The organism is Nonomuraea phyllanthi, assembly GCF_006334985.2.
GTDB lineage: Bacteria > Actinomycetota > Actinomycetes > Streptosporangiales > Streptosporangiaceae > Nonomuraea > Nonomuraea phyllanthi.
Window position 1 is genome coordinate 170,200 of record NZ_VDLX02000019.1, and the last position, 43,852, is coordinate 214,051.

40 protein-coding genes and 1 pseudogene (1 of these 41 cut by a window edge) are annotated in these 43,852 nt (G+C 72.4%); 24 read left to right on the plus strand and 17 right to left on the minus strand.

The annotated features are described in order from the left end of the window. Window positions 1-1,454, minus strand: partial view of a M81 family metallopeptidase gene (locus FH608_RS39265; RefSeq protein WP_139635488.1) — the 5' portion only. The gene continues 7 nt to the left of window position 1, outside the view; the window shows 1,454 of its 1,461 coding nt (coding positions 1-1,454); it begins with the start codon at window positions 1,452-1,454; its stop codon lies beyond the left edge, outside the window. An 11-nt stretch (window positions 1,455-1,465) separates the two neighbouring features. Continuing rightward, window positions 1,466-2,620, minus strand: a complete 1,155-nt coding sequence (locus FH608_RS39270; protein ID WP_139635489.1) for an ROK family transcriptional regulator — start codon at window positions 2,618-2,620, stop codon at window positions 1,466-1,468. Between the two features lie 203 nt (window positions 2,621-2,823). Here FH608_RS39270 and FH608_RS39275 point away from each other — a divergent pair, with 203 nt between their 5' ends. The 14 genes from FH608_RS39275 (at window position 2,824) to FH608_RS39340 (ending at window position 19,492) form a co-directional block, all read left to right on the plus strand. Continuing rightward, window positions 2,824-4,551 (plus strand): peptide ABC transporter substrate-binding protein, encoded by a 1,728-nt coding sequence (locus FH608_RS39275; RefSeq protein ID WP_139635490.1) that lies wholly within the window; start codon window positions 2,824-2,826, stop codon window positions 4,549-4,551. A 3-nt stretch (window positions 4,552-4,554) separates the two neighbouring features. Beyond that, window positions 4,555-5,514, plus strand: a complete 960-nt coding sequence (locus FH608_RS39280) for an ABC transporter permease (protein WP_139635491.1) — start codon at window positions 4,555-4,557, stop codon at window positions 5,512-5,514. Then, the gene (locus FH608_RS39285) at window positions 5,511-6,395 is read left to right on the plus strand and encodes an ABC transporter permease (protein WP_139635493.1); all 885 of its coding nucleotides are present in this window, start codon (window positions 5,511-5,513) and stop codon (window positions 6,393-6,395) included. Before FH608_RS39280 ends, FH608_RS39285 begins: the two co-directional genes overlap by 4 nt. Window positions 6,396-6,411: 16 nt before the next feature. Further along, on the plus strand, window positions 6,412-8,439 hold the full coding sequence (locus FH608_RS39290) for an ABC transporter ATP-binding protein (protein WP_139635495.1): 2,028 nt from the start codon (window positions 6,412-6,414) through the stop codon (window positions 8,437-8,439). Between the two features lie 111 nt (window positions 8,440-8,550). After that, on the plus strand, window positions 8,551-9,786 hold the full coding sequence (locus FH608_RS39295) for a cytochrome P450 (RefSeq protein ID WP_139635497.1): 1,236 nt from the start codon (window positions 8,551-8,553) through the stop codon (window positions 9,784-9,786). Then, entirely contained in the window at window positions 9,783-10,961 is a 1,179-nt protein-coding gene (locus FH608_RS39300; protein ID WP_139635498.1) for a cytochrome P450, read from the plus strand. Before FH608_RS39295 ends, FH608_RS39300 begins: the two co-directional genes overlap by 4 nt. 57 nt (window positions 10,962-11,018) lie before the next feature. Continuing rightward, entirely contained in the window at window positions 11,019-11,942 is a 924-nt protein-coding gene (locus tag FH608_RS39305; protein ID WP_226900294.1) for a PaaX family transcriptional regulator, read from the plus strand. Window positions 11,943-12,177: 235 nt separating this feature from the next. Next, window positions 12,178-13,059, plus strand: coding sequence for a transporter substrate-binding domain-containing protein (locus FH608_RS39310; protein WP_226900295.1), 882 nt, complete (start codon window positions 12,178-12,180; stop codon window positions 13,057-13,059). Then, entirely contained in the window at window positions 13,056-13,895 is an 840-nt protein-coding gene (locus tag FH608_RS39315) for an amino acid ABC transporter permease (RefSeq protein ID WP_139635499.1), read from the plus strand. Before FH608_RS39310 ends, FH608_RS39315 begins: the two co-directional genes overlap by 4 nt. Beyond that, a complete protein-coding gene (locus FH608_RS39320; protein WP_139635500.1) occupies window positions 13,892-14,728 on the plus strand; it encodes an amino acid ABC transporter ATP-binding protein in 837 nt (278 codons plus the stop codon). Before FH608_RS39315 ends, FH608_RS39320 begins: the two co-directional genes overlap by 4 nt. Next, entirely contained in the window at window positions 14,725-15,849 is a 1,125-nt protein-coding gene (locus tag FH608_RS39325) for a CapA family protein (protein ID WP_139635501.1), read from the plus strand. Before FH608_RS39320 ends, FH608_RS39325 begins: the two co-directional genes overlap by 4 nt. Beyond that, on the plus strand, window positions 15,842-17,128 hold the full coding sequence (locus tag FH608_RS39330; RefSeq protein ID WP_139635502.1) for a CaiB/BaiF CoA transferase family protein: 1,287 nt from the start codon (window positions 15,842-15,844) through the stop codon (window positions 17,126-17,128). The genes FH608_RS39325 and FH608_RS39330 overlap by 8 nt, the downstream gene beginning before the upstream one ends. Window position 17,129: 1 nt before the next feature. Beyond that, window positions 17,130-18,191, plus strand: coding sequence for a 2-hydroxyacyl-CoA dehydratase family protein (locus FH608_RS39335; RefSeq protein ID WP_139635503.1), 1,062 nt, complete (start codon window positions 17,130-17,132; stop codon window positions 18,189-18,191). Continuing rightward, the gene (locus FH608_RS39340; protein ID WP_226900296.1) at window positions 18,179-19,492 is read left to right on the plus strand and encodes a 2-hydroxyacyl-CoA dehydratase family protein; all 1,314 of its coding nucleotides are present in this window, start codon (window positions 18,179-18,181) and stop codon (window positions 19,490-19,492) included. Before FH608_RS39335 ends, FH608_RS39340 begins: the two co-directional genes overlap by 13 nt. Here FH608_RS39340 and FH608_RS39345 read toward each other — a convergent pair. The 11 genes and pseudogenes from FH608_RS39345 to FH608_RS39390 all read right to left on the minus strand — a co-directional run bounded on the left by FH608_RS39345 (window position 19,452) and on the right by FH608_RS39390 (window position 31,228). Next, a complete protein-coding gene (locus tag FH608_RS39345; RefSeq protein WP_226900297.1) occupies window positions 19,452-20,582 on the minus strand; it encodes an ABC transporter ATP-binding protein in 1,131 nt (376 codons plus the stop codon). The genes FH608_RS39340 and FH608_RS39345 overlap by 41 nt on opposite strands. Window positions 20,583-20,605: 23 nt before the next feature. Beyond that, entirely contained in the window at window positions 20,606-22,309 is a 1,704-nt protein-coding gene (locus tag FH608_RS39350) for an ABC transporter permease (protein ID WP_139635505.1), read from the minus strand. Beyond that, a complete protein-coding gene (locus tag FH608_RS39355) occupies window positions 22,306-23,340 on the minus strand; it encodes an ABC transporter substrate-binding protein (protein WP_139635506.1) in 1,035 nt (344 codons plus the stop codon). Before FH608_RS39355 ends, FH608_RS39350 begins: the two co-directional genes overlap by 4 nt. Beyond that, window positions 23,337-24,464 (minus strand): CapA family protein, encoded by a 1,128-nt coding sequence (locus tag FH608_RS39360; protein WP_139635507.1) that lies wholly within the window; start codon window positions 24,462-24,464, stop codon window positions 23,337-23,339. The genes FH608_RS39355 and FH608_RS39360 overlap by 4 nt, the downstream gene beginning before the upstream one ends. Continuing rightward, window positions 24,461-25,861: an MmgE/PrpD family protein gene (locus FH608_RS39365; RefSeq protein WP_193318878.1), complete on the minus strand. Its 1,401-nt coding sequence runs from the start codon at window positions 25,859-25,861 to the stop codon at window positions 24,461-24,463. The genes FH608_RS39360 and FH608_RS39365 overlap by 4 nt, the downstream gene beginning before the upstream one ends. After that, window positions 25,858-26,442, minus strand: coding sequence for an oligopeptide/dipeptide ABC transporter ATP-binding protein (locus tag FH608_RS53975; protein WP_264372940.1), 585 nt, complete (start codon window positions 26,440-26,442; stop codon window positions 25,858-25,860). Before FH608_RS53975 ends, FH608_RS39365 begins: the two co-directional genes overlap by 4 nt. Before the next feature lie 103 nt (window positions 26,443-26,545). After that, window positions 26,546-26,815 (minus strand): annotated as a pseudogene (locus FH608_RS53980) (ATP-binding cassette domain-containing protein); the annotation flags it as partial. Continuing rightward, entirely contained in the window at window positions 26,812-27,834 is a 1,023-nt protein-coding gene (locus tag FH608_RS39375) for an ABC transporter ATP-binding protein (RefSeq protein WP_139635509.1), read from the minus strand. The gene FH608_RS39375 and the pseudogene FH608_RS53980, both read right to left, overlap by 4 nt. Beyond that, window positions 27,831-28,694, minus strand: coding sequence for an ABC transporter permease (locus FH608_RS39380; protein WP_139635510.1), 864 nt, complete (start codon window positions 28,692-28,694; stop codon window positions 27,831-27,833). Before FH608_RS39380 ends, FH608_RS39375 begins: the two co-directional genes overlap by 4 nt. Beyond that, the gene (locus FH608_RS39385; protein ID WP_139635511.1) at window positions 28,691-29,671 is read right to left on the minus strand and encodes an ABC transporter permease; all 981 of its coding nucleotides are present in this window, start codon (window positions 29,669-29,671) and stop codon (window positions 28,691-28,693) included. Before FH608_RS39385 ends, FH608_RS39380 begins: the two co-directional genes overlap by 4 nt. A 3-nt stretch (window positions 29,672-29,674) precedes the next feature. Then, on the minus strand, window positions 29,675-31,228 hold the full coding sequence (locus tag FH608_RS39390) for an ABC transporter substrate-binding protein (protein WP_139635512.1): 1,554 nt from the start codon (window positions 31,226-31,228) through the stop codon (window positions 29,675-29,677). A gap of 554 nt (window positions 31,229-31,782) precedes the next feature. Here FH608_RS39390 and FH608_RS39395 point away from each other — a divergent pair. The 6 genes from FH608_RS39395 (at window position 31,783) to FH608_RS39420 (ending at window position 37,270) form a co-directional block, all read left to right on the plus strand. After that, complete coding sequence (locus FH608_RS39395; protein WP_139635513.1) at window positions 31,783-32,703, plus strand: SDR family oxidoreductase; 921 nt, start codon at window positions 31,783-31,785, stop codon at window positions 32,701-32,703. Then, complete coding sequence (locus tag FH608_RS39400) at window positions 32,700-33,575, plus strand: amidohydrolase family protein (protein ID WP_139635514.1); 876 nt, start codon at window positions 32,700-32,702, stop codon at window positions 33,573-33,575. The genes FH608_RS39395 and FH608_RS39400 overlap by 4 nt, the downstream gene beginning before the upstream one ends. Then, window positions 33,572-34,030, plus strand: a complete 459-nt coding sequence (locus FH608_RS39405; protein WP_139635515.1) for a MaoC family dehydratase — start codon at window positions 33,572-33,574, stop codon at window positions 34,028-34,030. Before FH608_RS39400 ends, FH608_RS39405 begins: the two co-directional genes overlap by 4 nt. Window positions 34,031-34,062: 32 nt before the next feature. Then, a complete protein-coding gene (locus FH608_RS39410) occupies window positions 34,063-34,275 on the plus strand; it encodes a hypothetical protein (protein ID WP_139635516.1) in 213 nt (70 codons plus the stop codon). Then, a complete protein-coding gene (locus FH608_RS39415; protein ID WP_139635517.1) occupies window positions 34,268-35,845 on the plus strand; it encodes an acyl-CoA synthetase in 1,578 nt (525 codons plus the stop codon). Before FH608_RS39410 ends, FH608_RS39415 begins: the two co-directional genes overlap by 8 nt. Window positions 35,846-36,073: 228 nt before the next feature. Then, entirely contained in the window at window positions 36,074-37,270 is a 1,197-nt protein-coding gene (locus FH608_RS39420; RefSeq protein WP_139635518.1) for a cellulose-binding domain-containing protein, read from the plus strand. A 38-nt stretch (window positions 37,271-37,308) separates the two neighbouring features. On the opposite strand, the gene FH608_RS39425 is transcribed toward FH608_RS39420, so the two are convergent. Then, window positions 37,309-38,022 carry a hypothetical protein gene (locus FH608_RS39425; RefSeq protein ID WP_139635519.1) on the minus strand — a complete coding sequence of 238 codons (714 nt, stop codon included), beginning with the start codon at window positions 38,020-38,022 and terminating at the stop codon, window positions 37,309-37,311. 187 nt (window positions 38,023-38,209) lie between these two features. Here FH608_RS39425 and FH608_RS39430 point away from each other — a divergent pair, with 187 nt between their 5' ends. Together FH608_RS39430 and FH608_RS51920 are read left to right on the plus strand one after the other, a co-directional pair. Beyond that, window positions 38,210-38,431 (plus strand): hypothetical protein, encoded by a 222-nt coding sequence (locus FH608_RS39430; protein ID WP_139635520.1) that lies wholly within the window; start codon window positions 38,210-38,212, stop codon window positions 38,429-38,431. 13 nt (window positions 38,432-38,444) lie between these two features. Continuing rightward, window positions 38,445-38,621 (plus strand): hypothetical protein, encoded by a 177-nt coding sequence (locus FH608_RS51920; protein ID WP_153264558.1) that lies wholly within the window; start codon window positions 38,445-38,447, stop codon window positions 38,619-38,621. Between the two features lie 33 nt (window positions 38,622-38,654). On the opposite strand, the gene mqo is transcribed toward FH608_RS51920, so the two are convergent. The 3 genes from mqo to FH608_RS39445 all read right to left on the minus strand — a co-directional run bounded on the left by mqo (window position 38,655) and on the right by FH608_RS39445 (window position 41,758). Beyond that, complete coding sequence (mqo, locus tag FH608_RS39435; RefSeq protein WP_226900298.1) at window positions 38,655-40,172, minus strand: malate dehydrogenase (quinone); 1,518 nt, start codon at window positions 40,170-40,172, stop codon at window positions 38,655-38,657. A 138-nt stretch (window positions 40,173-40,310) separates the two neighbouring features. Further along, complete coding sequence (locus tag FH608_RS39440; protein WP_139635521.1) at window positions 40,311-41,327, minus strand: glycoside hydrolase family 11 protein; 1,017 nt, start codon at window positions 41,325-41,327, stop codon at window positions 40,311-40,313. A 125-nt stretch (window positions 41,328-41,452) separates the two neighbouring features. After that, on the minus strand, window positions 41,453-41,758 hold the full coding sequence (locus tag FH608_RS39445) for a 4a-hydroxytetrahydrobiopterin dehydratase (protein WP_139635522.1): 306 nt from the start codon (window positions 41,756-41,758) through the stop codon (window positions 41,453-41,455). 251 nt (window positions 41,759-42,009) lie between these two features. Between FH608_RS39445 and FH608_RS39450 the strand changes: the two genes are divergently transcribed. Further along, window positions 42,010-43,020, plus strand: coding sequence for a polysaccharide deacetylase family protein (locus FH608_RS39450; protein WP_139635523.1), 1,011 nt, complete (start codon window positions 42,010-42,012; stop codon window positions 43,018-43,020). Window positions 43,021-43,230: 210 nt separating this feature from the next. Next, window positions 43,231-43,852 (plus strand): cellulose binding domain-containing protein (locus tag FH608_RS39455; RefSeq protein ID WP_193318880.1); only part of this gene is annotated, 622 nt, incomplete at its 3' end.

Consider the following 43,852-nt stretch of genomic DNA (forward strand, 5'->3'; position numbering starts at 1 on the left):
AGGGGACCGGAGCTCATCAAGGGGGCCGGATCCAGCGCGGCGTCGCGATCCAGCGGGAAGATCGGCCGCTTCAGGTTCCGGTACGGCAGCCGGTGCAGGTCCTGGTCCACGCCCCCCGGCGTGAGCGCCAGCATCCAGTCGGCGGCGGCCTCGAACAGCTCGGGCTCCAGATAGCCGATCTTGACGGTGACCACGTCCACGTCGGCGACGTCCACCCCGAGGCGCCGGTACGACTCCAGCAGCCGGTACTGCATCCGCCGCGAGGTCAGGAACACGCTCAGCCCGCCGACGCGCACGCCGGCCACCCGCCCGCCGTCCGGATCGTCGGCCAGCGCCTCCAGCGTCCCCTCCAGCAGCACCGGCCCCGGCGGGCGCGTGTCCACGCGGCCGCCCGCGCGCACGCTGACCGGCGAGCCGATCGGCAGGTGCCCGATGCGCGCCACCGCCTCGGGGTCGAACAGGGAGGCGTAGACGGCACGAACCGAGCCGTCGCGGATCTCGGGCCTGGCCAGCATCCGCTCCAGGGCGTAGGTGACGTCGTCGGCGCCGCCCGCGCCGGGGTTGTCACCGGAGTCGCTGATGAAGTACGGCCCGGCCGAGCCCGCCTTGAGCGCCGCGTCCAGGCACTCGTCCATGGAGCCCGTGGGCGCGACGAAGGCGAAGCCGTCGCGCGCGTCCCAGAACGCCTGCCCCAGCTCGCGTGCCGCCCGCTCGGTGGCGGCGGCGTCGGTGCCGGTGGCCACGACCGCACCGGTGCAGCGCGGCTCGTCGGCCCAGGCGAAGCCGATCCAGACGGCCGCGTCGATCACGCCCGGCCTCGCCTCGACCTCGGGGATGCGGGCGTACAGTCCGCGGGCGGGCTCGACGCGGGTGCTGGTCATCTCGCCGGGCAGCAGGATCGGCACGTGGACCAGCGCCTTGTGCGGCCGGCCGCCGCGCCGCAGCGCCTCGACGAGGTTGCGGGCGGCGCGCTCGCGGGTCTCCCAGACGTCCACATGGGGCGCGGTGCGGTAGCAGGTCAGCAGGTCGCAGCCGTCGAACAGGGTGGTGGAGACGTTGCCGTGCAGGTCCATGGCCGCCGACACCAGCGGCTCGGCGCCGATCACCGAGCGGATGGCGGTGATGAGGTCGCCTTCGGCGTCCTCGCGGCCCACGACGCTCATCGCGCCGTGGATGTCGAGCAGCACGCCGTCGAACGGGCCGCCGGCCAGGCCCCGGACGATCTCGTCGCGCCAGGCGTCGTACGCGGCGGGCTCGACCGCTCCGCCCGGCAGGGCGCGGGCGTGCACGATCGGCACCCATTCCACCCCGGCCGCCCACGGCTCGCCGAGCCAGGCGTACCTGCCGAGCAGGGCGTCGCCGCGGGTGACCTCGAAGTCGGCGGCGCCGCTGAGGTGCGGCGAGAAGGTGCTGGACTCGATGTGGATGCCGCAGACGGCGATACGGAGGGACACTGTGCTGCTTCCTAGGAGGGACGGATGTCCGCCAGGGGGCGGATGTCTGCAGTTTCGCGGATGAGGTGACTCAGCCCGATCAGCGCCGCGTCCGGCCCGGCGACGCTGGCCTCGATCGACAGCGACTGGGTGAGCGGGGGCAGGCAGCGCTCGTAGAGCATGCCCTTGACGGCCGCCACGTAGACGTCCAGGCTCGACAGCGCGCCCCCGATGACGACGCTGTCGGGATTGAGGAAGTTGACCAGGCCCGACAGGGCCACGCCCAGCAGCCGCCCGGCCTGGCGCACCAGCGTCACGACGGCCGGGTCGGCGTTGACGGTGGCGGCGATGACGTCGCCGGTGCTGGCCACGGGAAGGCCGCGCCCGGCCAGCTCGCGGACCAGTGCGGCGCCGCTGGCGACGGTCTCCAGGCAGCCGCGGCTGCCGCAGGAGCATTCGCGCTCGCCGCTGTCGGCCACGCGCACGTGGGTGACGTCGCCGCTCAGGCCGCGCCCGCCGCGGTAGACCTGGGCGCCGCTGACCAGGCAGCCGCCGATGCCGGTGCCGGCCTTGACGTAGATCATGTCGCCGGCGTCGCGGCGCGTGACGTGCTCGCCGATCGCGGCGGCCTTGGCGTCGTTGTCGACGACCGCGGTCACCTCGAAGCGGTCGCGCAGGTCGCTCTGCACGTCGTACCCGCTCCAGCCCGGCATGCGGGACGGGCCGATGAGCCGGCCGTGCGGGAAGTCCACCGGCCCCGGCAGGGCCATGCCGACGGCCAGCAGCCGCTGGCCGGGCGCGTGGGCGGCACGGACGCCGTCGAAGGCCTCGGTGACCGCGTCGAAGATCGCCTCTGGGCCCGCTCCTATGTCGATCGCGTGCTCCTCGGCCGCCAGCAGGGCGCCGGAGGGCAGGCAGAGGCCCACGCGGGCGTGCCGGCCGCCCAGTTCGGCCACGGCGAAGACGCCTCCGGCCTCGCGCAGCCGGAGAATCTTCGGGCGGCGCCCCCCGGTGGAGGCCCCCACGCCCTCCTCCAGGATCGCGCCCTCCTCCAGCAGGCGGCGCACCACGCTGGAGACCGTCGACGGAGCCACCTGCAGGGTCTCCACCAGATCCGCGCGGGAGGCGGCCTTGCCGCTGGCCAGCAGGCTCAGCGCCTGCTCGCGCAGACTAGCGGGGTCCGACATGCCTCTCCTCCTTGATGACACGGCAGATGCCCATCATCGGTCACGAAGACGATCACCGAAAGATGCTCCGCCGCGGACTCTATCCCGAAATAAGTCCCCTGAACAAAGCGGATTTTTCGGGTTGACTTGCAACTTGCATCTCTATACATTCTCCGGACTGAACGGCCCCTGGAGGGCACGCCCACGTCTCGCCGAGGAGAATCATGGGGACGAGAATCCGCATCATGAGCGGCGTGGTGGCCATCGGGCTCGCCCTGACCGCCTGCAGCGCGGGCGCCGGCAGCGGCTCGCAGCAGGGCGGCGCGCAGGGCAAGGACACCGTGACGGTGGCCTTCCGCACGCCCAACTGGATCCTGCCGATCTCGGCCCCCGGCTTCACCCAGGGCGAGAACGAGATCTTCTCCACCGCCCTGTACCGCAAGCTGTACGCCTACAAGCTCGACGGATCCAGCACCGACAACATCGACCCGGACCGGTCGCTGGCCCAGCCGCCCGTCGTCAGCGACGGCGGCAAGACGCTGACCATCACGCTCAAGGACAACACCTGGTCCGACGGCAAGCCGATCACCACGAAGGACGTCCAGTTCTGGTGGGACCTCGTCACCACCAACAAGGACAAGTGGGCGTCGTACAAGCCGGGCGGCTTCCCGGACAACATCTCCGACTTCAAGGTCAAGGACGACAAGACCTTCTCCCTGACGACGAAGAAGGAGTACAACACCGCCTGGTTCGTCGGCAACCAGCTCAACCGCATCGTGCCGCTGCCCCAGCACGCCTGGGACAAGGGCGACCCCAAGACGACCTTCGAGAAGCTGACCGCCGCCTCCAAGGACCCCAAGTCGTACGCGACGAACGCGCTGTGGAAGACCAACAGCGGCCCGTGGAAGCTGGAGAGCTACGTGCCCAGCGGCGAGGTGGTCCTGACCAAGCAGGACACCTACTCGGGCACCGACAAGCCGAAGCTCAACAAGATCGTGCTGCGCCCGTTCACCGGCGACGACGCCGAGTTCAACGTGCTGCGCGCCGGTCAGATCGACTACGGCTACATCCCGCCGGCCAACCTGTCGCAGAAGTCCTACCTGGAGTCCAAGGGCTACAAGGTCTCCCCCTGGTACGGGTGGTCGATCACGTACCTGCAGCTCAACTTCAACAACCCCGAGACGGGGGTGCTGTTCGAGCAGCCGTACCTGCGCCAGGCGCTGCAGATGCTCATCGACCAGCCCACCATCAGCAAGGTCATCTGGTCCGGCATGGCGGCGCCCACCTGCGGCCCGGTGCCGGCCAAGCCCGGCGCGACCGGCGGCGAGGGCTGCGTCTACCCCTTCGACCCGGCCAAGGCCCAGCAGTTGCTGGAGAGCCACGGCTGGAAGGTCGTGCCCGACGGGCAGACCACCTGCGCCGACCCGAGCCTGTGCGGTGAGGGCATCGCCAAGGACACCCCGCTGAACTTCACCGTGACCAGCCAGTCGGGCTTCTCCGCGACCACCAAGATGTTCGCCGAGATCAAGTCGGCGATGGCCAAGGTCGGCGTCCAGCTGACGATCAAGGAAGTGCCCGACTCCGTCGCGGTCACCCCGGCCTGCAAGCCCGATGAGTCCAAGTGCGACTGGGACATGTCGTTCTTCGGCTCCCAGGGCAGCTGGTACTACCCGGCCTTCGCCTCCGGCGAGCGCCTGTTCCAGACCGACGCGCCCGTCAACCTCGGCAGCTACAGCAACCCCGAGGCGGACAAGCTCATCGAGAAGGCGCAGTTCTCCGCCGACGCCGGGGCTCTGCAGGAGTACAACGACTTCCTGGCCAAGGACCTGCCGGTGCTCTGGATGCCGAACCCCGTCTACCAGATCTCGGCGTACAAGTCGGGCCTGCAGGGCGTCGAGCCGCAGGACCCGATGAACCTGATGTACTTCCAAGACTGGTCCTGGAAGAGCTGACCCTTGACCAGGTACCTCCTCACGCGCCTGGGCCAGGCCCTGGTCATCGTGATCCTGGTGACGCTGATCACGTTCGTGATCCTGCACCTGCTGCCAGGAGGCGCGGCTCGGGCCATCCTCGGCAAGGAAGCGACGCTGCAGCAGATCGCCGCCTTCAATCACGAGATGGGGTACGACCGGCCGCTGTGGGAGCAGTACGCGATGTACCTGCAGCGGCTGGTCCAAGGTGACCTGGGCTACTCCTTCCAGCTCAACCAGTCGGTGGCCGAGGCCATCGTCCAGCGCCTGCCCAAGACCATGCTGCTGTCGCTGGCCTCGACGCTGCTCGCCGTCGTGGTGGCCGTCCCGCTGGGCGTGGTGCAGGCCGTGCGCCGCAACCGCTGGCCCGACTACACGATCAACGCGCTGTCGCTGCTGGCGTACGCCACGCCGATCTTCTTCATGGGTCTCATGATGATCATTCTGTTCTCCCAGGTGTGGCCCGTCCTGCCACCCGAGGCCTCGCAGGGCTTCACCCTGGCGGAGATGCTGGCCGACCCCGCCGGGCTGGTGCTGCCCACGGTGACGCTGGCGATCCTCACCGTCGCGGTCTACTCCCGCTACATCCGCTCCTCGATGGTCGACAACCTGAACGAGAACTACGTCCGTACGGCACGCAGCAAGGGCCTGTCGGAGGGCCGGGTGATCGTCGGGCACACGCTGCGCAACGGCCTGTTCCCCGTGATCACCCTGCTCGGCATGTATCTGCCCGCGCTGTTCAGCGGCGCCCTCGTGGTCGAGCGGCTGTTCAACTTCCCGGGCATGGGGCTGCTGTTCTGGCAGGCGGCGCTCAAGCGGGACTACCCGATCCTGCTCGGCGTCACGCTGCTGATCTCGGTGGCCACCGTGGTCGGCGCGCTGGTCGCCGACGTGCTCTACGCCGCGGTCGACCCGCGCGTGCGGCTCAGGGCGGGCCGCTCATGACCGCCACCCCGCACGAGGAGGAGGCGCCGGTCCGCGGGATGTGGCGCCAGGGGTTCGAGGTCTTCTGCGAGAACCGGCTGGCCCTCGTCGGCGTGGGCATCTTCGTCCTGCTGACGGCCTTCAGCTTCCTCGGGCCGGTCTTCTACCGGACCGACCAGGTGCACACCGACCTCACCCAGGTCTTCCTGACCCCCGGCACGGGCGGGCACCCCTTCGGCACCGACGGCGTGGGCTACGACCAGTTCGGGCGCCTGATGCTCGGCGGCCAGACCTCCATCGTGGTCGGGCTGGCCGCCGGCCTGCTGGCCACGGTCGTCGGCACCATCTGGGGCGCCATCGCCGGGTTCGCCGGCGGCTGGCTCGACGCCGTCATGATGCGGGTGGTCGACGCGATGATGTCGATCCCCGCGCTCTTCCTGTTCATGCTCATGGCCTCGATCGTCACGCCCACGGTGCCGATGCTCATCGTCATCATCGGCGCCTTCGCCTGGCTCGGCCCCGCCCGGCTGGTGCGCGGCGAGGCGCTCACCCTGCGCACCCGCGAGTACGTCATGGCGATGCGCGGCATGGGCGGCACCGGCGGGCGCGCGGTGCGCCGGCACATCATCCCCAACGCCATCGGCACGGTGATCGTCAACGCCACCTTCCAGGTCGCCGACGCCATCCTGTACGTGGCCTACCTGTCCTTCCTCGGCCTGGGGGTGCCGCCGCCCGCGGCGAACTGGGGCGGCATGCTGTCCGACGGCCTGTCGGACACCTTCAGCGGCCACTGGTGGCTGCTCTACCCCCCGGGAATCGCCATCATCCTCATCGTCCTCGCCTTCAACTTCATCGGCGACGGGCTGAGGGACGTCTTCGAGGTCCGCCTCCGGCGGCGTTAGCAGGAGGGTTTCGTACATGGAGGCCACCCACCAGCCGCTGTTGCGGCTGCGCGACCTCAGCACGGACATCGCGCTGCGGCGTGGCACCGTGCACGCGCTCGACCAGGTCAACCTCCAGGTCGACCAGGGCGAGACGCTCGGGATCGTGGGCGAGTCGGGCAGCGGCAAGACCATGACCGTACTGTCGATCATGGGGTTGCTGCCGCACGGAGGAAGCGTCGTCGGCGGGGAGATCCTCTTCGACGGCCGCGACCTGCGCGGGCTGGAGGCCCAGGAGCTGCGCCGGGTGCGCGGCGTCGAGATGGGCATGGTCTTCCAGGACCCGCTCACCTCCCTGAACCCCACCATGCGCATCGGCGCCCAGGTCGCCGAGCCCCTGCGCGTCCACCAGGGCATCGGCAAGGCCGAGGCGCGCGATCGGGCCGTCGAGATCCTGCGGCGGGTCGGCATGCCGAGGCCCGACAAGATCGTCGACGACTACCCGCACCAGCTGTCGGGCGGCATGCGCCAGCGCGTGGTCATCGCCATGGCGCTCATCCGCTCCCCGCGCCTGCTCATCGCCGACGAGCCCACCACGGCGCTGGACGTCACCACCCAGCGCCAGATCCTCGAACTCATCGACGACCTGCGCGAGGAGTTCAAGATGGCGGTCATCCTCGTCACCCACGACCTCGGGGTGATCGCCGGCCGCGCCGACAGGGTCGCCGTCATGTACGCGGGCCGCGTGGTGGAGACCGGCACGACGGCCGAGCTGTTCCGCTCGCCGCGCCACCGCTACACCGAGGCGCTCATGCGCGCCCTGCCCGAGTCCGCCGCGGCCGACGCTGATGGGCAGGGCCGCCTCTACAGCATCCCGGGGCTCCCGCCCGACCTGTCGCGGCCGCTGACCGGCTGCCGCTTCGCGCCCCGGTGCCGGTTCGCCACCGACGAATGCCGGACCACCGACGTCGCCCTCACCCCGGACGGCGCCGGGAGCGGGCACGAGTTCGCCTGCCTGCACCCCGTCACCGAGCCCGTCGCGATCACGGCGTCGTCCGCCGCCCCGCGGGCCGCGTCCGGCGCGGCCGAGCCGCTGCTGACCGTGCGCGACCTGGTCAAGGAGTACGACGCGGGCGGCGCGGGCGTCCGCAAGGTCTCGGGGCGGGTCAGCGCCGTGGCCGGTGTGTCCTTCGACGTCGCGCCCGGCGAGACGCTCGGCATCGTGGGGGAGTCCGGGTGCGGCAAGTCGACCGTCGGCCGCCTCGTCGCCGGCCTCGAACCGTCCACCAGCGGCCAGATCATCGTGGACGGCACCGACGTCGCCACCCTGGGCAGGGCCGCCCGGCACCGCATGCACCGGCAGGTGCAGCTGATGTTCCAGGACAGCTACGCGGCCATGAACCCGCGCATGCGCATCGACTCCATCCTCACGGAGCCGCTGGAGATCCAGCGGGTGGGCGACGCCGCCGCCCGCCGCGCCCGGGTCAGCGAGCTGCTCGACCAGGTCGGGCTGCCGCGCCGCGCCCTGGAGCGCTATCCCCACGAGTTCTCCGGCGGGCAGCTCCAGCGGATCGGGCTGGCCAGGTCGCTGGCGCTGCGGCCGCGCCTGATCGTGGCCGACGAGCCGGTCAGCGCGCTCGACGTGTCGGTGCAGGCGCAGGTGCTCAACCTCATGCGCGACCTGCAGCGCGGCCTCGGGCTGTCGTACGTGTTCATCAGCCACGACCTGTCCGTGGTGGACTACATGGCCGACCGCATCGGCGTGATGTACCTCGGCAAGCTGGTGGAGGCGGGCCCCGCCCACCAGGTGGTCCGCGCCCCGCGCCACCCCTACACCCAGGCGCTGCTCGACGCCGTCCCCTCACCCCATCCCGGCCACGCGTCGAATGCGGGCACGGCCATCCGGGGCGAGCTGCCGAGCGCCGTGAACCCGCCGACCGGCTGCCGCTTCCGTACCCGCTGCCCCCTGGCGCAGGACATCTGCGCCACCGAGCCGCCGCTCGAGGGCGGGACGCACCAGGTCGCCTGCCACTTCCCCCTGCGCCAGGAGCCGCCGGAGAGCTGATCGCCCACTCGGCGGTGGCATGGACATATACGCCACTGTTGACGCACGTAATGATAAATGTCTAACGTCATAGGGTCTTTGTCGAGCCTGCGAGCGCGAGGAAAGGCCGTGATGACCACGCCACCACAGGACACAGGATCCGCCCGCGACCTCACCCAGGGCCTCACCCAGGACTTCGACCCTCGCGCCCCCGAGACCTTCACCAGCGCCCACGCGCTGTACAAGGAGATGAGGTCGTCCTGCCCGGTCGCCCACAGCACGGCCTACGACGGCGGGTTCTGGGCGCTGTTCCGGTACGAGGACGTCAAGCGCGTCCTCGACGGCCGCGCCCTGTTCACCACGTCGGTGCAGAACACGGTGCCGAGGTTCGCCTTCACCGGGCGCCGGCCGCCGCTGCACTTCGACCCGCCCGAGCACACCGCCTACCGGCGGGTGATCAACCGTTTCTTCACGCGGGACAGGATGGCCGCGCTGGAGCCGCGGGTGCGCGAGTCCGCCGTCCAGTTGCTCCAGCCCCTCATCGAGGCCGGCGAGGGCGACGTCTCGATCGACTACGCGCAGAAGTTCCCGGCACACGTGTTCGCGGCGTTCTTCAATCTGCCGACCGAACTGGCCGAGCTGATCAAAGAGATCAGCGCCGCGTACGTTGCAGCCATCCAGATCGTCGACACGGATAACGTCGTACGTCTGAGCCGCCGCCTGTACCAGATCGCGCAGGCGGTGATCGACGAGCGGCGTGCCCACCCGCTGGATCCCGGCCATGACCTCACCAGCGCTCTCATGGAGGCCGAGTACGAGGGCGAGCCGCTGCCGCCCGACATGGTGCTGGGCTGCGTCCGGCAGCTGCTGGTGACCGGGATGGTGGCGCCCAGCGTGTTCATCGGGAACATGTTCGTGCACCTGAGCGGCGACCCCGCGCTCGCCGACCTGCTGCGCGCGGACGCGTCCCGCGTCCCGGCGGCGGTCGAGGAGTTCCTGAGGCTGTACGGCCCGTACCGCGGCATGGCCAGGACGGCCCGCGAGGACGTGACGATCGGCGGCCGGCTGATCAGGGCCGGCGAGCCCATCGCCCTCGTGTACACCTCCGCCAACCGGGACGAGCGCGTCTTCCCCGACGGCGAGACGTTCCGGCTCGACCGCCCGAACCTGGCCAGACACCTCGCCTTCGGCGGCGGCGTCCACACCTGCCCCGGCGCTCCGCTGGCCCGCATCATGCTGGTCACGACGCTGGCGGAGGCGCTGGCGCGGACGTCGGCGTTCGAGGTGAGCGGCGAGATCACGATGGCGAGGTGGGCCGAGTGGGGCACCAACTCCGTGCCCATGCGCTTCACGGCGGCGGCCCGATGATCCCCGCCGACTTCGACCCGGACGAGGGCGGCTCCCCCGAGGAGAGCCTGGAGACGTACGCCCGGCTGCGCAGGTCCTGCCCCGTGGCCCGCGGCGAAGGCTACGGCGGCTTCTGGGCGCTGACCCGCTACGCCGACGTGGCCGCCGCCGCCGGCGACCCGGTCACCTTCATCTCCTCCGTACGCGCCGTCGTCCCGAGCGATCCGCGCGGGCTGCGCCGCCCGCCGCTCAACTACGACGCCCCGGCCCACACGCCGTACAGAAGAGCCCTCGACCGCACGCTCCAGCGGGCCCGCATCGCGCGCCTGGAGCCGCGGCTGCGCGAGCACGCCGCGCGCGAGCTGGCCCCGCTCCTGGAGCGCGGCGGCGGTGACATCGCCCAGGAGTTCGGCGCGCAGTTCCCCGCCTGGGTCACCACCGAGTGGCTGAACCTCGACCCGGAGCTCGCCCCGGAGCTGGCCGTCACGGCCGCGCGCTGGGTGCGGGCCTGGCGGGCCCTGGACCGCGAGATGGTCGGCGAGACCAGCGAGCGCATGTACGGCATCGCCCGCGATCTGGTGCGGGACCGCCGCGCGGCGCCGCGCCCGGTCGAGGAGGACCCGGCCAGCTCCCTGCTGGCCGAGCGCCCCGGCGGGCGGCCGCTGGAGGAGGAGCACATCGTGGGCGCGCTGCGCCAGTGCCTGGTCGTGGGCATGGTGGCGCCGCCCATCCTGCTCGGCTCCATCTGCGTGCACCTGTCGCGCCACCGCGAGCTGCAGTCGGAGCTGCGGGCGCGCCCCGACCTGATGCCCGCCGCGATGGAGGAGTTCCTGCGCCTGTACACGCCCTACCGCGGCTTCGCCCGCACCGTCGGCCACGAGATCGAGCTGCACGGGCGGCGCATCCGCCCCGGCGAGCCGGTGACCCTCGTCTACGCCTCGGCCAACCGGGACGAGGAGGTCTTCCCCGATCCCGACGCGTTCGTGCTGGGCCGCCCCAACATCGCGGCGCACCTGGCCTTCGGGCGCGGCCGGCACGCCTGCGCCGGCATGCCGCTGGCCCGGCTGTCGATGCGCGTCGCGCTGGAGGAGCTGCTGCGGCGCACGTCCGCCCTGGAGGTCTGCGGGCCGGTGGAGAGCGCCCGCATGCCCGAGATCGGCGCGGTGTCCGTTCCGGTGCGGCTTCGCCCGTCCTGAGACGTACGACGGATCGATTGCGTTCGTATGCGTAAGCGTAATGCATATACTCCTACCGTGACTGACGGTGGATGGGCAGAGACAGGCGACGTCGATCTCCCGCGCTTCCAGGTGGGCGCGCCCCCGCAGCATCTGATCACGACGCTGCTCGGCGACTACTGGATCAGCAGGCCGGAGCAGTTGCCGTCGGCGGCGCTGGTGCGGCTGGCCGAGGAGTTCGGCGTGTCCGCCGTGGCCGCCCGTGCCGCCCTCTCCCGCCTGGCCAGGCGGGACCTGCTGGAGTCGTCCAAGGTGGGGCGGCGCACCTACTACCGGCTGACCGACCGGGCCGCCGCCGTGCTGCTGGACGGGCGCCAGCGGATCATGTCGTTCGGGCTCGACCAGGGAGCCTGGGACGGCACCTGGGTGGTGGCCGCGTTCTCCATCTCCGAGGAGCAGCGCGACCTGCGCCACGCGCTGCGCGCCCGGCTGCGCTGGCTGGGCTTCGCCCCGCTCTACGACGGGCTGTGGGTCTCTCCCACGGCGGACGCGGGCGACGCGGCGGCGGTGCTGGCCGAGCTGCGGGTGCCCACGTCCACGATCTTCAGCGCCCGGGCGCTCGACTCGACCGGCACGCGGGCGCCGCAGGAGGCATGGGACTTCGACCAGCTCCGGCGCACCTATGAGGGGTTCGTGGCACAGTACTCCCCGCTCCTGATCCGCGTCCGCAAGGGCGCGGTGGGGGCGTCGGAGGCCCTGGTGGCGCGTACGGGGATCATGGACACCTGGCGCACCTTCCCCAACCACGACCCCGACCTGCCGGCCGAGCTGCTGCCCGACGACTGGCCGCGGGGCGCGGCCAGAAACGTGTTCGTGGAGATCTACGACACCCTGGGCCCGCTCGCCGAGTTCCGGGTCAAGCAGATCGTCGCCGAGTTCGAGCCCGATCTGGCCGAGTTGGTGGCCCACCACCGCACCAGCCTGATCCTCGCCCCTCGCTGATCCTGGTCGCGCCCCCGCCGGTCAACGGCGGGGGCGCGACGTCTTCTCCTGCCCGCTCGCCGGTCATGCGGATGGCCGGCGCGAGCGTGCCGCTGTTTCGCTTCGCGCGTCCTCCTTCCTTCGGGCACCGAGACCCCTTGACAGACGGACGGTCCTAGATGTGACATTAATGCCAACGATCGCAACGCCAGTTGCAGCATGATCGGGTCGCCGGAGGACCACCATGAGATTGCCCATGACCACCCTCGCGGCCGTGGCGGCCCTGACCCTCGCCGGTGCCTCGGCCTGCGGCGGAGGCGGTGGCGAGACGACGGGAGCGACCGGCGGGACGGCCCTGTACGACCGCCTACCCGATGCCATCAAGGAGGCGGGCGTCATCCGATTCGCCGGGGATTCGCACCCTCCCTACCGGATCGTCGCCAACGACGGCAAGACCGTGACGGGCATCGACAAGGAGATGCAGGACGCCCTCGGCAAGGTGCTGGGGGTCCGCACCGAGATCTCGATCGTCAACGGCCTGCCCGCCGCGCTGTCCGGCATGCTCGCCTCCCGCTACGACGCCTTCAACGGCCCCGTCAAGGACACCGCCGAGCGCGAGAAGCAGTTCGACGCCATCGTGTGGATGGTCAGCCGCACCTCCTACCTCATCCCCAAGTCCGGCTCCGCCGCCGTCAAGAGCGCCGGTGACCTGTGCGGCAAGCGCGTCGCGGGCACCGCGGGCAGCATCGTGGAGGACCAGACCAAGCGGCTGAGCGACTGGTGCGCCAAGCAGGGCAAGCCGGCCATCGTCTTCATCGGGCTCGCCGACACCAACGGCACGATCCTGGCCGCCAAGTCCGGCCGCGCCGACGCCGCCGGCATGACCGAGAGCGGCGCGATCGACGCGATGAACAAGGAGAAGGACGCCTTCACGTACGTGACGCAGTCCGACGAGCAGGGCGCCGGCATCGACCAGCTCGCCATGCTGGTGCCCAAGGCCGGCGGCCTGGGCCCGGTCATGCTGGAGGCGTTCAAGGAGATCTTCAAGAACGGCGAGTACCAGCGGATCGTCGACAAGTACGGCCTCAAGAACGTGGCCGTGGACGAGCCCAAGCTGAACACCGCGGCGGTGCGATGAGCTCGCCCGCGGTGGACGTGGCCGACGCGCGCCCCCGGGTGCGCCCGCTGCGCTGGCTGGCCGGAGCCGTGCTGCTCGTGCTGGCCGCGCAGCTGGCCTGGTTCCTCGTCACCAACCCGCGCTTCGAGTGGCCGGTCGTCGCCGACTACCTCCTCGACCCCAACATCCTGGCGGGGCTGGGCATGTCGCTGCTGCTCACCGTCGTCGCCATGGCGCTGGGCAGCGGGCTCGGCGTGCTGCTGGCCGCCGGCCGGCTGAGCGGATTCAAGCCGCTCGCCTGGGCCTGCGGCGTCTACGTGGCGGTCTTCCGCGGCATACCGCCGCTGGTCCAGCTCATCTTCTGGTTCAACCTGGGCTACCTGCTGCCGCGGATCTCGCTGGGCGTGCCCTTCGGGCCCACCTTCGCCTCGTGGCCCACCAACGCGGTGATCAGCTCGCTGACCGCCGCGATCCTCGGGCTCACGCTGCACGAGGCCGCGTACATGGCCGAGATCGTCCGGGCGGGCCTGCTGGCGGTGGACGGCGGCCAGCGCGACGCGGCCCGCGCCATGGGCTTCACCGCCCGGCAGAGCTTCGTCAAGGTCGTCCTGCCCCAGGCCATGCGGGTGATCATCCCGCCCACCGGCAGCCAGTTCATCAGCCTGCTCAAGGGCACCTCGCTGGTCAGCGTGATCGCCATGGCCGACCTGCTCTACTCGGTGCAGGTGATCTACAACAGGACGTACCAGATCGTGCCGCTGCTGATCGTCGCCTGCGCCTGGTACCTGGCGGTGGTCACCGTCCTGTCGGTCGGCCAGCGGCGCCTGGAGCGGCACTTCGGAAAGGGGCAGCGGTGAACGCCACACCGGTCCTGCGCGTCCAGAACGTGCGCAAGCGGTTCGGCGACCACGTGGCGCTCGACGGGATCAGCCTGGACGTGCACGAGGGCGAGGTCGTCACGGTGATCGGCCCGTCCGGGTCCGGCAAGTCCACCCTGGTCCGCTGCGTCCACCAGCTGGAGGGCATCGACGGCGGCGCCATGTACCTCGACGGCGAGCTGCTCGGCCACGAGTCGCACCGCGGCCACCTGCGGCCCCTGCCGGACCGGCGCGTGGCCGCCCAGCGCGGCCGCATGGGCATGGTCTTCCAGCAGTTCAACCTGTTCGCCCACTGGAGCGTGCTGCGCAACCTCACCGAGGCGCAGGTCGCCGTGCACGGCCGCACGCCGGAGCGGGCCCGCGAGGAGGCCCTGCGGCTGCTGGAGCGGGTGGGGCTCGCGGGCAAGGCGGACGCCCATCCGCGGCAGCTGTCCGGTGGCCAGCAGCAGCGCGTGGCCATCGCCCGCGCCCTGGCCACCGACCCCCGGATCATGCTGTTCGACGAGCCGACCAGCGCGCTGGACCCCGAGCTGGTGGACGAGGTGCTGGGCGTCGTCCGCGCCCTGGCCGCCGGTGGCATGACCATGATCATCGTTACGCACGAGATGGCCTTCGCCCGCGAGGTCGCCGACCGGTGCGTCTTCATGGAGCACGGGCGCGTCGTCGAGACCGGCACGCCCGAGGAGATCTTCGACCGTCCGTCGTCGCCGCGCCTGCGCGCGTTCCTGTCGCGGTTCTCCCAGGAACGAGTGGCAGAGGGCGAAGCCGCGAGTGAGCCGGAGAAGGAGCTGGAGAAGGGGAACGCCCGATGAGTGCCCTCACCGTGATGTCCGTCGGCGACCTGGTGGTGGACGAGCCCGATCCGGCGTCGTTCTTCGCCCCCGCCGGCGGGACGCTGCGCCGCGGCGACGTCGTGATCGGCCACGTCGAGGTGCCGCACAGCACCTCGACGGCCCAGGTCAGCACCGACGTGCCCGCCCCGCCCGCCGACCCCGCCGCGCTGGCCGCGATCGCCGGGGCGGGCTTCCATGTCGTGACCCTCGCGGGCAACCACGTCTACGACGTCGGCGACCAGGGCGTGGCCGACACCCTCAAGTACGCGGCGGAGGCCGGCCTGGCCACCGCGGGCGCGGGCATGACCCTCGACGAGGCCCGCCGGCCCGCCGTGGTCGAGCGCGGCGGGATGCGCGTCGGCGTGCTCAGCTACAACTGCGTCGGCCCGCGCGAGTCCTGGGCCACCAGCCGCAAGCCCGGCTGCGCGTACGTCAAGGTGCTCACCCACTACGAGCTCGACCACGCCAGCCCCGGCGGGCCACCGGCCGTCTACACCTTCGCCGACCCCGACCACCTGGAGCGGATGGCCGCCGACGTGGCGGCGCTGGCGGCCGAGGCGGACGTCGTGCTGGTGTCGATGCACAAGGGCGTCGGCCACACGCCCGCCGCGCTGGCCATGTACGAGAAGCCCGTCGCCCGTGCCGCGATCGACGCGGGAGCGCACGCCGTGTTCGCCCACCACGCCCACATCATGCGCGGCGTCGAGATGTACCGGGACCGGCCCATCTACCACGGGCTCGGCAACTTCGTCACCGTCACCCACGCCCTGACGCCCGCCGCCGGCGACGCCAATGAGCGGGCCCGATGGGCGCGCCGCCGCAAGGAGCTGTACGGCTTCGCCCCCGACCCGGACATGCCGTTCTACCCCTTCCACCCCGAGAGCAGGAACACCGCCATCGCCGTCTGCCGCTTCGACCGCGACGGGCTGGTGTCGGCGGGGTTCGTGCCGTGCTGGATCGACGACGCGGGCCGTCCCGTGCCGCTGGGCGACGGCGAGGAGGGGCGGCGGGTCGCCGCGTACGTCGCGGACATCACCCGCCGGGCGGGCCTGGACACGGAGTTCGGCTGGGCGGGCGACGAGGTGGTGCTGCGTGGCTGAAAGCGCTCTTCCGGGTCCCCCCGCCGGTCCCCCCGCGGGTCCTCTTACGGGTCCTCTTACTGGCCGCACCGTCGTCGACCTGACGACCGCGCTGGCCGGACCGTACGCGACCCTGCTGCTGGCCGGGCTCGGCGCCCGCGTCATCAAGGTGGAGAACCCGCTGACCGGCGGCGACAGCTCCCGCAACAACTCGCCCTACGTCGGCGCGGACGGGCTCACCACGGTCCGGCGCGAGCCGGACGACATGTCGGTGTCGATGCTGCTGCGCGGCCGCAACAAGCGGAGCGTCACGCTCAACCTCAAGCACCCCAGGGCCCGCGACGTCCTGGGCGGGCTGGTGCGGGTGGCCGACGTCATGGTCGACAACTACAGCGCCGGAGTCACGGCCCGGCTCGGCATCGGCCACGACTGGGCGAGCGCGCTCAACCCGCGCATCGTGTGCACCTCCATCAGCGGCTTCGGGGCGCAGGGCGGGCCGGGCTCCGGCAAGGCGATGGACACCATCGTGCAGGCGCTCAGCGGGGTGATGATGACCGCGGGCGCGCCCGGCGAGCCGCCCGTCCGCTTCGGGCTGCCCGCTGGCGACCTGGTCGCGCCGCTCTACGCGGTGATCGGCACGCTGGCCGCCGTCATCCAGGCGGACGCCACCGGGCGCGGGCAGCACGTGGACGTGTCCATGCTCGGCGCGCTCACCTCGCTGGTCGCCTGCGAGCCGTTCGACGCCTACGAGCGGCTGGGCCTGCCGTCGCGCACCGGGACGACCGTGCCGCGGCTGGCGCCGTTCGGCACGTTCCCCGCCGCCGACGGCTGGTTCGCGCTGTGCGGGCCGACCGACGCCTTCGCCCGCGGCCTGTTCGCCGCCATGGACCGGCCCGAGCTGGCCGCCGATCCGCGCTTCGCCACCCGCGACGCGCGCGTCGCCGGCGCGGACGAGCTGCACGGGATGATCGCGGCGTGGGCGGCGGACCGGCCGCTCGCCGAGATCCTCGACCTGCTGGCCCGGAACGGGGTGCCCGCGGCCGAGGTCCGCGAGCCCGTCGCCGCCGTCCGCGACCCGCTCGTGCTGGAGCGCGGCGAGGTCGTGCCGCTGGAGCACCCGCGCCACGGCCGCGACGCCGGGTTGTACGGGACGGGCGTGCCGATCCGCTTCTCCGCCGCCGGGGCCGCGCTGGACGAGCCCGCGCCCGCGCTCGGCGAGCACAACGCCGAGGTGTACGGCGGCCTGCTCGGCTACTCCGACGACGAGCTCAAGGCCCTGGCCGACGAGGGGGTGATCTAGGGTGACCCCGGCCATGGCCGCCCTGGAGGACGCCTACGCCCGGCCGCCGGCCGGCCCCTCCATCGGGTACGTCGGCGCGGACGTCCCCGTCGAGCTGCTGACCGCCGCCGGCCTCCACGCGCTGCGCCTCACCGGCGACCCGGGCGCCGGCTCCGCCCAGGGCGACCGCTACCTGGGCCGCGGCGTCGACCCCATGGCCCGCTCGATCCTGTCCCGCCTGCTGTCGGGGGCCTTCGGCGACCTGGACCGCGTGGTCGTCTCCCACGACTGCGAGGCGTCCCTGCGGCTCTTCTACGCCCTGCGCGAGCTGCGCCGGGTCGAGCCGGGCTCGGGCGTGCCGGAGGCGTACCTGGTGGACGTCCTGCACCTGCCCCACCGCACCACCGCCCGCTACGTCCGCCGCAGGATCGGCGAGTTCGCCGACCGGCTGGCCGCCTGGACCGGCCGGCCGCTCGACGTGGCCGGCGCCGTGGCCGCGCACGACGAGCGCCGCCGCCTGCTGGCAGGCGTGGCGGAGCTGCGGCGGGCCGTGCCCGCCCGGCTGACCGGCCGGCAGTTCCTCGCCGCCGCCGGCGCCGCCCTCCCCGTCGCCGAGCACGTCGCCGCGCTCCGGGCGCTGCTGGCCGAGGCCGGCCGCCTGCCGGAGCACCGCGGGCGGCGGGTCTTCCTCAGCGGCTCCGACCACGACTCGCCGCACGTCTACGAGGCGATCGAGGCGGACGGCCACGTCATCGTCGGCGAGGACCACTCCTTCGGCGACCCGCTCGCCGAACGCCTCGTCGGCGCCCCGGACCTGGACGCGATCGCCGAGCACTACCACGAGTACGGCCCCACCGCCCACCGCGCCACGGCCGCCGAGCGCGCCGCCCACGCGGCCATGGCGGCCCGCCGCTGCCGGGCCGAGCTGTTCGTCGCCTACGCCAGGGCCGCCGACGACGCCCCCGCGTGGGACTTCGCCGCCCAGCGGGCCGCCCTCGACATCCCCGCCGTGCTGCTGGACCGGCAGGAGTACGGGCGCGCCGACGTGGCCGCCCTGCGGAAGGAAGACCCATGCCCGGCGTGAAGAAGCCCCTCGTGCACAACCGCAGTGTGAAGACGCTGGCCACGGCCGCGGAGGCGGCCAGGCACCAGCGGGAGTGGTTCGCCGGGCTGCGGCGGCGGGTGGCGGAGGGGGAGCCGCTGGCCGTGGTCAACGCCGACGTGCCGCACGAGATCTTCCGCGCCATGGACATCCCGTACGTCGTCAGCCAGTGGTGGGCGTCGGTCGTGGCCGCCAAGCAGCGCTCCGGCCACTACCTGGAGCTGCTGCGGCGGCGCGGCCTGCCCGACCACTCCGAGCAGTACAACGCGGTCACGCTCGGCTCAGCCTTCGACCCCGATCCGGACGCCGGACCGTGGGGTGGCCTGCCGAAGCCCTCCATCGTGGTCGGCGACGCCTCCGGGGACGTGACGCGCAAGATCTTCGACATCTGGGGCCGCGAGCCCGGCGTCGCCTTCTACCCGCTGGAGAGCGCCGCCGAGAACGAGGTGCCGGCCAACTGGTGGGAGCTCGTGCCGCACCGCTGGGAGGAGGCCATCGGCCCGGCCCGCCTCGACCTGCTCACCGCCGAGCTGGAGAACCTCGTGCGGTTCCTGGAGACCACCACCGGCAGGCGGTTCCGCGAGTCCCGCTTCCGCGAGGTGATGGCCCTGGTCAACGAGCAGGAGGAGTGGAACAGGAGGACGCGCGACCTCATCGCGCGCGCCCGTCCCGCCCCGGTCTCCGTCGCGGACGGCATCCCCGGCGTCATGCTGCCGCAGTGGCACCGCGGCACCGAGTGGGCCCGCGACGCGGCCCGCCGCTTCCACGAGGAGGTCCGCGAACGCGTGGACACGGGCCAGGCGGCCTGCCCGGGGGAGCGCGCCCGGTTGATGTGGATCGGCCGCGGCCTCTGGTACGACATGGGCTTCTACCAGCGCTTCCAGGAGGAGCACGGGGCCGTCTTCGTGTGGTCGATGTACCTGGCCATCGCCGCCGACGGCTACATCCGCCACGGCGACGACCCGATGCGCGCCCTGGCCGCCCGCTTCGCCGCGTTCACCGACCAGCTCTACACGCCGCCCTGGTCCAGCGAGTGGTACGTCAAGGAGGCCCGGCTGCACGGCATCGACGGCGTCGTGCACCTGGTCTCCGACGATCCCCGTGGCGGCTACTTCACGGCGCGGGCGCTGGAGTCGGCCGGGTTCCCGGTCATCGAGATCGAGGCCGACAACGTCGACACCCGCACCTACGACGGCGATCGCGTCGCCGAGCGCGTCGGGCGCTGGCTGGAGGACGTGGTGCTCACGCGGGCAGCACCAGCAGCCGGTCGGGGGCCACGCTGAGCCACACCTCGTCGCCGCCGGCGTCCGAGCCGTCCGACCAGAGGCGGCACGCGACGTCGCCGGCGTCGAGGTGGTGCTCGATGTGCGGCCCCGCGAACATGGAGATCCGCAGCCGGGCCCGCCACCGGTTGGGCCCGTCCGGCTCGGGCCCGCCCATCCGGCCGTGCTCGGGCCGCCAGATCGCGACACCGTCCGCTCCCTGCTCAAGGCCCGGTCCGGCGAGCCCGGTCAGCGGGCCGTACGCGGTGCGCAGCACGGCGCGCTCGCCGTCCGCCTCCATCACCTCGCCGGGGATCTCGTTGGCGATGCCGACGAAGCCGGCGACGTACCGGGTGGCGGGCCGGTCGTAGATCTCGCGGGGCGGGCCGAGCTGCTCGACCCGCCCGGCCCGCATGACGGCGATCCGGGTGGCCAGCTCCATGGCCTCGGTCTGGTCGTGGGTCACGTACACGGCGGCGAAGCCGAGCCTGCGCTGCATGGCCAGCAGCTCGGCGCGCAGCCGCTCGCGGACCTTGGCGTCCACGTTGGACAGCGGCTCGTCGAACAGGATCAGCCCGTCCCCGGCGACCAGCGCCCGGGCGAGCGCCACCCGCTGCTGCTGGCCGCCGCTCATCTCACCGGGGTAGCGCCCGGCCAGCTCGGGGATGCCCACCAGCTCCAGCGCCTGCTCCACGCGCGCGCCGACCTCGTCCTTGGCCGGGCGGCCGCCGCGCCGGCTGACCAGCGGGTAGGCGACGTTGTCGAACACGGACATGTGCGGCCACAGGGCGTACGACTGGAACATCATGCTCAGGCCGCGCCGTTCCGGCGGCACGTCCAGCCCGCGGGCCGCGTCGAAGACGACCCGCCCGCCGATCTCCACCCGCCCTTCGTCGGGCTGTTCCAGGCCCGCGACCGACCGCAGCAGCGTCGTCTTACCGCAGCCGCTCGGGCCCAGCAGCACGAGCAGTTCGGCCGGGGCCACGTCCAGGGACACGCCGTCCACGGCCGCGGCGAGCGTGCGGTCGGCCCGCCGGAAGTCCTTGCGCACGCCGTCGAGCCGCACGGCGGGCGTCGTCGCGGCCCGTTCTGGAACAGTCTCTACGTCCATTGCTCGCATGGGGGATGACCACCTCAGAAGTGGGTTCTGGACAGGGGAGAGGCGCCGCGCCGGCGCGCGTACCAGGTGATCGGGAGCACCACCAGCGAGGTGGCCAGCGTCAGCAGGATCGAGATGGCGCCGAGCATCGCGTAGTCGCCGTTGGCGAACACCTCCAGGATGCGGAAGCCCACCACCTCGTTGCCGGTGCCGGCCAGGATCGCCGACGCGCTGATGTCCCCGGCGATGGTGACGAACAGCAGCGCCCACCCGGCCAGCAGGCCCGGCGCCATCAGCGGCAGCGTGATCCTCCTGAACGTGCGCGCCTGCCCGGCGCCGCTGACCCGGGAGGCGTCGGTGAGCTCGGGCCCGACCTGGCCGGCCGCGGCGTCCGACGCGGTGGTGGCCTGCGGCATGTGCAGCGACACGTACGCCAGCATCAGGATCCACAGCGTGCCGCCCAGCTGGAACGGCGCGCCGCTGAACGCCAGCACGAACCCGACCGCGACGACCAGGTGCGACAGCGTCGGCGGGAACTTGATCGCCGCGTCCACGAGCATCCCCGTGCCCCGCCCCGACCTCCTGACCAGCACCGACACCACGGCCGCCGCCAGCATCCCGGCCGTCGCGCACACCGCGCCCAGCACGAGGCTGTTGACCAGGGCCTCCTGGGTGGCGGTGTCGGCGAGCGTGCGGGTCACGGCGTCCAGGTTGAGCCGCGACCAGTCGACCGTGCCGCTCCAGAACCCGGTCAGCGACACCAGCACCAGGCCGCCGAGCGGCAGCACCGAGGTCAGCGCCAGGTACGCCACGATCGCCGCCCGCACCGGGCCCCGCCACCGGCCCAGCCGCAGCGGGCGCGCCCGGGCGCCCTTGCCGCCGAGGCCGGCGGTGCGGGAGCTGCGCAGCAGCCGCGTCTGGGCGTACCAGACGAGGGTGACGACCAGCATGACGACGAGGTTGAGGCTCACCGCCACGCCCGTCTCCGGCGGGTAGGTGAACGACAGCAGCCGCACCACCCGTACCGACAGGATGTCGATGCCGGCCTGCGGCGCGAGGATCGCCGGGATGGAGAACAGCCCGAACCCGGTCCACACCATGAGCAGCGCGGCCGCGCCCAGGCTCGGCCGCACGGCGGGCAGCGAGACCCGGCGCAGGGTGCGGAACGGGCCGGCGCCGCTCACCCGGGACTGCTCCTCCATGGCGGCGTCGGCGTTCCGCAGCCCGGCCGATACGATCATGAAGACGTACGGGACCTGGTAGATCGTGTAGACGAAGATCAGGCCGTACCAGGAGTGGACGTCGATCGGGCCCTGCGTGCCGCCGAGGCCGAGCAGGGGGCGCAGGAGCTGGTTGAGGTAGCCCGAGCGCTCCGAGCCGAGCAGCGACCAGCCGATCGCGCCCGCGATCGGCGGCAGCAGGAACGGCACCAGCGGCACCACGTCGGTGAGCAGGCCCATGCGGGCGTCGGTCCGCTCGTTCACCCAGGCGAGGGCGGAGCCGATCGCCATCGCCGCCAGCCCGCTCCCGCCCACCACGACCGCGGTGTGCCAGAGCAGGGTGGCGAGGTCCGGCTGCGCGAGCGTGTCACGGATCGGCGCCAGGTCGATCCGGCCGCCGGTGACGAACGGCCGGATCACCACCAGGGCGAGCGGGTAGACCGCCAGCGCGCCGAGCGCCAGCGCCAGGAGCGTCCCGGCGACCTGGAACGGGGTGAGCGCGCGCAGCCTCGCGATCACGTCAGCCCCAGCAGGGCGTTGATGCGCTCGGCGGGCGTGCCGGACAGGTCCTTGTTGAAGGTGTAGCGGGCCGGCAGCGTGGCGGGGTCGAGCGGCGAGCCGGAGCCGGGCAGCGCGTTGAGCTTCTTGTTGCCCTCCTTGCTCATCAGGTAGTGGACGAACAGCCGCGCCGCGTTGGGGTGGGCGGCCTTGGCGGCCAGGCCGGGCACGATCTCCGGCCCGGTCGAGGCGGGCGGCTGCACGTAGCCGACGGGCGCGCCCTTGCTCTTGAGACCGTCGGCGATGGACTGCACGCCGGGCATGACGATGGCCGCCTCGCCGGCGGCGAGCTGCTGCGTCGCCGGGGCGGCGCCGGCGGCCACGATCGGGTTCTGCGCCTTGAGCCTGGTGAGGTACTCCTCGCCGTACTCCTTGACGATGAGGTTCCAGAACGGCGTGTACGCGGCCGACGTCCGCGGGTCCACCAGGATGATCTTGCCTTTCCACTTCGGGTCGAGGATGTCCGGCCAGTCCTTGATCGCGCCGCCGCCCTGCCGGGTGTTGACCGCGATGCCGGTCGGCTGGATCTGGATCACCGCGGTCCCGGCGTCGGGCAGCAGGTACGTGTCGGGGAAGCCGGCCGGATAGTCCGGGATGTTCGCGTCGGCGAGCTTGACCGTCCACCCCTTCTCCAGGGCCTGCGGCACGAACGGCGTGTAGGAGCCCACGAACAGGTCGGCCGCCGGCTTGCCGCTCTCGGCCTCGGCGGCGAAGCGCTGGGCCAGGTCGCTGGAGGTCAGCCGGATGAACTTGACCTTGATGCCGTACTTCCCGGCGAAGTCGTCGGAGACGGCCTTAGCGATGTTCTCGGCCGGGACGCTGTACCAGACCAGCTCGCCCTCCTTCTGGGCCGCCTCGATCAGGGTGCGCAGGGCGGGGGAGGCGTCGGCGGGGACGGCGGCGCCGCCGCCCGTGTCGCCGGAGCCGCAGCCGGACGCGAGCAGCAGGGCGGCGCATCCCGCGGCCGCCGCGGACCGCAACTGAGAGATCATGATTCCTCCGTTCGGACGATCAGGGCGTCTCCGGCCGGATCGAAGCGCGTGCCGAGGCCCTGGCTCTCGCCGGCCTCCCGCAGGTACGCGCCGACCTCGGCGAAGCGGGGGTCGGCGCCGTCCAGGAACTCCGGGCGGGACGAGCGGTCGATGTAGGCGGGCAGCACGGCGACCTCGCCGATGCCGTGCCGGGAGATCCGGCAGCGCACCGCCACCGTCTTGCGTGAGTCGTGCGGGAAGTTGTACGTGCTTCCGAGGTCGGGCTCCCACCCCGGGTGGAGCTTCAGCAGCTCCTGGAAGCCCTTGCTGGAGGCGTGCTCGGCGGTCATCGGCAGATCCATGGCGAAGTTGCCCAGGCTGTAGAAGATCGCCCTGCCCCGGTAGACCTCGACGCCCTTCAGGATGTGGGCGTGGTGACCGAGGATGAGGTCCGCGCCCGCGTCGATCGCCGCGTGCGCGACGTCGCGCTGGTAGTCCGCCAGCACGGCGGGCACGAAGTGGATGCCCCAGTGGATCGAGACGGCCACCACGTCGGCCAGCTCCCGCGCCCGCCGTACGTCCTCGACGAGCGCGGCCAGGTCGTCGCGGTGCGGGTACGTGATCACGCGGCACGGGGTGCCGGGCTGGTCGGGCTCGGTGGGCTCGTAGACGGTGTGGGCCCGCATCGGCGCGCAGCCCGGCCGCCGCTCCGTCGCCCAGTAGTCGGCGGGCAGGATGCTGCAGTACGCCAGGAAGGCGATCCTCGTCCCCTTCCGCTCCACCACGCGCGGCTCGCGGGCCGCGGCGATGTCCGGCCCGACGCCGAGCACGGTGATGTCCTCGCCGGTCAGGGCCTCGATGGTGTCGAAGAAGCCCTCGGCGCCCCAGTCCATGCAGTGGTTGCCGGCCCACGACACCACGTCGAAGCCGGCCCGCCGCAGGGACCCCGCCGTGGCGGGGGCCGCGCGGGCGGTGTGGCGGACCTGGGGCAGGCGGGCGCCGCGATCGGTGAGGTTCATCTCCAGCTGGCAGAAGGCCAGGTCGCCGCCGCGCAGCGTGGGGCCGACCCGGGTGAACAGGGTGTGGGGGTCGGGGCGCTCGGGCCCGACGTCGCCCACGGCGTACAGGACGAGCTCGTCGCTCATGCGTTCCTCCTGGTGAACTCCTCGCGGACCGGGGCGAGCACCGCCGCCACCGGCCCGTCGTGCGGCAGCGCCCGCACCGCGTCGCGCACCGCGCGGGCGGCCCGGTCGCCGGCGACCTCACCGGCCAGGCCGAGGAACTTGGCCTCGATCTCCTCGCCGGTCATCGGCGCGCCCGGGCTGCCCGGGGCCTCCGCCACCCGCACCAGCTCGCCGCCGCCGCGCAGCCGCACCCGCACCCGGGCCAGCAGCCGCGCCGGGAACGCGGCCTCCGCCTCGGCGTCGCGCTCCAGCCGGACGCGGGCGGCCAGCGCGGAGACCGCGGGAAGGTCGAACCCGGCCGCCTCCAGCCGGGCGTAGTGCCCGGGGCCGTTGCCGCCGAGCACGAGGCTCATCGCCACCGCGTGCCGGGCGCTGAACTGGGCCTCCGTCATGTCGCGCGGGTGCGCCCCGACGGCGCCGACGTGGGCGCGGGTGGCGTCGTCCACGCCCACGACGACCTCCTCGACGGCCGCCGGGGGCAGGTCGTGCCGGGCGCGCAGCTCGGCCACGGCCTGCAGCGGCGCCTGGATGCCCGCGCAGACGCAGTACCGCTTGAGCGCGAGCCCGTGCAGCTCCCACCGCGTGCCGAGCCCGTCGGTCAGCGCGGCCGGGCGGGCGCGGGCGGCGTACGCGCGCAGCAGCCCTCGCGGCCCCTCCACGGCGGTGCGCGGCCCGGTGAACCCGTCGCGGGCCAGGGTCGCGGCCCGGATGCCGCCCATCGCGGCCAGCCCGGCGTGCAGCCGCTTGACCTCGCCGCCCGAGCGCGTGTACTCGGTGACGCCGCCCGCGTGGCTGGCCGCCAGCCCGTACGCCGAGGCCGTCGTGCCCGCGTCCAGGCCGCGCAGGCGGCAGGCCACCGCCGCCGCGCCGAAGACGCCGTGCACGCCGGTGACGTGGAACCCCCGGTCGGAGGTGAGGGAGGGCGTTGTAGCCAGCCCGAACCGCACGACGGTCTCGAAGCCCGCGGCGGCCGCGGCCAGCATCCGCCTGCCCCCGGCGCCGAGCTCCTCGCCGACGGCCAGCGCGGCGGGGACGACGACGCAGCCCGGGTGCGCCAGCGCGGGCAGCGCGTAGTCGTCGATCTCGAAGCCGTGCCCGGCGGTGGCGTTGGCCAGCGCAGCCCACTCCGGGCGGGCGGTCGCGGCGCTCCCGTACGCGGTGCAGGGCCCCGGCGCGCTCTCGCGGAGCGCGTACCGGCGGACCACGGCGTTCCAGGGCTTCGCCGAGCCGGCCAGCCCGGCGCCGACGGCGTCCAGGACGTGCCAGGTGATCCGCTCCACGACCTCGGGCGGCAGGTCGGCGAATTCCAGCCCGGAGGCGAACTCCGCCAGCTCGGTCGTCGCCCCGGTCGTGGTCACGGCCGGCCTCCCTCGGGCGAGAAATGGCAGGCCACCTGGTGGTCGTCGCCGATGTCACGCAGCTCGGGAGCCCGCTCCGCGCACAGCGGTCGCGCCAGCGGGCAGCGGGTGCGGAAGCGGCAGCCCGACGGCGGGCTCAGCGGCGAGGGCACCTCTCCCCGCAGGGGCGGGCCCGGCGGCGGGGCGTCCGGGTCGGGCACGGGCACGGCGTCCAGCAGGGCCCGCGTGTACGGGTGGGCAGGGCTGCCGTACACCGCCCCGACCTCGCCGATCTCGACGATCCTGCCCAGGTACATGACGGCGACCCGGTCGCTCACGTTGTGCACCACGCCGAGGTCGTGCGAGATGAACAGCATCGACAGGCCGTGCGCGGCCCTGACGTCCCGCAGGAGGTTGATGACCTGCGCCTGCACGGAGACGTCCAGGGACGCGACCGGCTCGTCGCAGATCAGCAGCTCCGGCTCCAGCACCAGGGCGCGGGCGATGGCGATGCGCTGGCACTGGCCGCCGGAGAACTCGTGCGGCCGCCGCCCGCCCACCGCCGACGGGTCCAGCCCCACCTCGGCCAGGGCCGCGTCCACGCGCTCGCCGGTCGTGGCCTGCGATGACCAGGCCCTCGGCCACCAGGTCGCGCACCCGGCGGCCGGGGTTGAGCGCCGAGCGGGGGTCCTGCCACACGATCTGCAGGCGGCTCCGCACCCTGCGCAGGTCACGGCGTGACAGGACGGTCAGCTCCTCCTCGCCGAAGCGGACGCTGCCCTCGTCCGGCGGCGGCAGCTGGAGCACCGCCCGCCCGGTCGTGGACTTGCCGCAGCCCGACTCGCCCACCAGGCCGAGCGTCTGGCCGCGCCGTACCGAGAATCCGGCCCCGGACACCGCCTCGACCACGCCGCCGGGCACCCGGAACCGCTTGACCAGGTTCGTGACGCGCAGCAGAGCGGGTTCCGCCGTCATCCGGCGTCACCTCCTTCCCGTCGCCGCGCTCCGGCGGTGATCTCGGCCCCGTCCGCCGGGTACAGGCAGGCGTGGGCGTGTGGCCCCTCCGCCACGAGCGGGGGAGGGGCGGCCAGGCAGTCGGGCCGCGCGGCCGGGCAGCGGGGAGCGAAGGCGCAGCCCGGCGGCGGGTCCGCCAGGTCCGGGGGCGCGCCGGGGATCACGCGCAGGCGCGCGTGCGGCGGGGCATCCAGGCGGGGGATCGCGCCGAGCAGCGCCTCGGTGTAGCGGTGGCGGGGACGGGCGAACACCGCGCGCGTGAGGCCGTGCTCGACGACGCGGCCCGCGTACATCACGGCGATCTCGTCGGCGCGGCCGGCGATCACGCCGAGATCGTGGCTGACCAGGACGAGGCCCATGCCGCGGTCCCCGGCCAGGCCGGCCAGCAGGTCGAGGATCTGCCGCTGCACGGTCACGTCCAGGGCGGTGGTCGCCTCGTCGGCGATCAGCAGGGCGGGGTCGCAGGACAGCGCCATGGCGATGGTGATCCGCTGGCGCAGCCCGCCGGAGAACTGGTGCGGGTAGTGCTTCAGCCGGCGTCCCGGATCGGGGACGCCCACCTGCTCCAGCAGCCCGGCCGCGCGGTCGCGGGCGGCCGCCCGCGACAGGCCGAGGTGATGGCGTACGGCCTCGCCGATCTGACGGCCGACGGGCACCACCGGGTTGAGCGCGGACATGGGGTCCTGGAAGACCATGCCGACGTGCCGTCCTACGAACGCGCGCCGCGCCTCCGGCGGCATGGCCGTCAGGTCGGTGCCCGCCAGGATGACGGACCCGGACACGCCGGCTCCCGGCGCCGAGGCGCCGACCAGCGCGCGCACCAGGGTGGACTTGCCGCACCCCGACTCGCCGACGAGGCCGAGCACCCGCCCATGACCGAGGGTGAGCGACACGCCGTCCACGGCCCGCACGACGCCGTGGTCGCCAGGGAGGTGGCAGCGCAGGTCCCGCACCTCCAGCAGCGGCTCCCCGCTCGTCATGGCGCCCCGCCCGAGATCGTGTCCACCCGCGCGCGCAGGCGTTCGCCCACGGTGTTGAACGACAGCACGGTGAGGAACATGGCCGCGCACGGCACCAGCACCAGCTGCGGCGCGATCGCCAGGAAGTCCTTGCCCGCCGCGATCATCGCGCCCCAGCTCGGCGCCGGCGGCGGGATGCCGACGCCCAGGAAGCTCAACGCCCCCTCCATCATGATCATCAGGGCGGCCATCACCACGGCGTACGACGCCACGGGCGCCACGCAGCCGGGCAGCAGCTCGCGGAACAGCAGGCGGCCGTGGCCGGCGCCGAGCGCCCGGGCCGCATCGACGTACTCCCGGTTGAGCCGGGACAGCGCGGCCGCCTTGGCCAGCCGGGCGAACGGCGGCACGAACAGCAGCCCGAGGCTCGCCACCAGTGTCCAGACGCCGGGACGCACGACCGCGGCCAGGGCGAGCAGGAGCAGCAGCGGCGGGAAGGCGAGGATCGCGTCGAGCAGGACGCCGATGGCCGACTCCGCGACGCCCCGCAGGTAGGCGGCCAGCACGCCGAGCAGCCCGCCGGCGACGGCGGCCAGCGACGTCGCCCCGAGACTGACGGCGAGCGAGATCCGCGCGCCGTGGACGAGCCTGGACAGCACCGACCGCCCGATGCCGTCGGTGCCGAGTACCTCGGGGTAGGCGGTGAACGGCGGCAGGTTCGGGCCGCCCACGGGCGCGTCCGGCGCGGCGAGCGGCAGCACGCCGGCGCCGAGCGCCAGGAGGGCGAGCAGGACGAGCCAGCTCCCGGCCAGCCACAGAGCCGGGCCGGGACGCCGGCGGCGGCGCGCGGCGGCGCCGGGAACGGTGAGCGGCGCCGTCATCGCGACCGCGTCCTCGGGTCGAGCACCGTGTAACCGAGGTCGACGAGGGCGTTGACCGCCACGTACGCGACGGCGACCAGCACCACCAGCCCCTGGATGACGGGGATGTCCTTGGCCGGGATGGACTGCAGGGCGAGCCCGCCCAGCCCCGGCAGCGCGAACAGGCTCTCGACGACCACCGAGCCCGCCAGCAGCCGCCCGAACACCACGGCCGCCATCGTCACCAGCGGCAGCGCCGACGGCCGCAGCACGTGCCGGAACAGGATGTAGCGGCGGGGCAGCCCGCGCGTGGCCGCCGTACGGACGAAGTCCTCCCTGAGCGTGGCCGCGACGTCGCCGCGCAGCAGCCGCAGCAGCGCGGGCGTCTCTCCCACGGCCAGGGCCACCGCGGGCAGGAACGCGAAGTGCAGGTTGGCGGCGATCCCGTCGGTCAGCGGCGCCCAGCCGGACACCGGGAACCAGCCGGTGGTCAGGGCCAGGAGGTAGATGAGCACGACGCCGGCCACGAACACGGGGATCGACATCAGCGCCGACGACGCGGCCGTGACCGCGCGGTCCAGCGGGCCGCCGACCCGCGAGCCGGTGTGGACGCCGAGAGGGACGGCGACCAGCAGGGAGATGCCCACCGCGAGCAGCGCGATCTCCAGGGTGACCGGCAGCCGTTCGAGGATGGTGGCGAGCACCGGCCGGCCCGACTGGACGGACCGGCCGAGGTCTCCGGTGACCAGGCCGCCCACCCAGTCCAGGTAGCGCTCGGGGAACGGCCGGTCGAAGCCGTACGCGGCGTCCAATTCCGCGATCTGCTGCGGCGTGGCGGACGGGCCGAGGATCGCCACGGCCGGCGAGCCGGGGACGAGATCGACCAGTGCCGCGGCGGCGAGCGTGACCAGCAGGAGCACCGCGAGGAGGTGGGCGGCCCGCCGCGCCGCCCTGCCGAGCCTGGCGCGCGGCGCCGCCGCGAGTGTGCCGACGGCCATGCCTCAGCTCCCGCCGAGCCCGAGGCGGTCGTAGAGCAGGGAGCCGTCGCCCTGCAAAGTCAGCCCGGTCAGCTTGGAGCTGTGCACGGTGTAGGCGACCTGCGACCGGTACGGCAGCACCGGCAGGTCGGCCATGACCAGCCGCTCCACCGTGGCGTACGCCTCGCGCCGTTCGGCCTCGTCCGCGCTGTCGCGGCCCCTGTCCAGCGCGGCGTCCACCTCGGGGTCGTGGTAGCCCATGTAGTTGGTCTGGCCGTCGCTGTGCAGCAGCTTGTACAGGTTCGGCTCCGGGTCGGCCACCGGCACGATCTGGGCCGACAGCGCGAAGTCGCGGTTGGTGAACACCTTGCGGTCCAGCGCGGCGTTGTCCAGCACCTCGATCTCCACCTGGATGTTCCTGAGCCTGCTGAGGCGGCTCTGCAGGTACTCGGCGGTGCGGCGGAAGAACCCGCTGGCGGGCATGGAGACGGTGAAGCGCAGCGGCTTGCCGGTGGCGGCGAGCTCGTCGAGCAGCCGCTGCGCCCCGGCCACGTCCTGCGCGGGTACGGCGCTCGCGGAGGGGTGGAAGGGCGAGGACGCGCCGTAGAGGCTGTCGGGAGCCGTGGAGCCGGGGTCGACGACTTGGGCCATCTCCTTGGTGTCCAGCGCCAGGACCACCGCCTTGCGAGCCTTGGGGTCGTCGAACGGGGCCCGCGCGGTGTTGAAGATCAGCATGGGGCCGCCGCCCGCGGGTGCCTGCGCGACCTGGAGCCCCGAGCCCTTCGCGCGCTGGATGAACGACAGGTCGGAGCCGGTCACGGCGGCCTGTGCCTGCCCGCTGGCCACGGCGTTGACCCGCTGCGCCGGGTCCGCGATCACCTTGAAGGTCAGGGTGTCGAGGAGCGGCGCGCCCTGGCGGTAGTAGGAGGGGTTGCGGGTCAGCGTCATGTGGTCGTCGCGTACCCACTCCTTGAGCATGAAGGGGCCCGCGCCGACCGGCTGCTGCGCGAACGCGGCGGGGTCCTTCTCGATGGCGGCCGGAGAGCCGACGAAGGCGAGGCTGGTGGCGATGACGCGGTCGAAGGCGCGGTTGCCCTCGCGCAGCTTCACGACCAGCGTCCGCTCGTCGGAGACCTCGAAGGTCGCGCCCTTCACCAGCGTGGCCAGCGGGGAGCGGGTCTTCGGGTCGGCGATCCGCTCGTAGTTGAACCTGACCGCCTCGGCGTCCAGCGGCGTGCCGTCGGAGAACGTCAGGCCGGGGCGGAGTTTCATAGTCCACTCCTTGCCGTCGCCGGAGGCCGTCAGGCTCTCGCCGAGTCCGGGATTCACCTCGCCGGTGCTCGCGTCCGACCAGAACAGCAGGCCGAAGATGGCCGAGAGACGGTTGGCGTCACCTGACGGGGTGAGATTGAACAGCTGGGCGGGGTCGAGCCCGCGGACGGCCTCGACGCCCAGGACGACGGTGGCGGCACCGCCCTTGCCGGGTGCCGGCCGAGCCTCCTGGGGCTGTGCGCCCGTGGAGCAGGCGGCGGCGAAGACGATCAATGCACTGGCAGCGGCCGTCAGTCGATGTGTCACGGGTCACCCCAAGAGAGTTCTGGGAGACGGCGGCCCTGATCAGAAGGCGGGCCGCGCCCGGATGATTTTCATATGTGTAACACAAAGCCCATCGACCGTAAATAGATGTGCCGTACGAATGAGAGGTCCGGCGGTTGTGGGGCCGCGCCCGGCGGCGTGCCCTGGCCGTCGGATCCGCGCGCGCCGACCTCGGCTCCCATGTCCGCGTCGCCCTGCTCGCCCGGCATGCGGTGCTCGCAAGGGAAGGCCGGACGCCTCGGGGCGCGATGGTGAGGCCATCGGCTGATGCACTTCTGCGGAAGATCGTTACCAGAGCTTCTTCCTTCTGGTAGGGACGCACCTGTTCGGGACGCCGCCATCGCACGTCGGTGGCGTGCCGACCACCTCTCCGGTGTCATGCATCGACCGGAAGTGCCACGCCCGGACGCGTTCCTCGCCGACCCGGGTGTCCTGAGGCTGGACGGATCTCTGATGATGGGCAAAACTTTGACGAAGGTAATAGAACTGTCATATGTTCCGGCCAGGTTCACCAACTACGTGACGAGGTGTCGTTCATGGATTTGTCCGGGAAGGTAGCCGTCATCACCGGCGCGGGCCGGGGCCTCGGCCGCGCGTACGCCGAGGCGCTGGCCCCGGCCGGTGCGGCCGTCGTGGTCAACGACGTGGACGCCGCGGCGGCCCGCGAGGTGGCCGACGCGATCACGGCCGCGGGCGGCCGGGCGGTCGCCGCGCCGGGGGCCGTGGGCGGCGCCGGGGTCGCCGAGCAGCTGGTCGAGACGGCGGTCGAGCAGTTCGGCCGGCTGGACGTGATGGTGACCAACGCGGGCGTGCTGCGCGACCGGGTGCTCTGGAAGATGTCGGACGACGACTTCGACACGGTCATCGACGTGCACCTGCGTGGCACGTTCAGATGCGCCCGCGCCGCCGCCGTGCGGATGCGCGAGCAGGGCGAGGGCGGCCGGCTGATCCTGATCTCCTCGCCCGCCGGGCAGCGCGGCAACTTCGGCCAGACCAACTACGCCGCCGCCAAGGCCGGCGTCGTGGCGATGGCCAGGACATGGGCGATGGAGCTGGCCAAGGCGCGGATCACCGTGAACGCCGTCGTCCCGGTCGCCGCCACCGAGATGACCAGGACCATCCCCGCCTTCGCGCCGGTGCTGGAGGAGGCCGAGCGCACCGGAGGGCCGCTCCCGGACTGGCTGCGCAAGGACGAGGGCATGGGGACCCCGCAGGACGCGGCCGGCCTGATCGTCTACCTCGCCTCCGACGCCTCCGAAGGGGTGACCGGGCAGGCCATCGGTATCGGTGGCGACAAGCTCGCCCTCTGGTCGCACCCGCGGGAGAAGGCCGTCGCCCTCGCCGACGGTGGCTGGAGCGCCGAGGCGATCGCCGCCTCCTGGCGCGACGGGATCTTCGAGCAGGAGACGTACGGCATCCCCGCGCCCACGATCCCCGCGGCCGAGAAGGTGTCATGAACCTCGACGAGCTGACCGCGATCGACGTCCACACCCACGCCGAGGTCTCCAAGGACGGGCACGGCTCGCTGAGTCCCGAGCTGTTCGGCGCCTCGGCCGGCTACTTCGGCTCGCACGAGCGGCCCACCATCGACCGGACCGCCGCGTACTACCGGGAGCGGAAGATGGCGGCCGTGGTGTTCACCGTGGACGCCGAGCACGCCACCGGCCATCCGCGCATCTCCAACGAGGAGGTCGCCGAGAGCTGCGCCGCGCACGCCGACGTGCTCATCCCGTTCGCCAGCGTGGATCCCTGGAAGGGCCGGGCCGGCGTCCGCGAGGCCCGCCGCCTGGTGGAGGAGCACGGCGTGCGCGGCTTCAAGTTCCATCCGAGCATCCAGGCGTTCGACCCGAACGATCCCATGGCCTACCCGCTGTACGAGGTCATCGAGGAGCTCGGCGCGATCGCGCTCTTCCACACCGGCCAGACCGGCATCGGCGCGGGGGTGCCGGGCGGGGGCGGGATCCGGCTGAGGCACTCCAACCCGATGCTGGTCGACGACGTGGCCGTGGACTTCCCGCACCTGAAGATCATCCTGGCGCACCCGTCGTTCCCGTGGCAGGACGAGGCCCTGGCCGTGGCCACGCACAAGCCCGGCGTCCACATCGACCTGTCCGGCTGGTCGCCGAAGTACTTCCCGCCGCAGCTCGTTCGCTATGCCAACACGCTGCTCAAGGACAAGGTGCTGTTCGGCTCCGACTACCCCGTGATCAGCCCGGACCGCTGGCTCGCCGACTTCGCCAAGCTCGACATCAAGCCCGAGGTCCGCCCCAAGATCCTCAAGGACAATGCCGCCCGCCTGCTGGGCCTGGCCGCGAAGGAGACGCCATGACCACCACCGCCGACGGACTCGCCGAGATCAAGGCGCTGGCCGGGCGCGACCTCGGCCACAGCTCCTGGCTGGAGATCACCCAGGACCGGGTCAACACGTTCGCCGACGCCACCGGCGACCACCAGTGGATCCACACCGACCCCGGCAGGGCCGCGGAAGGGCCGTTCGGCGGCACCATCGCCCACGGCTACCTCACCCTGTCCCTGCTCATCCCGCTGTTCAACGAGCTGCTCGACATCCGGGGGGTGCGGATGAGCATCAACTACGGCCTGGACAAGGTCCGCTTCCCCTCCCCGGTCAAGGTCGGCGGCAAGATCCGGCTGGCGGGCCGGGTCGCCGAGGTCGAGGACGTGTCCGGCGACGGCGTCCAGATGCACCTGGACTTCACGGTCGAGATCGACGGCTCGCCCAAGCCGGCCTGCGTCGCCCGGGCCATCTACCGCCACTACGCCTGACCCCCCATCAGCATCGCGACGAACGGAGGCCCATGCCCCATCCGTCCGCCCCCGTCCCGTTCCTCACCCTGTCCGGCTCCATCCAGTTCCTCATCCGGTCAGGCCTTGTCCAGCTCCTCGCCGCGTCCGGCCTCGGCCGGCTCCTCCGCGCCGGGGTATCAGCGCCGCCCGCCGACAGTCACCCGCACGACGGCACCGACGGGAACCGGGTGCCGCCGGCGTCCGACGGGAGCGCCCATGCGTAACGCCGGACTGGGCGGCTGGCCCGCTCGCCGAGCCTTGATGAGCCCGGACCGGACCGCGTTCGTCTTCCGGGGCCGGTCGCTCACCTACGCGCAGGTGCACGAGCGCACCACCGCCCTCGCGCACCGCCTGCGCTCGGCCGGGGTCGCGCCCGGCGACCGGGTCGCCTACCTCGGCCCCAACCACCTGGCCTTCGCCGAGACCATGCTGGCCACGCACGTGCTCGGCGCGATCTTCGTTCCGCTGAACTTCCGGCTCGCCGCACCGGAGATCGCGTACATGCTGGACCACTCGGGTGCGAGCGTGCTCGTACACGCGCCCGAGTGCGCCGCGACCGTCACGGCGCTGCCCGCCGGCCCGGCCGCCCGCATCCCCGTCGCCGACCTGCACACCCCGCCCGACCTGCACACCCCGCCCGACCTGCACACCCTGCCCCAGAGCACCCTGCCCCAGAGCACCGTGCCCGAGACAGCCGCGCCCGCGAGTGTCGGGACGATCGACGTGCCGGTGACCCTCGACGACCCGGCCCTGATCCTCTACACCTCCGGCACCACCGGCCGCCCGAAGGGCGCCGTGCTCACCCACGGCAACCTGGTCTGGAACACCTTCAACCTGCTGGCCGACGTCGACGTCACCAGCGAGGAGGTCACCCTGGTCAGCGCCCCGCTCTTCCACGTCGCGGCGCTGAACCAGACGCTGCTGCCGACGTTCCTCAAGGGCGGCCGCTCGATCATCATGCCGTCCTGGGACGTCGACGACTGCTACGACCTCATCGCCGAGCACCGCGTCACCTGGATGTTCGGCGTCACCACGATGTTCGCGGCGTTCGCCCGCTCGCCCCGCTGGCCCGGGGCCGACCTGTCGTCGTTGCGGCTGCTGATGGCGGGCGGCGCGCCCGTCCCGCCGTGGCTCATCCGCGAATACCAGGACCGTGGGCTGGTCTTCTCCCAGGGGTACGGCATGACGGAGACCGCGCCGGGCGCCACGTTCCTGGAAGCCGGGATGAGCGCGCGCAAGGTCGGCTCCGCCGGCGTGCCGGTCTTCTTCTCCCGCGTCCGCGTCGTACGTCCCGACCGGACGGAGGCGCCGCCCGGCGAACCCGGCGAGGTGCTCGTGCAGGGGCCGAACGTCACCCCCGGCTACTGGGACGCCCCCGACGCCACCCGGGCCGCCTTCACCCCCGACGGCTGGTTCCGCTCCGGCGACATCGGCGCCTTCGACGCCGACGGCCATCTGCACATCCTGGACCGGGCCAAGGACATGTACATCTCCGGCGGCGAGAACGTCTATCCGGCCGAGGTCGAGAGCGTCCTGTCGGAGCATCCGGCCGTCGCCGAGGCCGCCGTCATCGGGGTTCCCGACGACACGTGGGGCGAGGTCGGCCGCGCGATCGTGGTGGCCAGGCCGGGCGCCGGGGCCGATGCCGAGGAGCTCGTGGCGTTCCTGCGCGGCCGGCTGGCCTCGTACAAGATCCCTCGCTCGGTGGTCTGGGCCGACGCGCTGCCGCGCACCTCCTCAGGCAAGATCGTCAAGCCCGAGCTCCGCGCCACCTACTCGGGGGACGTGGGCTGACCGGGCGGGTCACGCGTCCGGCGATGAAAGGTTCAGGCGCGGGTGCGGCAGGTGGGGCGGCGGGTTGCCTGGTCAGGCGTGGGGACGGCAGCCGCGCTGAGGGGTGCGGAGGAGGGGCGGCCGTTGACACCTCCGTACGGATCCGCGAACCATCATCGTCAAGAGATGTTTTGGGAGCGCTCCCAACATCGGGCCGCGCCCCACCGAGTCCCGAAGGCGAGCGATGCCATGTCCCGTCCTCCCCTCGCGCCACGCGCCCGGCTCTGGGCAGTCGTCGTCGCCTGTGTCGCCGTGGCGATCGGCGGCATCGCCGTGACCGTCCCCGCCTCGGCGGACACCGGCTGCAAGGTGGACTACACCGTCAACTCGTGGCAGGGAGGCTTCACCGCGCAGGTGAAGGTGACGAACCTGGGGACGGCGCTCAGCGGGTGGCTGCTGCGGTGGACGTACGCGGGGGACCAGCGGGTCACGAACGCCTGGAACGCGCAGGTCCAGCAGAGCGGCGACGTGGTGACGGCGGCCAACGTGGCCTGGAACGGCAGCCTCGCCACGGGCGCCAGCGCGGAGTTCGGCCTGCAGGCCACCTGGTCGGCGGCCAACCCCGCGCCCACCGACTTCACGCTCAACGACGTGGCCTGCAACGGCACCGCCAACCCGAGCCAGACGCCCACCGTCACCCCGACCGTGACCCCCACCGTCACGCCGACGGTCACCCCGACGGTCACGCCCACCGTGCCGCCCGGCTGCTCGGGCGCGGCGGTCTGCTCGGGCTTCGAGGACCAGGCCGGCAGCCCCTCCGGCGACTGGCAGGTCGTCACCCCCAACTGCTCCGGCACCGGCACGGCCACGATCGACACCGCGATCTCGCACAGCGGCGGCAAGTCCCTGCGGGTCAACGGGGGCGGCGGCTACTGCAACCACCTCTTCGTCGGCACCACCCGCGACGTCTCCCAGGTCGGCCCCGTGGTCTACGCCAGGATGTGGGTACGCCACACGACCGCGCTGCCCGCGACGCACGTCAGCATGGTCACCATGGCCGACGCCAACGACGGCAACCGCGACCTGCGCATCGGTGGCCAGAACGGCGCGCTGCAGTGGAACCGCGAATCCGACGACGCCACCCTGCCGGAGCAGAGCCCGGCCGGGGTCGCGCTCAGCACGGCGCTCCCGGTCAACCGCTGGGTCTGCCTGCGCTACGAGATCGACACCTCCCGGCAGTCGATGCGTACGTACCTGGACGACCAGGAGGTCGCCGGCCTGCGCGTGGACGGCACCCCGACGCAGGACGTCGACTCCCAGTGGCTGCGCCGCACCACCGCGCCGCGCCCGGCCACGCTGCGGCTGGGCTGGGAGAGCTACGGCAGCGACGCGGACACGCTCTGGTACGACGACGTGGCCCTCGGCTCGTCGCCGCTGTCCTGCTGACGCTGCCGCCGGCGACGATGCTTCGGGTGGGCCGGCGATCATTCGATCGCCGGCCCGAGCGGCACCGCACGCATTTCGGAAGCCGACTCGTCAGGCTCCCGCACCACGCCGATCGGCGCGGGGAGCAGCTTGCCGAACGGGACGGCGCGAAGGACGCGGAGGCGCTCGGCGGCGCGGGCGTGGCCGTGGGCGGCGGCGAGCCGGTAATAGAACCGGGCGATGTCACGCTTGGCCAGGCCCTCCTGTTCGTAGGCCTGACCGTAGGCGAAGGACAGGTCCGCCGCGAGCTCGGTCGGGCGCGGACTGCTCGCGAGGGCTTCGGCGCCAGGATGGCCCTGCCGTACCGCGGCGTGGATCCAGTAATGGGCCATCGCGGTCTCGCCGGTCAGCGAGTGGATGATCGCCAGGCGGTGGACCGACTCGGAGTCACCGTCGGCCGCCTGGCGGACCAGGCGCGCGACGGTTCTGGAGGTGCGCCGCTCGGCCTCGTCGGCGGGTGTCCCGTAGAGATCGTACGACCCGGTGGCCTGGGGCTGGAGCTGCGCGTTCCTCGCGGCGCGCCAGCGGGCCTGCCACTGCTCCACCGTCTCGAAGGCGAGCGTGGGCAGGCCGTTCTGCTCCGCGTGCCGATGGCAGACCATCACGAAGGAGGCGACCAGCCCCCAGTCGGGCAGGCGTTCCCGCTTGCCGTTGAGGATGTCGTTGAGCGTGCTCTCGGGCAGGTCCTTGGGGATGCCCGTCGCACGCGACAACCGTTTCATCTGGGAATAGCTCGGCATCCGGTGGCTCTGGCCACGGCGACTGAGCGTCGGCCCACCTGTCCCAAGAGCGGCATTTCAGCCCCGGTCCTGGCCGCCGGACGATCATTTTTCCCTATCGATGGGTCCGTTGCCGGATAAATCCGGATGAAGTCGGACGACGCCGGAAGGTTGCGGAGGTTTGCATTCCGGCGATTGGTTTTCGGCCTTGTTCGGCTTCGTCCGAGCACGTTTGGAGCGCTGGCCGGCGGCCTTCCTGGGGATGCAGGGTTGGCCGCGTTCACCGCTGCTCACGCTCTTGACGACCTGGGTGCTCGCGACGGGACGCACTCCGCCCGCCGGACGCCCTGACGACCTCAGCGCCGAAGAGCTCATCGACTTCTGGGCCGACGACCGTACCTGAAGAAAGAGGACAGATGTTCACCACCCGTCAGCTGCTCACGCTCACCATGACGATCACGATCGCCGCGATCACCTGCGCGCTCCTCCTGGCCACCGGCGCGGAATGGCCGGGCGCCCTGCTCGGGGGCGGCAGCGCGGGCGGAGCGACGTTGGCCACCCTGCCCAGACTGCTGAAGAGCCGCGACTCGTAGCCGGATCCCGCGGTGCTCGTCGGCGCGTGAGCGTCAGCCGTGGTCGGCCGCGTGCGGGACGGCGGCGTCGTCCAGGCCCAGCGCGCGAGCGGTTCGCCGCGCGAGCTCCTTGAGCAGGTCCGGACGCCCGGACAGGGGGACGCCGTAGGAGGGGACCAGGTCCTGGAGCGCGGGACGCCAGTCCGGCAGCCGGTCGGGGAAGGCGCGTTCGAGCACGTCCAGCATGATCGCCACCGAGGCGGACGCGCCGGGGGAGGCGCCCAGCAGGGCGGCCAGCCCGCCGTGGGCCGAGGTCACGACCTCGGTGCCGAACCCGGCGATCGAACCCCGGCCGTCCACCCGCTTGACCACCTGCACCCGCTGCCCGGCGGTGATGAGCTCCCAGTCGGACGGGCGCGCGTCCGGGACGAACCGGCGCAGCGCCCGGAGCCGCCCGCCGGGGGTCTGCGCGAGCTGCCCGACGAGGTAGCGCAGCAGGTCGAGGTTGCCGCGGGCCGCGCCCAGGAGCGTGCCGGCGTTGCCGCGGGTCACCGAGCGCGGCAGGTCGGTGAGGCGGCCGCGCTTGAGGAAGCGCGGCGAGAAGGCGGCGAAGGGGCCGAACATGAGGTACGGGCGGCCGTCCACGACGCGGGTGTCGAGGTGCGGTACCGACAGCGACGGCGCGCCGGGCTCGGCGTGGCTGTAGACCTTGGCGTGGTGGCGGGCCAGCAGTTCGGGCCTCGCCGTACGCAGGAACCGCCCGCTGATGGGGAAGCCGCCGTACGCCCGCGTCTCCGGAACGCCGGCGCTCTGGAGCAGCGGGAGCGTGCCCCCGCCCGCGCCGAGGAAGACGAACGCCCCGCGCACGTCGTGACCTCCTGCCTCGCCCCGGACCCGCAGGCGCCAGGCCCCGCCGTCCCGGCTGAGGGATCGCACCTCGTGGCCGGTGCGCACCTCGACGCCCTCGCGCGCCAGAGCGGCGAAGAGCCGCCGGGTGAGCACCCCGTAGTCGACGTCCGTGCCGCCGCGCGTGCGGCAGACGGCGACCGGCTCGCCCTCGGGACGATCGCCGAACATCAGCGGCAGCCACCGCGCCATGACGGCCCGGTCGCGGGTGAACTCCATCCCCTCGAACAGCGGGTGCGCCCGCAGCGCCTCGTGGCGCAGGCGGAGGTGCTCCACCCCGGACGCGCCGTGCGCGAAGCCGAAGTGGGGGACCGAGCGGATGAAGCCCGCCGGGTCGCCCAGCGCGCCCTCCTCGGCCAGCCGCGCCCACAGCTGCCGGGAGAGCTGGAACTGCTCGTTGACGGCGACGGCGCCGCTGACGTCGATCGAGCCGGCGCCGTCGAGCGGCGTGTAGTTGAACTCGCAGAGCCCGGCGTGGCCGGTGCCCGCGTTGTGCCAGGCCGACGAGCTCTCCAGGCCGAGGCCGTCCAGCCGCTCCAGCACGAGGATCGACCAGTCCGGCCGCACGCGGCGCAGCAGCACGCCGAGGGTCGCGCTCATGATGCCGCCCCCCACGAGCACCACGTCGTAGTCGGTGCCGGGCCTCGATCCTCGTCCGGGGGTCACCTGACTGCTCTCCTCGCGCCTCGACCTGTATGACAAGAGGTTCACCTGTATAACAGGTGGGCCGCGAGCGCCCGCGCATGGGTGAGGCGCGGCGGCCTGGTGCCGCCGCGCCTCAGGAGCGCAGGTGGTCCGGTGGGGTCAGCCTGCCTGGCAGGAGACCGTGGGCCAGGTCCAGTTGCCGTTGTGCTGGATGGTCACGCCCCAGTTGTTGCCGTTGCCGTTGGGTCTGGCGACCAGTACTTGGGAGCTGGGGTAGCTGGCGGAGATGTTCCAGGTGGCGATGATCCGTGCGGGGGAGGGCACGTTCATCGTCACGGTCCAGTTGCTGGAGCCGCTTACGGAGACGCCGAGGTTGTAGCGGTCGCTCCACTGCTGACCGGCCGACAGCGTCGCGGTGCAGGAGCCGCCGCCACCGCCCCCGCCGCCTCCACCGCCGCCTCCACCGCCGCCGCCCCCGCCATCACCGCCGCCGGAGCTGCCCAGCGTGATGTTGGAGTTGCCGCTGCTCTGGTATCCCTCCGTGGCCAGGATCATGTAGTCGTGGCTGCCGAGGTTCATGCCGTACCGGGCCCAGGCGTCGAAGTGGTTGCCGGTGGTGATGGTGCCGCCCGTCTTCTTCGACTGCCGGACGCTCCAGTACTGGTTGAACGTCCTGGTGCCCTCGATGGAGGGAGCGTTGTACCGCGTCGTCTGATAGATGTCGTACGTGCCTCCGTCAGTGGTGACGGTGCCCTTGTACGTCCCCGTGGGCCGGTAGGTGCCCCAGTTGTCGACGACGTAATACTCCACGAGCGGATTTCTCGTCCACCCGTAGAGGGCCAGGTAGGCGTTGCCGGACGGGTTGAAGCTCCCCGAGTAGCTCACACTCCGGCGTCCGCCGGTCCTCCAGCCCTTGCCGGCGACGAAGTTCCCGGTGTTGCGCCACGAGGTGCTGTAGTTGCCGCCGGATCCGAGGTTCATGGAGACGGTGCCGGGGCTGTCGGTCCAGAACGAGTAGAAGTAGCCGTTGTTGTCGCCGGTGCCGTTAGAGGTGATGGTCGTGTCGGCGTTGGCGGTTCCCGGTAAGGAGACCAGGGTCAGGGCCAGGGCGAAGGCGCCGCTGAGGAGCAGCTTGAGGCGGCGGCGCCTTCGTGGACGGGCGGGGGCGTCGTTCATGGGCGTCCTTCCTTCTCGTGAAGGTCGGCAGGGGGTGCTGGTGTTCGTGCTGTGAAAGTATCGGCGTTTTGGCGAAAGTATCGGCCGCCCTTGTCAAGCTGTCAACGCCCCTTTTTCCGGCGCTCTCAACCCCGGTCGCGGGCCCCGCCGTCGAGCACCTGGTCGATGCGGGCGGCCAGCTCGACGTCACGAGCCGTCACCCCGCCGGCGCTGTGCGTGGAGAGCCGGAAGCGCATGCCGTTCTGGCCGCGCTCGATCTCGGGATGGTGATCGAGCACCTCGGCCTCGTTCATGACCGCCTCGCTCAGCCAGCGGTGACTCTCCTGCGGCACCGGTACGTCCTTGAGCAGGGCGTTGTCCTCGTGGCGCCAGCCTTCCAGAGCCGCCAGCGCCGTGTCGATCTCCTCGTCGGTCAGGAGCCCCCCGGCCATGCTGCCTCCCCGTGTCGTCGTCCTCGCTGAAGGGGCTACCACCGGCGGGCCCGTTCACACCTGGCGGCTCTCCCGCGACGAGAATTTCTCGCCCCCTGAAACTTTCACGAGTCAGGGGACGGCGTGAGCGAGAGATGCGCCAGCGCTGGAAGTCGGACGAGCCCGAAAGTTTTCCGATGCGCGTTGACACTTTTCGGGGCGGTCCCCACAATGACCGCAGGTGCAGCCCCCCAAACGATCAAGGGATCAGCATGATCGATCGGAAACGCCGCTCACCCGTCATCACCGCGCTCCTGGGCGCGATCCTCGCCGTCTGCCTGGCCGCCACCGCCACCGCGGCCATCGCCGCCGACCGCCGCCTGGCCGCCGCCGACTGCGGCGCCGGATACGTCGGGCTGACGTTCGACGACGGGCCCAACCCCGGCAACACCGCCAACCTGCTCAACGCGCTCACGTCGAACGGCCTGCGTGCCACGATGTTCAACATCGGGCAGAACGCCCAGAACAACCAGGCCCTGGTCAGGGCGCAGCGGGACGCGGGCATGTGGATCGGCAACCACAGCTGGACCCACCCGCACCTCACCCAGCTGGGGACCGCGCAGATCACGTCGGAGCTGCAACGCACCCAGCAGGTCATCCAGCAGGCCACGGGCACCGCGCCGCGGCTGTTCAGGCCACCGTACGGGGAGACCAACGCCACCCTGAAGTCGGTGGAGCGGCAGCTCGGCCTCACGGAGGTCATCTGGGACGTCGACTCGCAGGACTGGAACGGCGCCGGCACCGCGCAGATCGTCCAGGCGGCCGGACGCCTGCAGAACGGCCAGGTCATCCTCATGCACGACCAGTACGCCACGACGCTGGCCGCCATCCCGCAGATCGCCGCCAACCTGCGCAGCCGTAACCTGTGCGCCGGGATGATCTCTCCCGCCACCGGCAGGGCGGTGGCCCCCGACGGCGGCACCAGCCCGACGACCCCGCCGCCCGGCGGTGGCGGCGGCTCCTGCACCGCGACGCTGTCGGCCGGTCAGCAGTGGAGCGACCGCTACAACCTCGGCGTCTCCGTCAGCGGCTCCAGCAACTGGACCGTGACGATGAACGTGCCCTCCCCCGCACGGATCATCGCCACCTGGAACATCTCCGCCAGCTACCCCAGCTCCCAAGTACTGGTCGCCAGACCCAACGGCAACGGCAACAACTGGGGCGTGACCATCCAGCACAACGGCAACTGGACCTGGCCCACGGTCTCCTGCCAGGCAGGCTGAGACCTGCCGGGTGTGGCGGGCGGTCCGCGAAACCGCCACACCCTGGTCGGGGCCCCATTCGTGAAATTTTCAGCACCGTAGGCAAGCGCTTACCCCGCTGACCTGAATCGTTTTAAGCATCCGACCTTTCTCGTGCCCTTCGCCTTTGACATGAATGGCGCGTCATCCCTACGGTCTGGGCGTCCGCTCGGGGGTTACGAGAGGAGTTTGATGAAACGTTCAAATTTCGCGGCGACGGCCGCAGCGCTCGCCCTGGCCACCGCCGGGGTGATCACTGCCCAGTTACCGGCCAGGGCCGCCGTCGCCTGCGAGGTCGACTACACCGTCTCCACCCAGTGGCCCGGCGGCTTCACCGGCAGCGTGACCATCCACAACGTGGGTGACGCGATCGACGGCTGGCGCCTGGCCTGGTCCTTCACCGCCGGCCAGGAGATCACCCAGGCGTGGAACGCCACCGCCACGCAGAACGGCTCGTCCGTCACCGCCGAGGACGCGGGCTACAACGCCGCGATCCCGGAGGGCGGCAGCGCGACGTTCGGCTTCAACGCCGGGTGGAACAACTCCAGCAACCCGCATCCGGACTCCTTCACCCTCAACGGAGTGGCCTGCACCGGCGAGCCGGGCGACCCCGACGACCCGGGCGACCCCGGCGAGCCGACCCCGACGGTCACCCCGACCTCGGTGCCCGAGGGCGCCAAGCAGGTCGAGGATCTCGACCGCGGGTTGATCAGTGTGCGGTCGGGGTCGGGGAATCTGGTGTCGTGGCGGTTGCTGGGCACCGAGTCGCGTGACACGTCGTTCACTGTGTATCGGGGTGGCACTCGCATCGCGT

Coding starts and splice junctions, on each gene's coding strand:
- FH608_RS39405 (WP_139635515.1), top strand. CDS start 33,572: ATGACCACCACCGCCGACGGACTCGCCGAGATCAAGGCGCTGGCCGGG.
- FH608_RS39420 (WP_139635518.1), top strand. CDS start 36,074: ATGTCCCGTCCTCCCCTCGCGCCACGCGCCCGGCTCTGGGCAGTCGTC.
- FH608_RS39270 (WP_139635489.1), bottom strand. CDS start 2,620: ATGTCGGACCCCGCTAGTCTGCGCGAGCAGGCGCTGAGCCTGCTGGCC.
- FH608_RS51920 (WP_153264558.1), top strand. CDS start 38,445: ATGTTCACCACCCGTCAGCTGCTCACGCTCACCATGACGATCACGATC.
- FH608_RS39385 (WP_139635511.1), bottom strand. CDS start 29,671: ATGGCCGTCGGCACACTCGCGGCGGCGCCGCGCGCCAGGCTCGGCAGG.
- FH608_RS39315 (WP_139635499.1), top strand. CDS start 13,056: ATGAGCTCGCCCGCGGTGGACGTGGCCGACGCGCGCCCCCGGGTGCGC.
- FH608_RS39395 (WP_139635513.1), top strand. CDS start 31,783: ATGGATTTGTCCGGGAAGGTAGCCGTCATCACCGGCGCGGGCCGGGGC.
- FH608_RS39410 (WP_139635516.1), top strand. CDS start 34,063: ATGCCCCATCCGTCCGCCCCCGTCCCGTTCCTCACCCTGTCCGGCTCC.
- FH608_RS39445 (WP_139635522.1), bottom strand. CDS start 41,758: ATGGCCGGGGGGCTCCTGACCGACGAGGAGATCGACACGGCGCTGGCG.
- FH608_RS39285 (WP_139635493.1), top strand. CDS start 5,511: ATGACCGCCACCCCGCACGAGGAGGAGGCGCCGGTCCGCGGGATGTGG.
- FH608_RS39375 (WP_139635509.1), bottom strand. CDS start 27,834: ATGACGAGCGGGGAGCCGCTGCTGGAGGTGCGGGACCTGCGCTGCCAC.
- FH608_RS39340 (WP_226900296.1), top strand. CDS start 18,179: ATGCCCGGCGTGAAGAAGCCCCTCGTGCACAACCGCAGTGTGAAGACG.
- FH608_RS39300 (WP_139635498.1), top strand. CDS start 9,783: ATGATCCCCGCCGACTTCGACCCGGACGAGGGCGGCTCCCCCGAGGAG.
- FH608_RS39310 (WP_226900295.1), top strand. CDS start 12,178: ATGACCACCCTCGCGGCCGTGGCGGCCCTGACCCTCGCCGGTGCCTCG.
- FH608_RS39325 (WP_139635501.1), top strand. CDS start 14,725: ATGAGTGCCCTCACCGTGATGTCCGTCGGCGACCTGGTGGTGGACGAG.
- FH608_RS39380 (WP_139635510.1), bottom strand. CDS start 28,694: ATGACGGCGCCGCTCACCGTTCCCGGCGCCGCCGCGCGCCGCCGCCGG.
- FH608_RS39275 (WP_139635490.1), top strand. CDS start 2,824: ATGGGGACGAGAATCCGCATCATGAGCGGCGTGGTGGCCATCGGGCTC.
- FH608_RS39400 (WP_139635514.1), top strand. CDS start 32,700: ATGAACCTCGACGAGCTGACCGCGATCGACGTCCACACCCACGCCGAG.
- FH608_RS39295 (WP_139635497.1), top strand. CDS start 8,551: ATGACCACGCCACCACAGGACACAGGATCCGCCCGCGACCTCACCCAG.
- FH608_RS39290 (WP_139635495.1), top strand. CDS start 6,412: ATGGAGGCCACCCACCAGCCGCTGTTGCGGCTGCGCGACCTCAGCACG.
- FH608_RS39440 (WP_139635521.1), bottom strand. CDS start 41,327: ATGAACGACGCCCCCGCCCGTCCACGAAGGCGCCGCCGCCTCAAGCTG.
- FH608_RS39360 (WP_139635507.1), bottom strand. CDS start 24,464: ATGAGCGACGAGCTCGTCCTGTACGCCGTGGGCGACGTCGGGCCCGAG.
- FH608_RS39355 (WP_139635506.1), bottom strand. CDS start 23,340: ATGATCTCTCAGTTGCGGTCCGCGGCGGCCGCGGGATGCGCCGCCCTG.
- FH608_RS39345 (WP_226900297.1), bottom strand. CDS start 20,582: ATGGACGTAGAGACTGTTCCAGAACGGGCCGCGACGACGCCCGCCGTG.
- FH608_RS39415 (WP_139635517.1), top strand. CDS start 34,268: ATGCGTAACGCCGGACTGGGCGGCTGGCCCGCTCGCCGAGCCTTGATG.
- FH608_RS39450 (WP_139635523.1), top strand. CDS start 42,010: ATGATCGATCGGAAACGCCGCTCACCCGTCATCACCGCGCTCCTGGGC.